54 protein-coding genes and 1 pseudogene (1 of these 55 only partly in view) are annotated in these 55,530 nt (G+C 63.2%); 23 read left to right on the forward strand and 32 right to left on the reverse strand.

Annotation, left to right across the window (positions count from 1 at the left end; genetic code table 11):
• Nucleotides 1–734: 734 nt before the first annotated feature.
• The 6 genes and pseudogenes from NKI39_RS21745 to NKI39_RS21770 all read right to left on the reverse strand — a co-directional run bounded on the left by NKI39_RS21745 (nt 735) and on the right by NKI39_RS21770 (nt 6,559).
• Nucleotides 735–1,241, reverse strand: a complete 507-nt coding sequence (locus tag NKI39_RS21745; protein WP_352474855.1) for an L-2-amino-thiazoline-4-carboxylic acid hydrolase — start codon at nt 1,239–1,241, stop codon at nt 735–737.
• Nucleotides 1,238–2,027, reverse strand: a pseudogene (locus tag NKI39_RS21750) (ATP-binding cassette domain-containing protein). Before NKI39_RS21750 ends, NKI39_RS21745 begins: the two are co-directional and overlap by 4 nt.
• A complete protein-coding gene (locus NKI39_RS21755; protein WP_352834276.1) occupies nt 2,024–2,851 on the reverse strand; it encodes an ABC transporter ATP-binding protein in 828 nt (275 codons plus the stop codon). Before NKI39_RS21755 ends, NKI39_RS21750 begins: the two are co-directional and overlap by 4 nt.
• Nucleotides 2,848–3,678 (reverse strand): ABC transporter permease, encoded by an 831-nt coding sequence (locus tag NKI39_RS21760; RefSeq protein WP_352448411.1) that lies wholly within the window; start codon nt 3,676–3,678, stop codon nt 2,848–2,850. Before NKI39_RS21760 ends, NKI39_RS21755 begins: the two co-directional genes overlap by 4 nt.
• On the reverse strand, nt 3,675–4,661 hold the full coding sequence (locus NKI39_RS21765) for an ABC transporter permease (protein WP_352834279.1): 987 nt from the start codon (nt 4,659–4,661) through the stop codon (nt 3,675–3,677). The genes NKI39_RS21760 and NKI39_RS21765 overlap by 4 nt, the downstream gene beginning before the upstream one ends.
• 287 nt (nt 4,662–4,948) lie before the next feature.
• Nucleotides 4,949–6,559 (reverse strand): ABC transporter substrate-binding protein, encoded by a 1,611-nt coding sequence (locus NKI39_RS21770; protein ID WP_352834282.1) that lies wholly within the window; start codon nt 6,557–6,559, stop codon nt 4,949–4,951.
• Between the two features lie 366 nt (nt 6,560–6,925).
• Between NKI39_RS21770 and NKI39_RS21775 the strand changes: the two genes are divergently transcribed.
• Nucleotides 6,926–8,131, forward strand: a complete 1,206-nt coding sequence (locus NKI39_RS21775) for a M24 family metallopeptidase (protein WP_352834285.1) — start codon at nt 6,926–6,928, stop codon at nt 8,129–8,131.
• A 62-nt stretch (nt 8,132–8,193) separates the two neighbouring features.
• On the forward strand, nt 8,194–8,832 hold the full coding sequence (locus NKI39_RS21780) for a DUF4304 domain-containing protein (protein WP_352834288.1): 639 nt from the start codon (nt 8,194–8,196) through the stop codon (nt 8,830–8,832).
• A gap of 30 nt (nt 8,833–8,862) precedes the next feature.
• Here the strand turns inward: NKI39_RS21780 and NKI39_RS21785 are convergent, their stop codons facing one another.
• From NKI39_RS21785 to NKI39_RS21795, 3 genes are read right to left on the reverse strand one after another with little or no spacing between them, the layout of a single operon-like run.
• The gene (locus NKI39_RS21785) at nt 8,863–9,291 is read right to left on the reverse strand and encodes a cupin domain-containing protein (protein WP_352834291.1); all 429 of its coding nucleotides are present in this window, start codon (nt 9,289–9,291) and stop codon (nt 8,863–8,865) included.
• Between the two features lie 26 nt (nt 9,292–9,317).
• On the reverse strand, nt 9,318–10,157 hold the full coding sequence (locus NKI39_RS21790) for a phosphoenolpyruvate hydrolase family protein (protein WP_352474864.1): 840 nt from the start codon (nt 10,155–10,157) through the stop codon (nt 9,318–9,320).
• 11 nt (nt 10,158–10,168) lie between these two features.
• Nucleotides 10,169–11,365 carry a Tm-1-like ATP-binding domain-containing protein gene (locus NKI39_RS21795; protein WP_352539466.1) on the reverse strand — a complete coding sequence of 399 codons (1,197 nt, stop codon included), beginning with the start codon at nt 11,363–11,365 and terminating at the stop codon, nt 10,169–10,171.
• Between the two features lie 109 nt (nt 11,366–11,474).
• On the opposite strand from NKI39_RS21795, the gene NKI39_RS21800 reads away from it, so the two are divergent.
• The 8 genes from NKI39_RS21800 to NKI39_RS21835 all read left to right on the forward strand — a co-directional run bounded on the left by NKI39_RS21800 (nt 11,475) and on the right by NKI39_RS21835 (nt 18,734).
• On the forward strand, nt 11,475–12,170 hold the full coding sequence (locus tag NKI39_RS21800; protein WP_502895683.1) for a TetR/AcrR family transcriptional regulator: 696 nt from the start codon (nt 11,475–11,477) through the stop codon (nt 12,168–12,170).
• A gap of 357 nt (nt 12,171–12,527) precedes the next feature.
• Nucleotides 12,528–13,844 (forward strand): ABC transporter substrate-binding protein, encoded by a 1,317-nt coding sequence (locus tag NKI39_RS21805; protein ID WP_352448404.1) that lies wholly within the window; start codon nt 12,528–12,530, stop codon nt 13,842–13,844.
• Nucleotides 13,845–13,918: 74 nt separating this feature from the next.
• Complete coding sequence (locus tag NKI39_RS21810; protein WP_254816733.1) at nt 13,919–14,824, forward strand: carbohydrate ABC transporter permease; 906 nt, start codon at nt 13,919–13,921, stop codon at nt 14,822–14,824.
• Nucleotide 14,825: 1 nt separating this feature from the next.
• The gene (locus NKI39_RS21815) at nt 14,826–15,785 is read left to right on the forward strand and encodes a carbohydrate ABC transporter permease (RefSeq protein WP_292661213.1); all 960 of its coding nucleotides are present in this window, start codon (nt 14,826–14,828) and stop codon (nt 15,783–15,785) included.
• Complete coding sequence (locus tag NKI39_RS21820; protein WP_352474866.1) at nt 15,782–16,003, forward strand: hypothetical protein; 222 nt, start codon at nt 15,782–15,784, stop codon at nt 16,001–16,003. Before NKI39_RS21815 ends, NKI39_RS21820 begins: the two co-directional genes overlap by 4 nt.
• A complete protein-coding gene (locus tag NKI39_RS21825) occupies nt 16,000–17,103 on the forward strand; it encodes an ABC transporter ATP-binding protein (protein WP_352474867.1) in 1,104 nt (367 codons plus the stop codon). Before NKI39_RS21820 ends, NKI39_RS21825 begins: the two co-directional genes overlap by 4 nt.
• Complete coding sequence (locus NKI39_RS21830; protein WP_352834296.1) at nt 17,103–18,206, forward strand: ABC transporter ATP-binding protein; 1,104 nt, start codon at nt 17,103–17,105, stop codon at nt 18,204–18,206. The genes NKI39_RS21825 and NKI39_RS21830 overlap by 1 nt, the downstream gene beginning before the upstream one ends.
• 246 nt (nt 18,207–18,452) lie before the next feature.
• Complete coding sequence (locus tag NKI39_RS21835; RefSeq protein ID WP_352834299.1) at nt 18,453–18,734, forward strand: hypothetical protein; 282 nt, start codon at nt 18,453–18,455, stop codon at nt 18,732–18,734.
• Nucleotides 18,735–18,746: 12 nt separating this feature from the next.
• Here NKI39_RS21835 and NKI39_RS21840 read toward each other — a convergent pair whose 3' ends face one another.
• On the reverse strand, nt 18,747–19,727 hold the full coding sequence (locus NKI39_RS21840) for an AraC family transcriptional regulator (protein WP_352474069.1): 981 nt from the start codon (nt 19,725–19,727) through the stop codon (nt 18,747–18,749).
• A gap of 91 nt (nt 19,728–19,818) precedes the next feature.
• Between NKI39_RS21840 and NKI39_RS21845 the strand changes: the two genes are divergently transcribed.
• Nucleotides 19,819–21,042 (forward strand): MFS transporter, encoded by a 1,224-nt coding sequence (locus NKI39_RS21845; RefSeq protein ID WP_352448398.1) that lies wholly within the window; start codon nt 19,819–19,821, stop codon nt 21,040–21,042.
• On the opposite strand, the gene NKI39_RS21850 is transcribed toward NKI39_RS21845, so the two are convergent.
• A complete protein-coding gene (locus NKI39_RS21850; RefSeq protein WP_352834302.1) occupies nt 21,039–21,386 on the reverse strand; it encodes a GFA family protein in 348 nt (115 codons plus the stop codon). The genes NKI39_RS21845 and NKI39_RS21850 overlap by 4 nt on opposite strands.
• A 120-nt stretch (nt 21,387–21,506) precedes the next feature.
• Here NKI39_RS21850 and NKI39_RS21855 point away from each other — a divergent pair, with 120 nt between their 5' ends.
• A complete protein-coding gene (locus NKI39_RS21855) occupies nt 21,507–22,802 on the forward strand; it encodes an amidase (protein WP_352474071.1) in 1,296 nt (431 codons plus the stop codon).
• A gap of 14 nt (nt 22,803–22,816) precedes the next feature.
• On the opposite strand, the gene NKI39_RS21860 is transcribed toward NKI39_RS21855, so the two are convergent.
• From NKI39_RS21860 to NKI39_RS21880, 5 genes are read right to left on the reverse strand one after another with little or no spacing between them, the layout of a single operon-like run.
• Nucleotides 22,817–23,200: a hypothetical protein gene (locus NKI39_RS21860; RefSeq protein WP_352474072.1), complete on the reverse strand. Its 384-nt coding sequence runs from the start codon at nt 23,198–23,200 to the stop codon at nt 22,817–22,819.
• Nucleotides 23,201–23,242: 42 nt separating this feature from the next.
• Nucleotides 23,243–24,223, reverse strand: coding sequence for a hydroxyacid dehydrogenase (locus NKI39_RS21865; protein ID WP_352474074.1), 981 nt, complete (start codon nt 24,221–24,223; stop codon nt 23,243–23,245).
• A gap of 1 nt (nt 24,224) precedes the next feature.
• Nucleotides 24,225–24,941 carry a FadR/GntR family transcriptional regulator gene (locus NKI39_RS21870; protein ID WP_292661187.1) on the reverse strand — a complete coding sequence of 239 codons (717 nt, stop codon included), beginning with the start codon at nt 24,939–24,941 and terminating at the stop codon, nt 24,225–24,227.
• Between the two features lies 1 nt (nt 24,942).
• Entirely contained in the window at nt 24,943–26,112 is a 1,170-nt protein-coding gene (locus tag NKI39_RS21875; RefSeq protein WP_352474076.1) for a mandelate racemase/muconate lactonizing enzyme family protein, read from the reverse strand.
• A 55-nt stretch (nt 26,113–26,167) separates the two neighbouring features.
• Entirely contained in the window at nt 26,168–27,055 is an 888-nt protein-coding gene (locus tag NKI39_RS21880; RefSeq protein WP_352448392.1) for a sugar phosphate isomerase/epimerase family protein, read from the reverse strand.
• Between the two features lie 392 nt (nt 27,056–27,447).
• Here NKI39_RS21880 and NKI39_RS21885 point away from each other — a divergent pair, with 392 nt between their 5' ends.
• The 3 genes from NKI39_RS21885 (at nt 27,448) to NKI39_RS21895 (ending at nt 30,925) form a co-directional block, all read left to right on the forward strand.
• Complete coding sequence (locus NKI39_RS21885) at nt 27,448–28,503, forward strand: sugar phosphate isomerase/epimerase family protein (RefSeq protein ID WP_352823336.1); 1,056 nt, start codon at nt 27,448–27,450, stop codon at nt 28,501–28,503.
• 155 nt (nt 28,504–28,658) lie between these two features.
• Nucleotides 28,659–29,846, forward strand: a complete 1,188-nt coding sequence (locus NKI39_RS21890; RefSeq protein WP_352814567.1) for a Gfo/Idh/MocA family protein — start codon at nt 28,659–28,661, stop codon at nt 29,844–29,846.
• A gap of 227 nt (nt 29,847–30,073) precedes the next feature.
• Entirely contained in the window at nt 30,074–30,925 is an 852-nt protein-coding gene (locus NKI39_RS21895; protein WP_352823333.1) for a sugar phosphate isomerase/epimerase family protein, read from the forward strand.
• A 24-nt stretch (nt 30,926–30,949) separates the two neighbouring features.
• Here NKI39_RS21895 and phnE (NKI39_RS21900) read toward each other — a convergent pair whose 3' ends face one another.
• The 11 genes from phnE (NKI39_RS21900) to phnG form a co-directional block, all read right to left on the reverse strand.
• Nucleotides 30,950–32,317, reverse strand: coding sequence for a phosphonate ABC transporter, permease protein PhnE (gene phnE / locus NKI39_RS21900; protein WP_352613131.1), 1,368 nt, complete (start codon nt 32,315–32,317; stop codon nt 30,950–30,952).
• 67 nt (nt 32,318–32,384) lie between these two features.
• A complete protein-coding gene (gene phnE / locus NKI39_RS21905) occupies nt 32,385–33,341 on the reverse strand; it encodes a phosphonate ABC transporter, permease protein PhnE (RefSeq protein WP_023675195.1) in 957 nt (318 codons plus the stop codon).
• A gap of 66 nt (nt 33,342–33,407) precedes the next feature.
• Entirely contained in the window at nt 33,408–34,316 is a 909-nt protein-coding gene (gene phnD / locus NKI39_RS21910; RefSeq protein ID WP_352834308.1) for a phosphonate ABC transporter substrate-binding protein, read from the reverse strand.
• A 90-nt stretch (nt 34,317–34,406) separates the two neighbouring features.
• Nucleotides 34,407–35,255: a phosphonate ABC transporter ATP-binding protein gene (gene phnC, locus NKI39_RS21915; protein WP_352613127.1), complete on the reverse strand. Its 849-nt coding sequence runs from the start codon at nt 35,253–35,255 to the stop codon at nt 34,407–34,409.
• A gap of 235 nt (nt 35,256–35,490) precedes the next feature.
• Nucleotides 35,491–36,108, reverse strand: a complete 618-nt coding sequence (locus NKI39_RS21920; RefSeq protein ID WP_352823326.1) for a DapH/DapD/GlmU-related protein — start codon at nt 36,106–36,108, stop codon at nt 35,491–35,493.
• Nucleotides 36,105–36,812: a phosphonate C-P lyase system protein PhnL gene (gene phnL, locus NKI39_RS21925; RefSeq protein ID WP_352539450.1), complete on the reverse strand. Its 708-nt coding sequence runs from the start codon at nt 36,810–36,812 to the stop codon at nt 36,105–36,107. The genes NKI39_RS21920 and phnL overlap by 4 nt, the downstream gene beginning before the upstream one ends.
• A gap of 211 nt (nt 36,813–37,023) precedes the next feature.
• Nucleotides 37,024–37,800, reverse strand: coding sequence for a phosphonate C-P lyase system protein PhnK (phnK, locus tag NKI39_RS21930; RefSeq protein ID WP_352818408.1), 777 nt, complete (start codon nt 37,798–37,800; stop codon nt 37,024–37,026).
• Complete coding sequence (locus NKI39_RS21935) at nt 37,797–38,708, reverse strand: alpha-D-ribose 1-methylphosphonate 5-phosphate C-P-lyase PhnJ (protein ID WP_352834312.1); 912 nt, start codon at nt 38,706–38,708, stop codon at nt 37,797–37,799. The genes phnK and NKI39_RS21935 overlap by 4 nt, the downstream gene beginning before the upstream one ends.
• The gene (locus NKI39_RS21940) at nt 38,705–39,817 is read right to left on the reverse strand and encodes a carbon-phosphorus lyase complex subunit (RefSeq protein ID WP_352818401.1); all 1,113 of its coding nucleotides are present in this window, start codon (nt 39,815–39,817) and stop codon (nt 38,705–38,707) included. The genes NKI39_RS21935 and NKI39_RS21940 overlap by 4 nt, the downstream gene beginning before the upstream one ends.
• 1 nt (nt 39,818) lies before the next feature.
• Nucleotides 39,819–40,430 (reverse strand): phosphonate C-P lyase system protein PhnH, encoded by a 612-nt coding sequence (gene phnH / locus NKI39_RS21945; RefSeq protein ID WP_352502612.1) that lies wholly within the window; start codon nt 40,428–40,430, stop codon nt 39,819–39,821.
• On the reverse strand, nt 40,430–40,891 hold the full coding sequence (phnG, locus tag NKI39_RS21950) for a phosphonate C-P lyase system protein PhnG (RefSeq protein ID WP_352539446.1): 462 nt from the start codon (nt 40,889–40,891) through the stop codon (nt 40,430–40,432). The genes phnH and phnG overlap by 1 nt, the downstream gene beginning before the upstream one ends.
• A gap of 134 nt (nt 40,892–41,025) precedes the next feature.
• Here phnG and phnF point away from each other — a divergent pair, with 134 nt between their 5' ends.
• Nucleotides 41,026–41,769, forward strand: coding sequence for a phosphonate metabolism transcriptional regulator PhnF (gene phnF / locus NKI39_RS21955; protein ID WP_352834316.1), 744 nt, complete (start codon nt 41,026–41,028; stop codon nt 41,767–41,769).
• A gap of 18 nt (nt 41,770–41,787) precedes the next feature.
• On the opposite strand, the gene NKI39_RS21960 is transcribed toward phnF, so the two are convergent.
• The 5 genes from NKI39_RS21960 to NKI39_RS21980 form a co-directional block, all read right to left on the reverse strand.
• A complete protein-coding gene (locus NKI39_RS21960; protein WP_352834317.1) occupies nt 41,788–42,804 on the reverse strand; it encodes a zinc-binding alcohol dehydrogenase family protein in 1,017 nt (338 codons plus the stop codon).
• A 70-nt stretch (nt 42,805–42,874) separates the two neighbouring features.
• Nucleotides 42,875–43,840, reverse strand: a complete 966-nt coding sequence (locus tag NKI39_RS21965; protein ID WP_352448376.1) for an ABC transporter permease — start codon at nt 43,838–43,840, stop codon at nt 42,875–42,877.
• Entirely contained in the window at nt 43,837–45,390 is a 1,554-nt protein-coding gene (locus tag NKI39_RS21970; protein ID WP_352834319.1) for a sugar ABC transporter ATP-binding protein, read from the reverse strand. The genes NKI39_RS21965 and NKI39_RS21970 overlap by 4 nt, the downstream gene beginning before the upstream one ends.
• 104 nt (nt 45,391–45,494) lie before the next feature.
• Complete coding sequence (locus NKI39_RS21975) at nt 45,495–46,490, reverse strand: ABC transporter substrate-binding protein (protein WP_352491760.1); 996 nt, start codon at nt 46,488–46,490, stop codon at nt 45,495–45,497.
• 331 nt (nt 46,491–46,821) lie between these two features.
• Nucleotides 46,822–48,327 carry a UxaA family hydrolase gene (locus NKI39_RS21980; RefSeq protein ID WP_352743024.1) on the reverse strand — a complete coding sequence of 502 codons (1,506 nt, stop codon included), beginning with the start codon at nt 48,325–48,327 and terminating at the stop codon, nt 46,822–46,824.
• Nucleotides 48,328–48,583: 256 nt separating this feature from the next.
• Between NKI39_RS21980 and NKI39_RS21985 the strand changes: the two genes are divergently transcribed.
• From NKI39_RS21985 to NKI39_RS22015, 7 genes are all read left to right on the forward strand, one after another.
• Complete coding sequence (locus NKI39_RS21985; RefSeq protein ID WP_352448373.1) at nt 48,584–49,486, forward strand: GntR family transcriptional regulator; 903 nt, start codon at nt 48,584–48,586, stop codon at nt 49,484–49,486.
• A 119-nt stretch (nt 49,487–49,605) separates the two neighbouring features.
• Nucleotides 49,606–49,962, forward strand: a complete 357-nt coding sequence (locus tag NKI39_RS21990) for a DUF2946 family protein (protein ID WP_352766986.1) — start codon at nt 49,606–49,608, stop codon at nt 49,960–49,962.
• A gap of 101 nt (nt 49,963–50,063) precedes the next feature.
• Nucleotides 50,064–50,600 carry a copper chaperone PCu(A)C gene (locus tag NKI39_RS21995; RefSeq protein WP_352834322.1) on the forward strand — a complete coding sequence of 179 codons (537 nt, stop codon included), beginning with the start codon at nt 50,064–50,066 and terminating at the stop codon, nt 50,598–50,600.
• 25 nt (nt 50,601–50,625) lie between these two features.
• Nucleotides 50,626–51,144 (forward strand): YcnI family copper-binding membrane protein, encoded by a 519-nt coding sequence (locus NKI39_RS22000; protein ID WP_352834325.1) that lies wholly within the window; start codon nt 50,626–50,628, stop codon nt 51,142–51,144.
• A 56-nt stretch (nt 51,145–51,200) separates the two neighbouring features.
• Complete coding sequence (locus tag NKI39_RS22005; protein ID WP_352834328.1) at nt 51,201–52,829, forward strand: copper resistance CopC/CopD family protein; 1,629 nt, start codon at nt 51,201–51,203, stop codon at nt 52,827–52,829.
• 293 nt (nt 52,830–53,122) lie between these two features.
• Nucleotides 53,123–54,547 carry an NADP-dependent phosphogluconate dehydrogenase gene (gnd, locus tag NKI39_RS22010; RefSeq protein WP_352834331.1) on the forward strand — a complete coding sequence of 475 codons (1,425 nt, stop codon included), beginning with the start codon at nt 53,123–53,125 and terminating at the stop codon, nt 54,545–54,547.
• A 171-nt stretch (nt 54,548–54,718) separates the two neighbouring features.
• Nucleotides 54,719–55,530, forward strand: the 5' portion of a protein-coding gene (locus tag NKI39_RS22015; RefSeq protein ID WP_352834333.1) for a Wadjet anti-phage system protein JetA family protein. The gene runs 748 nt beyond the window's last position; the window shows 812 of its 1,560 coding nt (coding positions 1–812); it begins with the start codon at nt 54,719–54,721; the stop codon falls past the right edge of the window.

Here is a 55,530-nt window from a genome sequence, read left to right on the forward strand (position 1 = left end):
AAAGAAAGCTTGACCCCAGCACTCCGGTGCTCAGGTTCTCCTGGCTGCCGGATGCGCACGTCTGCGGTCTTCACCGGATGCGTACACTTTAGCATTCCGCGGCCAATTTTTCGCGTATGTGCTCCGATCCACCTCTCATACGTCGGGCGAATGGCCGATCGGGATTTACGACGCGCCAAAAGGGCGCGCTGCCGTCTTGACTGATATGCACCAGGTGCCGCCGCACAGTCACTGGGCAGCAGGCGTCTGCTCCGTATTTTGCCGCGAGCTTACGTCGTAACTCTGCAAGGTCCGAAAAGTGGCCAGGTCCTGCAGCCCGGAGTTCGTCAGCGACCATTTTCTCGGTTGGGATCAGCATGCTCTGCGTAAGCGTCTTGCCTTTGCGTCGCGTTTTGACCACCGGCAATTCGCTCATAGTTCACCTCCAGGAACTCCCCTACAGAAGACGAACAAGGATGCCGCAATCCGACAGAATCTCGGATTGATTTGATTGCCGTGGCTCGAGGCCACAACCATGAACCCACAAAGACGTCTCCGGCCGGACACTTAGCAACCCGGACACTTAGCAACGAAGCCGACACAGCGGGACACCGAGGCAGATACTGTCCGCACGAATTCCTTGCAATGCACACGTCAAAATCCCCGCTTGCCTTATGGCGCCGGGGTGTTTGGCTCCGTGCTGCCCAACGGAACGGAACTCTACTTCTTCGCCCGACATGGCTCGAGCTGCAGCTCTAACCGGCATCGCGGTTGGTCAAGGCGATGTGGCAGCAGCCGGAACCGTGGCCCGCCGTCCAGGTGACGTTGTCGAAGCGCACTCCGGTGGCCTCGAACAGGCCGCGATCGAAGGCGCCGGCGATGCGGCAGAGCGTGGCGAGCTTCTCGTCATCGATGCCGGCTTCGACCCAGGCGTCCTTCAGCGGGCAGCGCCTGACCCTGAAGGCGATGCGGTCCGGGCCGCGTTCGACATCGGTCGGATACATGCGGCCGCCATCCGGGCTGACGGCCAGGAACGCCTCGCCGATCGCCGGTGCGTCGTTGGGGCCGAAATCGGCGAAGGCCGCCGCCGCAACCTCCCTGCCTCGCCGTTCGATGGTGCGGATCATGATCGCCTCAGCCTTTTCCGCGCCAACTTCCGCGGTCAGCTCGTCGAGCAACAGACGATAGAGATCGGCACGGTTGCGGAAGGCGGAATCGAGTTCGCGCGACAGTTTTTCGGCTCGGGCTTCGGCGTCGGTCATGATGCGTCCTGTTCGATCCTTGACAGTCTTGGCGCTGCCGCCACCAGCGCCTTGCCGATCGCGGATTGCGGCGCGTCGATGACGCTGCGGGCATCGCCGCTCTCGGCAATTCGCCCGGCGTCCAGAATGGCCATGCGGTGGGCGATGGCACGGACGACGCCGAGATCGTGCGAAATGAACAGATAGGCGATGCGCTCCTCGCGTTGAAGATCGAGCAGCAGTTGCAGGATCTGCGCGCGAACCGAAACGTCGAGCGCCGACACGGCCTCGTCGAGCACGATCAGCGACGGTTTCGTGGCAATGGCGCGGGCGATTGCAACGCGCTGGCGTTGGCCGCCGGAAATCTCGTGAATGGCGCGGCCGGCGAGACCGGGGCTGAGGCCGACGCGTTCCAGCAGAGCTGCAATTCGGCGCGGGCGCTCGGGGCCGGAGGCAATGTGATGGATGCGCAGAGGGTCGTCGAGCACACGCGCGACTGTGGCGCGTGGGTTCAAGGCGGCGAGCGGATCCTGAAACACCATCTGAAGACGGGCGCGCCGGCCGCGCAAGGCAGCGCCGTTCAGCGACAGGAAATCGCTGCCTTCAAATTCGATACTGCCGGTATCGAATTCGACGAGCCGGAGCACTAGACGAGCTTGTCGACTTGCCGCTGCCGGAAGGTCCGGCCAGCGCCAGCGTCTCGCCGGGGTCGATGTGGAAGGAAACGTCGTCGACCGCGGCGATGGTCTTGCCGCCGCGACTGTATCGTTTGGTCAGGCCGGAAACGGCGAGCAGCGGACTGGTCATGTTCGCCGCAACAGCGGCTCGGCGTCGAAGCCGAGATGAGCGTCAAGCAGCACACGAGTGTATGCGTGACGCGGCGCATTGACGATTTGGGCTGTCGAATCGAGCTCGAGCAGCTCGCCATGCCGGAACACCGCTATGCGCTCTGCAAGCTCAGCGGCCAGCGCAATGTCGTGGCTGATGAACAGCAGCGTCATACCGTCCTCGGCCACCAGTCGCCGGATCAGCCCGACAATCTCGGCCTGCACGATGGTGTCCAGCGCACTGGTCGCCTCGTCGGCGACCAGCAGTTTCGGCCCGGCCGCAATCGCTGCGGCGATCGCCACGCGCTGCTTCTGGCCGCCGGAGAGCTGATGTGGAAAGGCAAGCAAAGCGACATCGGGGTCGGGCAGACGGACCCGTTCGAGCAGGGTTTTTGCCTTGGCATAGGCGTCTCGCCAACTGAGGCCGAGATGGGTGTAGGCGACTTCCGCGATCTGCTTGCCTATTGGCATCACCGGATCGAGACTTGCGGATGGGTCCTGGAAAATAAAGCCGATGTCACGGCCACCGATTGGAGCATGGTCGCGAAGACCGGCAGGTGCCTTGGCACCAAACATTGGTGGCGGGCGCAAGAGCCAATCGATACGGCCTTCGATCCTGGCGCTGGCCGGCAGCAGCCCGGCAATGGCTAGCGCCAGCGTGCTCTTGCCGGAACCGCTCTCGCCGATGATGGCAAAGCGCTCGCCGGCGGGGATGTCGAGGCTGACATTCTTTAGCGCCGCCACCTCGGCGCCGTCGCGGCGATAGGTCACCGTCAGACTGCGAATCGAAGCAAGCGCCGTCACGACAGGCTCCTCCTCATCGCCGTGGTCTCGACGACGCCTTCGCCGGTGAGATAGACGCCGAGCACGGTCAGCACGAGCGCTACGCCCGGAATGATCGACAGGAAGGGCGCGGTGCGCAGCACGGCGCGGCCTTCGGCGATCATGCCGCCCCAGGTTACGCGGTTGGGGTCGCCAAGGCCGAGGAAGGACAATGCCGCTTCGGTGAGAATCGCCGCGGCGACGATCACCGACGACAAAGCCATTACCGGCGGCAGCGCATTGGGGAGCACCTCGCGAAAGGCGATCTCCAGCGGATGCATGCCGATGACGCGGGCGCCGGCAACAAAATCGCGCTCGCGGATCGACAGCACTTCGGCGCGCGCCACGCGTGCCGGTCCGGTCCAGGCGCCCAGCGCGATCGCAGCGACGATGACGCCGAGCGACGGCCCGACGATGCTGACGAAAGCCAAAGCCAGCAGAAAGGCTGGGACGGTCTGGAAAGCGTCGGTGATGCGCATCAGCATCTCGTCGACAAGACCGCCGGCAAAGCCGGCCAACGTGCCGATCACGGCACCGACGGCAAGGGCGGCGGCGGCTGCTGCCAGCCCGACCGCCAGCGAGGTGCGGGCGCCGTGGAAAAGCTCGGCAAGCACGTTGCGGCCGAGGCGGTCGGTGCCGAGTGGCAACGACCAGTCCTGGAACGGCGGCAGCAACGCCGGCCCGGCAATCGCCTGCGGATCGCCGGGAAAGAACAAAGGTGCGGCAAGCGCCACGGCAAACAGCGCCGCCAGGATGACCGCGCCGGCGATCGCTTCCGGGGTCCGGAGAAAGCGGCGAAGCGGGCTCACGCGCCGGCCTCACTGGCGCCGACGCGCGGATCGAGGAAGGCGTAGGCGATGTCGACGAGAAGGTTGATGATGACGACCAGGACAGCGCTGGTGAGAATAATGCCGAGCAGTAGTGGGGTATCCCGCGCGGCCACCGCTTCCTGCGCCAGCCGGCCGAGGCCGGGGACGGAAAAGACGCTCTCGATGACGACGCTGCCGCCCAGCATTTGCGCCGACTGCAGGCCGAACATGGTGACCAGCGGCAACAGCGCGTTACGGGCGACGTGAGCGAGCACGATGCGACGGCGGGAAAGTCCCCTGGCACGGGCGGCCAGCACAAAGTCCTGCCGCCACACCTCGGCCATGCCGGCGCGCATCATGCGCAGATAGAGCGCGAGATAAATGAAGCCGAGCGCCGAAACCGGCAGGACGAGATGGCGGGCGATGTCGGCGGCGCGATCGAGGCCGCTCTTGGCCGAGGCGATACTCTCGATGCCGCCGATCGGAAACCAGCGCAGGTCGACGGCGAAGACAATGATCAGCACAAGCCCGAGCCAGAAGCCCGGCACGGCATAGAGCGCCAGCGAACCGATGGACAGGAAGCGATCGCGGAAGCTGCCGGGTCTGGCGCCGGCATAGATGCCGAGAGCCGAGCCGAGGCCGAAGGAGAGCGCCGTGGCGCTCCCCATCAACAGCAGCGTGTTGGGCAGGCGCTCGAGGATGACATCGCGGATCGGCCGCGAAAAGCTGACCGATTGGCCGAGATCGAGATGCAGCAGCGCCCAAAGGTAATTGGCGAGCCGTGTCAGCTCCGACTGGTCGAGCCCCCAGCGGTGACGCAACAGCTCGATCATGCCGGCGTCGCCTCCGGTCGAGACGATGTAGGCATCGACCGCGTCGCCGGGAGCGGCTTCGAGCAACAGGAACGTGCCGATGACGACAATCAGCAGCACGAAGATGCTGCCGACGAGACGGCGGCGAAGGAGGATGACGGCGCGGGTCATGGCGCAACGCCGATAGGAGAGCCAAGTCTTCGGTGCCGCGCTTTACGGCGCCCCCCTCTGTCCTGCCGGACATCTCCCCCACAAGGAGGGAGATTGGCAGTTTCGGCGATGCCGGCCGTCTTGCAACGCTGGAGATTGGCGAAAGCGACAATGACAGCCGATCTCCCCGCTCGTGGGGGAGATGCCAAGTGGTGGCAAAGAGGGCAGGACAGAGGGGGGCGCGAAAAAGCTCTCATCGCTGAAGCTGAGCACCCACACAAGCGGCACGCAAGTCTGGAGAGACTTCCTTACCCCGCGAGCCAAGTGTCCGCCCAGTTCGATACTGCCCAGCGCGGGTTGTTAGCGATGTTGTTGACCGTATCGCGGGCGACGCTGATGAAACTCCATTCGGCGACGTTGATCAGCGGCAGGTCGGCGGCAACTTTTCTCTGGAACTCCTTGTAGAGTTCGGTGCGGGCGGCGGTGTCGAGCGTCTCCGATGCCTTGGCGATCAGGGCGTCGAGATCGGCATTCTTGTAGCCACCCTGGTTGGAGAAGGGCACGCCGTCGGGAATACCGCTCTGCACCAGGATGGTGGTCGAGATCGCCGGATCGCCGCGGAACACCGGCGGCCCGACCGCAAGGTCGAAGGCGTGGTCGGTGTAAACCGCCTTGATGTGCGCGGCAGAGTCGTTGTTGACCAGCTGGGCGTCGATGCCAATGACGGCGAGCGCCTGGCGCAGATAGTCGCCGAACTGCTTGGTTTCGTTGAAGTAAGGCGCCGGCAGCAATCTCAGTGAAAAGCGCTTGCCGTCATCGCCCCGGCTGTAGCCGGCCTCGTCAAGCAAGGCGTTGGCCTTGGCAACGTCGAAGGCGTAGGTCGGCACGTCGGCGGTGTAGAATTGCGGGTCGTTTTTCGGCACCGGGCCAGTGGCGGTGGCGGCATAGCCAAGGAATACCGTCTTGACGGCGAAATCCTTGTCGATGGCGTGAGCGATCGCCTGGCGTACTTTCAGGTCGGCCAGCTCCTTGCGGCGATGATTGATCTCGACGACGAGCTGGTAGGTCAGCCCTTCATAACCCTTGGTGATCACCTTGAGACCGGGCACTTTGGAGATGCGGTCGAGATCGGCCAGGGGCACGGCGGAGAAGGCGGCGAGCTGGATCTCTTCGGCTTCCAGGGCGCTGGCCGCCGACGTGCGGTCCGGCAGCACCTGATAGATGATCTCGTCGAGATAGGGCTCGTCCTTGCCCCAATAGTCGGTGTTCTTCTCCAGCCGGTAATATTCGCCGGGCTTGTGTTCGGCAAATTTGAACGGTCCGGTGCCGACCGGGGCGTTGTTGGCCGGGTTGTCCTCGATCTTTCCGGTCTCGTAGATGTGCTTGGGCACCACGCTGCTCAGCGCCGGCAAGGCGTTGCGGATCAGCTGGAACGGTGTCGGCTTGGCGAATTTGAACACGGCGGTGGTTTCGTCCGGCGTGTCGACGGCCTCCAGATCCTTGAACACGGTGCGGCCGAGATTCTGCAGCGGCTTCCAGACCTGCAGCGCCGAGAAGGCGACATCGGCTGAGGTGAATGGCTTCCCATCATGCCATTTGACGCCCTCGCGCAGTTTGAACGTCACCGCCATGCCGTCGGCGGCACCTTCCCAGCTGAGCGCCAGGCGCGGATCGAGCCCGTCCTTGCCGCCGAAGGAGGCCTCGGCCAAGGTTTCCACGATCTTGCTCGAGATGAAGAAGACGCCGTTCGAGGCGACAATCGCCGGATTGAGATTGCGCGGCTCGGAATCGGCGGCGACAACCAGTCGTCCACCCTTTCTCGGCGTCTGCGCCGAGCCGATCGTCGGCATGGCGGTGGAGGCCAACAGCAACGCCGAACCGGCCAGCATTGTACGTCTGGAAATGGTGAACTCTGGCATGATCGAACTCCGTCCTCTCCGCGGACCCAGCCGGGTCCGCCGTACCCCTCGGACGCTCGTAAGCATCCTGCAAAGCTGATTATGGGCCTTGTGCGGGGTTTCGCCAAAGACGGAATTGGCGCATCTCTACGTGGCTTTGAAATTTCCGTCCGCTGGACCAGTTGTACAGAAAACGGTTCGACGCGCGGTTCTAGCAGGACCAGACTGGAGTAAAGTGCAGCAGGTGGAGCAGCTTTTGGGGCTGGTTCGCCCGTTCTGGCTGGACCAGATCGGGCAAAATGATGCACATTTAAGCATAGCCGAGGTTCAGAGCCGGAAAAGCCGGTGCCGGCGAGCGGCCGGCTAAGGGATTTCAGGGAGAGAGACATGAACATTGCCCCAGGCAAGAATGCCGTCGGCAGCGTGCCGTTCGACCAGGCCAGGGTGGACGGGCTGATGGAGGAGGCCGGCATCGACGTGCTGCTCGCCACCTCCAAGCACAACACGCAATATCTGCTTGGCGGCTACAAGTTCATCTTCTTCGCCGCCATGGATGCAATCGGCCACAGCCGTTATCTGCCTGTCGTTGTCTATGAGAAAGGTGGGCCGGAGCATGCCGCCTATATCGGCAACCGCATGGAAGGCGGCGAGCACCAGAATCATCCGTTCTGGACGCCGACACTGCATGCCGCCTGCTGGGGTACGCTCGATGCCGCCAATCTGGCGGTCGAGCATTTGCGAAAGATCACCAAGGGCAATGCCCGCATCGGCATCGAGCCCGCCTTCCTGCCGTCCGACGCCTATATGCTGATCCGCAACGCGCTGCCGGATGCCAAGCTGATCGATGCGACTGATATGCTGGAGCGCATGCGGGCAATCAAAACCGAGGCGGAGCTGGAAAAGCTGCGCATCGCTTCGGAGCTGATCACCGATTCCATGCTGGCGACCATCGGCTGGGCACGCGAAGGCACGACAAAGAGCGAGATCATCGAACATCTCAGGCGCGAGGAAACCAATCGCGGCGCGCATTTCGAATATTGCCTGTTAACGCTAGGCTCCAGCCACAACCGCGCAGCCTCGCCGCAGGCGTGGAAACGGGGCGAAGTGATGTCGATCGATTCCGGCGGCAACTACCACGGCTATATCGGCGATCTTTGCCGCATGGGCGTGCTGGGCGACCCTGACGCCGAACTCGAGGATCTGCTGGCCGAGATCGAGACAGTGCAGCAGGCGGCCTTCTCCAAGGTCAAGGCGGGCACGCTGGGCGGTGACATGATTTCTCATGCCGAAGGCGTTCTGAAGAAATCCAAGGTTGCGGCCTATACTGATTTTTTCGCGCATGGCATGGGGCTGATCACGCATGAAGCGCCGTTCCTGATGACCAACCATCCGGTGACATATGAAGGCACCTATGCCGCAAAGCCGCTGGAGAAGAACATGGTGCTTTCGGTCGAGACGACCATGCTCCACCCGACGCGCGGCTTCATCAAGCTGGAGGACACGGTGGCGGTGACCGATGCCGGCTACGTCATGTTCGGCGATCGGGGCCGGGGCTGGAACAGGGGCGGGGGCGGCTTAGGCGCTGGTACCTAGCCCGTTCTTGAGATTACCTCGTTCGAGCAAACAATTGGTCACACCAGCGAGCATTTGCCGATATGGAACGCGAACTGCCCAAGCAGGTCTTTATCGACGGGTGCGAGCAGATCTCCATGGAGTTCGAACCGATTGGGTTCCGCTTTGCGAAAAGCGGTCCTCATGCGAGTCGTCGGGCCGGCGACTGGGCATTCAAAATCTCCTTTCAATCAAACTATCTGAACGTCGGCGGCGAGTACGTCGAACTCGTCGTGCATGCGTCGGTCTACAGCAAGGCAATAAAGGAGTGGGACGAGCGAAGCGCTTGGCCCGCCAGTGTCAGCGATTGGGTCGCCGGTGGACAGCTTGGCAATTTGCGAACCCCGCATCATTGGCGGACATGGAACATCGCAAACCCGCATACCCGCCAGGCTGAAATCGCGAACATCGTTGCCAACATCCAAACGACTGTCCTGCCGCTCTTCGAACGTTTCGACGTTCCGCGCAAACTAGCCGAACAGGTCGCATGTTCTGAAGTTCCGGGCTTCATGTTCCCTGAAATGCTGTTCGATTTGTACTCTGGCAGCTTGGTCCGGAGGCAGCGGAAAACTGTTTGTCCTATTGGGTGGCGCGCTTACCTTCGCCGGATGCTTTCCGATCAGAGCGCGATGTCCCCACTTTGCCGGATAGGCTCGCTCTGGGAAGCGATACTAACAACCTAGCAAGGGTCGCTCGTGCGATGAAGATTGGCCTCAGCCTGTGACATTATCTGCCCGGCGGATCAACCTGAAATCCGGCAACTCCCGCAATGCCAGTTCCGGCCCTGCCGGCGAATAGACGACGAAAAGCTGCATGGCCGCATCGCCGGTATTGAGCGTCGAGTGGAAGCGGCTTTCCGGCACATAGATGGTGCAGCCGGGGCCGACTTTCTCGACGACCGGGTTGCCTTTCTCGTCTTCGACCATCTGCTCGCCATTGCCTGAGATGACAAAGATGATCTCCTCCGCACCCGGATGGTTATGACGCGTATGGCCTTTGCCTGACGGTAGGTCGACGACACCACCGGAAAATCGCTTTGCGCCGTTCACTTCGGGAGCGACCGTCAGCGACAGCCTGCCCCAGTCGAAGCCGAAGGCGCTGACGTCTTTTGGATATACGAATACCTTGCTGTTCTCCGTCATCGTTCCACCCTTCTGTTTGCTGGTCTCTACGCAGCGCCGAACGTGACCGCCTTGAAATCCGCCGTCTGCCTGGCGATTGAGGCTTCCGCCGGCAGCCGCTCCATCGAACTGGCGCCATAGAACCCGTGCAGGCCCTTGCAGCGCTCGAGAACATATCTGGCGTCGTCCGGCATCGAGATCGGCCCGCCATGGCAAAGCAGGATCATATCCTCGCGCACTGAGCGTGCCGCTTTGGCGATGGCGTCGATCTCGCTCACACAGTCGTCCAGCGATTTAGCCGATGTCGCGCCAATCGAGCCGCCGGTGGTCACCCCCATATGGGCGACGACGATGTCGGCGCCAGCTGTTGTCATGGCGCGCGCCTCGTCTGCGTTGAAGACATAGGGCGTGGTCAACAGGTCGAGTTTGTGAGCCTCGGCGATCATGTCGACCTCGAGCCCGAAGCCCATGCCGGTTTCTTCAAAACTCTGCCGCATCTGGCCGTCGAACAGGCCGATAGTCGGAAAGTTCTGCACACCGGAAAAACCCATCGTCTTCAACTCGGCCAAAAGCAGCGGCATGATGACGAAGGGATCGGTGCCGTTGACGCCGGCCAGCACCGGCGTCTTCTTCACTACCGGCAGCACTTCGTAGGCCATTTCCTTGACGATCTCGTTGGCGTTGCCATAGGCGAGCAGGCCGGCGGCCGAGCCGCGCCCGGCCATGCGGTAGCGGCCCGAATTGTAGATGATGATCAGGTCGATGCCGCCGGCTTCCTCTGCCTTGGCCGACAGGCCGGTGCCGGCACCGCCGCCGACGATCGGCACGCCGTCCGCGATCATCTTGCGGAATTTCTCCAGGATTTTCTTGCGCGGTATGGCGGCCATGTCTTGGTGTCTCACTGTCTGGCGATGTCGAGGAAGGCCGTTGTGGCAGCCCAGGCGAATTCGGGGTCGTTGATATGAAGCGGCAAACGCAGCACGCGCCGCGTTTTGGCGGGTTTGATGGTACGCTCGATCGCCTCGAACAAAGCGGCATCGGCTTCAGGGTCGAAGAAGGCGCCGCCTTCAATGTCGAGCGCCGACACGCCTTTCTCCGGAATGAGGAAACGAACCGGACCCTGGCAGAGGCTCAGCCTTGTACCGATCCATTCGCCGATCGTTCTGCTTTCGTCGGCAGTGGTGCGCATCAGTGTGACGTTTGGATTGTGCTCATAGAACAGCCGGCCGCGATAGCGTTCCGGAATTGTCGGCGGCGCCCAGAAATTGACCATGTCGAGCGCGCCGACCGAGCCGACATAAGGCAGCCCGGTGCGGGCGATGGCGCCAAAGCGATCCTCGGTCGCCGGCAGCACGCCGCCAAACAGCAAGTCGCAGACTTCGGTCGTTGTGATGTCGATGACGCCGGACAACAGGCCGCTGTCGGCCAATTTTTCCATGGTGCGGCCGCCGGTGCCGGTGGCATGAAAGACCATGCAGTCATAAGTCGAACGAAGCTCATCGGCGATCGCGGTCACGCATGGCGTGGTGACGCCGAACATGGTGAGGCCGACGGACGGTTTGCCGTCGGGCGGCGGCGCCGGCTTTGTCGCCATGCCTGATATCGCCTGGGCGGCATTGTGCAGCACGACACGCGAAAGCCGGTTGAGGCCGGCCATGTCGGTCACCGACGGCATCATGACGATGTCAGAGACGTCGACATAAGGCGCGGTGTCACCCGAGGCCAACGTCGAAACCATGATCTTGGGCAGACCGAGCGGCAGCGTGCGCATGCCTGCGGTGATGATCGAGGTGCCGCCACCGCCGCCAATGCCGATAATCCCGGCAATATCGTTGCGCGACTGGACAAACCGGGCAAAGGCGGCAGCCATCGCCGCCACCGCGGTGCCGCGATCGTCGACGCCGAGCACGGCATTGCGACCCTCGGAATGGTGGCTGGCGACCTCGTCTGCCGAAACATCGACCGGCACGGTCGCGCCGCGTGTTCCGATGTCGACACGGGCAATCGAAGCGCCGGTAGCCGCGACCGCATCGGCCAGAAATGCGAGTTCCTCGCCCTTGGTGTCGGCGGTGCCCACCACATAGATGCGCTTCATCGCGTTTCCCCGGTCTTGGGCGTGCTCGGCGCTGCGGCCCCTTTTTGCCCGGCCGTTCGACGGCGCGAAGGGCCATTGCAATTTTTTGAGACACGCGTATCGTATTGACATGAATGTCTCACGTCAACAAGCGGCAATGGACAACGGTGCCAGCCAAGGGCCGAACCCCCAAGTAGAGCGCGGGGCCCGCGCGCGCACCAGGCGTCTCATGCTTGAGACGGCGACAAAGCTGATGCAGGCGGGCGCCACGCCCTCCGTCAGCGAGGTGGCGGAGGCAGCGGAGGTCTCGCGCGCCACCGCCTATCGGTATTTTCCGAGCCAAGCGGCGTTGGTGCAGGCGGTGGTCGATGAGGGGCTTGGGCCGATCCTTACGTGGAAATCGAGCTCTGCCGATCCCGAGCGCCGGGTCGCCGAGCTGTTCGAGACCGCCATGCCGCGCATCGAGGTCTTCGAAGCGACGTTCAAGGCGGCGCTGAAACTGTCGCTCGACCAGTGGGCGCAGCGACAGGCAGGCACGCTTGACGGCGAACCTGCCTTCACGCGCGGCCATCGCGTCGATCTTTTGAAAGATGCGATCGCGCCACTCAAAGGCCGGTTGCCGCCGCGCGAATTCAAGCGGCTCGCGCAGGCGCTGTCATTGATCTTCGGTGTTGAGGTGCTGATCGTTTTAAAGGATATATGGGGATTGGATAGCCGCAGTATGATGTCGGTTGCGCAATGGGCGGCCGGCGCTCTTGTGCGCGCGGCTATGACCGAATCGATGATTGAAGGAGATGGGATCGCGCCGACGACCGCCGTGAGATGACGCCAATCTGGTTCGACCAGATTTTCAAGCTGGCTATTCATGCTACTAGCGATGCAGCGGCCCAAGTAAGGCATTCATGTATCAAGGAGTAGGAAAATTCAGGGAAAACAGGCAGATATCGCAGAAGCCAACTTGTCTGCGTGTCCGCCACCGTCCAAGAAAGGGCTTGACGTTCCTCTTAAATTGGTAATACCAGATCAGGACAAATAAAGCGGATCAAAGGTGAAGGCTGAGATCCGTTTCCGTCGAGCGAGGAGGCTCACAGACCGAAACGGTGCCGTCACGGGAGGACTACCAGGGCCGGCCTCGATGCCGGTTCTCATGAACGGTAGAATGCGCACAAGGGAGGAAATCATTATGCGCAAGACAATGACCAGCTTGCTTGCTGGTATCGGCCTAGTGCTCGCCTGCGGAACGTCCGTCTACGCGCAGGAAAAGGAACTTACAATCTTCTGGGCGGAATGGGATCCGGCCAATTACCTGCAGGAACTCGGCAACGAGTACGAGAAGGAAACCGGCGTCAAGATCACGGTGGAAACCACACCGTGGCCCGACTTCCAGACCAAGGCCTTCACCGAGTTCAACGCCCATGGCGACGCCTACGATATGGTCGTCGGCGACTCGCAATGGCTTGGTGCTGGCTCGACCGGTGGCCACTATGTCGACCTGACCGACTTCTTCAACAAGCACAAGGTCGGTGAAGTGATGGCACCGGCCACGGTGAAATACTATGCCGAATATCCGGGCGGCAGCAGCAAGTACTGGGCCATTCCGCTCGAAGGCGACGCCGTCGGCTGGTCCTATCGCAAGGACTGGTTCGAAGACCCCAAGGAAAAGGAAGCCTTCAAGGCCAAGTATGGCTACGATCTCGACGTGCCGAAGGATTTCAAGGCGCTACGCGACATCGCCGAATTCTTCTACCGGCCGGACCAGAAAAAATACGGCATCGCCATCTACACCGACAATTCCTATGACGCGATGGCGATGGGCTTCGAAAACGCGCTGTTCTCCTTCGGCGGCGAGCTGGGTGACTATAAGACCTACAAGGTCGATGGCTTCATCAACTCCGACAAGGCGATCGCGGCGCTCGACGCCTACAAGGAACTCTACAAGTTCACGCCTCCGGGCTGGGCCAAGTCGTTCTTCGTCGAGGACAACCAGGCGATCACTGAAAACCTGGCCGCGATGAGCATGAACTACTTCGCGTTCTTCCCCTCGTTGATCAACGAGGCGTCGAATCCGAACGCCAAGAACACCGGCTTCTTCGCCAATCCAGCCGGACCTGGCGGCGACCAGTTCGCCGCACTCGGCGGTCAGGGCATCTCCATCGTTTCCTACTCGCAGAAGCAGGAAGAGGCGACGAAGTTCCTGGAATGGTTCATCAAGGACGAGACCCAGAAGAAATGGGCAGCGCTTGGCGGCTACACCTGCAGTGCCGCCGTGCTCAAGTCGCCCGAATTCCAGAACGCCACGCCCTACAACAAGGCGTTCTACGAGACCATGTTCAAGGTCAAGGACTTCTGGGCGGTTCCGGAATACGCGGAACTGCTGCAGCAGCTTAACCAGCGCATCTATCCTTACATGATCGGCGGCGAAGGCACCGCCAAGGAGACGCTGGACGCACTGGCAGCCGACTGGAACGCGACCTTCAAGAAATACGGCCGCGGCCAATAAGTATGAAGTTTCACGGAGGGGGCGTTCGTGCCTCCTCCGTTTCTTTTTCTGATTTTTGAACCGGGAGCAGAGTCTTGGCGACCACGATGATCACCACGCTGGACAGGTCCTCGCGGGCCGCCGCTCGCGGTCTAAGCGACATTTCGATCCGCAATCTCTTCATCATCCCGACGATCCTGTTTCTGATCGTCTTCAACATCTTCCCGCTGATCTATTCGCTGGGCTATTCGTTCACCGATTTCCGCGCCTCGACCAGCGCGGCGGCGAATTTCGTCGGGCTGCAAAACTATCGCGACCTGCTCAGCGATCCCTATGTCTGGTCCAACTTCGCCATCACCGCAAAATACGTCATCATCTCGGTCGCCGGCCAGCTGCTCGTCGGCTTCGGCGTGGCCATGCTGCTCAATCGCGACATTCCGCTCAAGGGCCTGCTGACGACGCTCCTGTTGTTGCCGATGATGCTGTCGATGGCCGTCGTCGGCCTGTTCTGGAAGCTGCTCTACGATCCGTCCTTCGGCATCATCAATTATGCGCTGGGCCTCGGCACCTTCGAATGGCTGTCGAATCCGAAAATGGCGCTCTATGCGGTCGCGCTGACCGACATCTGGATGTGGTCGCCCTTCGTCATGCTGTTGTCGCTGGCCGGCCTGTCGGCCGTGCCCAAGCATCTCTACGAGGCAGCCGCGATCGACAGGGCCGGGCCGTTCTACACCTTCTTCCGCATAACGCTGCCGCTGGTTGCGCCGATCCTGATGATCGCGGTCATCTTCCGCACCATGGAGGCGTTCAAGACCTTCGACCTCGCCTACATCCTGACCAGCCAGCCGACGGCCGAGCTGATCTCGATCCGGCTCTACAAGATGGCGTTCCAGGAATGGCAGACCGGGCGTTCCTGCGCGCTCGCCTACATCGTGCTGATCATGGTGCTGGCGATCACCAACATCTATGTCAAATACCTCAACAAGGTGAAGGAGCGCTGAGATGGCCGCAGTCCGCACTTCTTCCGAAATCACCTTCAACCGGGTCGCCATCGTCGCTGTCCTGCTGGTGACGATCATCTTCCTGGCGCCGATCTACTGGATCGCCTCGACGGCGTTCAAGCCGCGCAACCTCGCCACCACCATTCCGCCGACGGTGGTTTTCCAGCCGGAGATATCGCCCTTCGTCAAGTTGTTCACCAAGCGTTCGCAGTTGCGCAGCCCGCCGTCGCCGGAGGAGTACGCGGCTGCGCCGTGGTGGGAGCGAGTCGTCTTCAATGGGGGCGAAAAGATTGTGCGCGACGGCAAGGGCCAGGTGCAGTGGTCGGGCTATCCGAGCCGTTTCATGAATTCACTGATCGTTGCCATAACCTCGACCGTCCTGGCCGTCGGCATGGGCACCTTCACCGCCTATGGGTTCTCGCGCTTCAAGGTAAAAGGCGAGGCGGACCTACTGTTCTTCATCCTGTCGACACGCATGCTGCCGCCGGTGGTCGTCGCCATTCCGATGTTCCTGATGTACCGGGCGGTCGGCCTCAACGATTCCCATATCGGCTTGATCATCCTTTACACCGCCTTCAACCTGTCCTTCTCGGTGTGGCTGATGAAAGGCTTCATGGACGAGATCCCCAAGGAGTATGAGGAGGCGGCCCTCGTCGACGGCTATACGCGTATGGAGGCCTTCTTCAAGATCGTGCTGCCCGAGGCCGCCACCGGCATCGCCGCCACCGCCGTGTTCTGCTTTATCACGGCGTGGAACGAATATGCCTTCGCACTGATCATGACCAGCCGCCGTGCCCAGACAGCACCGCCCTTCATCCCCAGCCAGGTCGGTTCCGGCCTGCCGGACTGGACGGTGATTGCCGCCGGAACCTTCCTGTTCCTGCTGCCGGTCGCGATCTTCACCTTCCTGCTCCGTAATCACCTGTTGCGCGGCATGTCGTTTGGAGCGATCCGCAAATGAGCTTTCGCGAGATCAACCAGAAATATCTCGAACCGGGCAGCCAGGTGCTGATGGTGCTCGGTATCATCGCGCTCTGCCAGCCGTGGAACATGCTGCTGCACAGCTATGGCGTGACCATCATCCTGATCGGCCTGATCGGCTTCAACATCACCTCCAAGATCGCGCCGGAGGAGAAGGCCGGCACCGGGCAAGGGGCAAATCCGGGGGCACAGCATTGACCCAGATCGAGCTTCGAGGCGTCCAGAAATATTTCGGCGCCGTGCAGGTCATAAAGGACCTCAACCTGAAGATCGACGACAACGAGTTCATCGTGCTGCTCGGCCAGTCGGGCTGCGGGAAGACGACGACGCTCAGGGCGATTGCCGGGCTGGAGACGATCGACGGCGGCGACATCCTCATCGACGGCAAGCCGGTCCAGCACCTCAAGGCCGCCGATCGCGATATCGCCATGGTCTTCCAGTCGTTCTCGCTCTATCCGCATATGAGCGTCTATGAGAACATCGCCTTTCCGCTCAGGGCGACGCGCAAGAGCAAGGCCGAGATCGACAGCGAGGTGCGCTCGGTCGCCAAGACGCTGCAGATCAGCGATCTCCTCGCCAAGAAACCGTCGGCGCTGTCGGGCGGCGACATGCAGCGCGTGGCGATCGGCCGAGCCTTGGTGCGGCGGCCGAAGGCGATGCTGATGGACGAGCCGATCGGGGCGCTCGATGCCAAGCTGCGCGAGGAGATGCGGGCCGAGATCAAGCGGCTGCACATCAAGCAGGGCTCGACCAGCATCTACGTCACCCACGACCAGATCGAGGCGATGAGCCTCGCCGACCGCATCGTCATCATGCATGAAGGTGTGCTGCAGCAGGTTGGCTCGCCGGACGAGGTCTATTCGCATCCGGCGAACCTTTTCGTCGCGCAATTTGTAGGCAGCCCGGTGATGAACGTCGCCGACGCTTCGGTGACCGAGAAAGCCTCGTCGGCCTCGGTCACCGTCGGCGATGCGGCCGCCGGTTTCGAATTCCCGCGCGCCTTGCTGTCGAAGCTCAACGGCCATGCCGGCGGCCAACTCGCGCTCGGCATCCGGCCGGAAGGCGTCCTCGTCCGCCGCGAAGCAGCCGAAGGGTTCTTGCCGGTGGAGACGCAGATCGTCGAGCCGCTCGGCTCCTTCGACATCGTCGACCTCAAGGTCGGCTCCAAGATGCTGCGTGCGCGCACCAAGAGCGGCTTCATCGGCGGCCCCGGCGAAAGAGTCTTCGTCAGAATCGATCCCGGCCAGGCGCATTTCTTCGACACGGCGAGCGGCAAATCGCTGGGAGTGAGACTCTGATGGCCCACATCCAGCTCAAGAACATCTCGAAGAAATTCGGCAACCACACCGCCTTGACCGGGCTCGATCTCGACATCGCCGATGGCGAGTTCTTCGTCCTGCTCGGCGAGACCGGCGCCGGCAAGACGACGACGCTGCGCATGATTGCCGGCCTGGAAAAACCGAGCGAAGGTCAGGTCTTGATCGACGGCGTCGATGTCGCCGATTGGGGCGCGGCGGAGCGCGACGTGGCGCTGGTGCTGCAGCAATATTCACTCTACCCGCGCTATACCGTACGCCAAAACCTCGAATTTCCGCTGAAGCCGAAAATCCGCCGGCTGCCCGATGCCGAGATCAAGGATCGCGTCGACCGCGCCGCCAGGACGCTGCGGATCGAGCATCTACTCGACCGCAAGACCGACCGGCTTTCAGGCGGCGAGATGCAGCGCGTCTCGATCGGCCGCGCCATCGTGCGCAAGCCGAGGGTATTCCTGATGGATGAGCCGTTGTCGGCGCTCGACGCCAAATTGCGCGAAGCGCTGCGCATCGAATTGAAGAACCTGCAGATGCAGCTTGGCGCCACCTTCCTGTTCGTGACGCACGATCAGATCGAGGCGATGTCGATGGGTGACAAGGTCGGCGTGCTCAACCATGGCCGCATCGTCCAGACCGGCACGCCGTACGAGATCTACAACAATCCGCGCGACACCTACGTGGCAAGCTTCGTCGGCTCGCCGCCGATGAACCTCATCGACGGCAAGCTTGTCAACGGACGTGCGGTGATGGCACCGCTGAATTTCGAATTGCCGTTTTCGGGGGGTGCCAAGACTTCGGGGGGGCTAAAGACGGGCGCGGCGACCGACGGTCGCCCGCTCGTCTTCGGAATTCGCCCTGAAGACGTCTATCTCGAGACCGGCGCGCCGGTCGAGGCGCGGGTCCACGATGTCGAGAACCATGGCGTCGAAAAGATCCTGACGCTGCGGGTCGGCGACACCATGCTGCGCGCCACCGTGCCGGCCAGGACCGACGTGCAGATAGAGCAGCCGGTGCGCTTTGCCTGGAACCCGGACAAGGTGGTGCTGTTCGACAAGGGCAGCGGAATAAGCCTGCGTCACGCCGGCTAAGTACAAGCCTCTTTGCTGCAGCTAGAACGGATGCGTTCAAATCGAGCCGTGCATACCGCTCTAAACCATGTGTTTTAGCCGCATTTGTGCGACGTCGAGTGATTCCCTTGGCTGCTAAATGCTCGAGTCTTCCCGTCATCCCCCATACGGGGGATGCGGATGCTCCGATTTGTCGAATAGGCTGATCCTTTGGTCCCAAACGGGCTTTGCAAGCCCAATTTGGAGGCCCAAAACGGAGGGTTGGCTATGGGAACTCTATTTCGCGGTTTTGCGACGATCCTACTCGTCGCCGGTATGGGATTGTCGGCGGCGCATCTGGGCGAGGCGCAGGCAGCCAAGAAAGTTGTCGCCGGCGCGAAGGTCGACGCCAAGAGGATCAAGGATCTCAACGGCACGGTCAATCTGTCCACCAGCGACTGCAAGCTGTTGTTGAGCGGCACCGTCGTGGAAGTCTCGGATGGCAGGTGCGGGGCTTCCGGCAAATATTGCAAGAGCAGCGCCGGCTCGGCCTGCATCACCGAGCAATAACCCGGCCAACGTTTAGCCGGCCTGGCGGATATCAGCCTGTTCCTCGGCCCGGAAATGGCTAGGCGGCGATCCGATGACCCGTTTGAAGGCGCGGCTGAAGGAGGCGTCGGATTCGTAGCCGAGACGAGCCGCGACGACGGAAATCTTGAGCCGGTCGCGGACCAGCCATTGCCTCGCCTGGTGCATCCGCACCTGCGTGACGTACTTTGCCGGTGTTTCGCCGACAATGGTTGCGAAGCGCTCGGCGAAACCTGATCGCGAGGCACCCATCATCTTCGCCAGAGCTTCCACCGTCCAGTCGCGGTTCGGTTCCAGATGGATCGCGGCCAGCACCCGGCCGATCTCGCGGTCCCTGACCGCCGCAATCCAACCGGAAGAGTCGCCGCAGCCGCGCTCGACCCATGAGCGGATGACGGTCGCGGCGAGCACATCGGCCAGCCGCGCCAGGATGCCGCCGGAGCCGACGCGCTCCATCGTCACCTCGCGGGCCATCGCTTCCAGCAAATGCGGGATACCTGGCTCATAGGCCTCCAACTCATGTGCGCGCATCACGTCCGGCATCATGCCGAGCAAGGGGTGCAAGCCATCGAGATTGAAATACATGCTGCCGAAAAACAGCAAGGTCCCCGGACGGCAGCCGGGCATGCCGTCATTCGACATGCAATAGACACCCTTGCAGATTTCCTCGACCTCATAGCCGTGGATCGGCGCCGCCTCGGTACCCGGCTCGCTCGCCAGCGTGTGGGCTGAGCCGCGCGGCAACAATACCGCGTCGCCAGCCTTCAGTTCCACCCATTCGCCGGACGGCTGCAGCAACCAGCAGCCTTTGCGGCCGATGAAATGAAACCGTGCCGCCGCCTGAGCCGGAAAATGGATGCCCCAGGGTTCCTTCATCTCGCAACGGCCGTAATCGACGCCTTCGAGGCGCAATCCGCGCAATATGTCTGTCAGCGGATCACCGGTGACGGGGATTTTGGACGAACGGTCAAGCATAATGGTGTTTCTAGCATGGAAACTCCAGACAGTCACTCCCTATGTTGCACTGCAGCCAGATGCTGCGCTGCAACCAGATCGGAGATCCCTCATGACCGAACCCGCGACAGGCGTCATGGACGCCGTTCTCGACCCATCGGAAACCGGCGAACGATCCGAGCCCGCATGGGGGGCAGTGGTCTCCCTGGCGCTCGGAGTCTTCGGCCTGGTGACCGCGGAATTTCTGCCTGCCAGCCTGCTGACGCCGCTTGCGCAGGATCTCGGCATCACCGAAGGCGCCGCCGGGCAGGCGGTAACGGCAACCGCCGTCATCGGCGCGATTGCGGCGCCGACCATGGCCATTGTCACCAAGCGGCTGGACCGCAGGTTGGTCATGTGGGCGCTGACGGTGCTGCTTGTGCTGTCAAACCTGGTGGCCGCGTTTGCGTCCTCGCTTCCCGTTCTTCTGATTGCCCGCATCATGCTCGGGATCAGTCTTGGCGGCTTCTGGTCGATGTCGGCAGCCATGGCGATGCGGCTCGTTCCGATGCGGCTGATGCCGCGCGCCATGTCGATCATTCTCACCGGCGTTTCGGTGGCAACGGTCTGCGCGGCTCCGGTCGGCGCCTATGTCGGCGACATCTGGGGCTGGCGGACGGCGTTCATGATCGCCGCCGTGGTCGGAGCGCTGGCGCTGCTGGTGCAGGTGGCTACCATTCCGAAGCTGCCGCCTGCAGGTACGGCAGGTTTTCGCACGCTGCTGGAGGTGATGAAGCGGCCGATGATCAGGGTGGCACTGCTGGTGGTACTACTGGTCGCCTCGGGACATTTTGCCGGCTTCACCTATGTCCGCCCGTTTCTCGAGAAGGTGCCCGCGCTGGACATCGAGACGATCTCGCTTGTGCTGCTCGCCTACGGCATTGGTGGCTTCTTCGGCAATTTTGCCGGCGGCTTCATTGCCGAACGCAGCCTCAAGGCAGCCGTCAGCCTGGCGCCCCTGCTGATCGCGTTTTCGGCGCTCCTGCTGCTGGTGGTCGGAGGTTCACCCGTCGTGGCTGCAATAGCAGTGGCCAGCTGGGGCTTTGCCTTCGGCGCCGTCCCAGTCGGGCTGCAGACCTGGCTGGTGCGGGCCGCCCCCGATCAGGCGGAAAGCGCCGGTGGGCTCATGGTTATGACGTTCCAGGTCGCCATTGCGTTGGGCGCCGTCTTCGGCGGCCTGCTTGTCGACAATACCGGCGTTGCCACCGCCTTCGCCTATTGCGCGGCGGCGACGTTGCTTGCGGCACTGGCGGCGTTCTTCCTTGGCCCCAAGCCGATCGACGACCCCAAGGCCTAAACGGAACGGCCGTCGAAGTCGAAGACCGGCACGGCGGCGACGTCCAACGCCTCGATGCAATTAATATTGATATAGGCACTTCGCCCGCTCCCTTCGCCGACATCCTCGGCGAAGGGGTGAATGCCGCAGCTGCGGCAGAAGCGGTGGGCGATGACATGGTTGCCGAAGCTGTAGCGGCCGAGATCATCGCCCCAGGCAAGCACCCGCATGCTCTCATGCGGAACTGCCGATAGCAGTGCACCCTTGCGCGAGCAGATCGAGCAATTGCACCGAACGGCTCCGGTCAGCTCGCCTTCGACCTCGAACGCGACCTTGCCGCAGTGGCAGCTGCCTTGGTAGAGCATCGCGCCTTCCTCCTTCGGTTCGACAGGTGCAAATCCGACCGCGCCGGGCTATGTCTCCTGCGGCCAGTTTCTGGCTGCTACCTTAAGACGTTGCAAGCGCGCGGAGTCCGACACCGAAAAATGCAATCAGCCCGCGATCACCTCGAAGCAATTCTTTCGTCTCTTGCCGCTCGCGTCGACGATGAGAGGGTTTTCGTAAAGCTCTACCCGGAAGCCGCCCGGGCGGCGGCGGACGCCACCGATGCGCGGCGAAAAGCCGGCGTCACGCTCGGGCCGCTCGATGGGGCGATCGTCTCGATCAAGGATCTGTTCGATGTCGCCGGCGAGCCGACCACGGCGGGCTCTCTGCTGCTCGCCAACGCAGCGCCGGCGCTGCGGGATGCCATTGTCGTGCAAAAGTTGCGCCAGGCCGGTGCAATCATCCTCGGCAAGACCAACATGACCGAGTTCGCCTTTACTGCGATCGGCGTCAATCCACATTATGGCACGCCCGGCAATGCTAGCGATGCCAGCCGTATTCCGGGCGGCTCCTCCTCAGGCGCCGGCGTTTCGGTGGGCGAAGGCACCAGCGAAATCTCCATCGGTTCCGATACCGGTGGTTCGGTGCGCATTCCGGCATCGCTGAATGGCGTCGTCGGTTTCAAGCCGACTGCGCGGCGCGTGCCGCTTGCGGGTGCGTTTCCGCTGTCAGCCACGCTGGACTCGATCGGTCCGCTGGCCCGCACCGTCGCCGAATGTGCGGCGGCCGATGCAGTGATGTCGGGCGAAAACCTGGCGGCACTGTTGCCGCTGCCGCTGGACGGCCTGCGCATCGGTATTGCGCGCGGCGTGCTGTTCGATGATACGCACGAAGAGGTCGCGACGACGTTCGACCGGTGTCTGCGCAAGATGGAGCTTAGCGGCGCACGGCTTGTGGAGCTGTCGATCGACGACCTGCTTGCCGATCTGCGCGTGGCAACCCAACGCGCGTCTATCGCGGCGATGGAAGGGGCGGAGATCCATGCCGACTGGCTGGCGGCGGGAGCGACGAGGCCGGTCGATCCGCGGGTAAGCGGGCCATTGTCGCGCGCCGCCGCCATTCCGGCCACGGTCTATATCAGGGCAATGCGCCGCCGCACGGCGCTGGCCGCCGCGATGGATGACCGGCTGGCGTCGGTCGACGTGCTGGCCCTGCCGACCACACCGGTGACGGCGCCGACGATCGTGTCGATGACCAGCGACGAGGCGCTGTGCAACAGGATGGAAGGCCTTCTGCTGCGCAACACGCAGGTCGCCAACCAGTTCGATCTATCAGCCATCTCGCTGCCGATGCCGGGAATGACGCGTCCGGCCGGGCTGATGCTGGTGGCGCGCAATGGCCATGACCACCACCTGCTGCGCATCGCAGCCGGCGTGGAGGGGCTGCTTGCAAATTGATCGCACAGCGCGTGTCAGCGCGACGAGCAGTGGCCGCGTTCGCTGTCCTTGGCGGCGCGTTCGATGCTGGTGGCGACCAGCCAAGGCAGGGTGTACCGCTTGCCGTTGAAGGTCCGGGTACGGTTCTCGATCGAGCCGACAACAACGACCTTGCCGGCATAGAGCTTGTCTGAAAGATCGAGCGCCTTGTCTTGTTGCGGCAGGCGATCGATGTCGATTGAAACGCCTTTGATGAGCTTCCCAGCAGCAAGGTCGAGTGCGCTGTTCGATGGACAGGGCGCCGCCAGGCAGCGTATGCCGTTGTCGCAGAACACGTAGCTACCCTGTTCGTTGGCGAAGGCTTGCGCCGTCGCCACGCAGAAGCCGGCGGTCAGCAGGAATTTTGTGACGCTTGCCATGCCGGCACCATCGCCGGCGAATTCGGGAAAATTGGGGCGCTTTCAGAAATCGGCAGGGAACCGCCGCCGGTAGTGCTCGACCACTTCGGGGTTGCGCAGATTGACCGGCAATCTGTTGGCCAGCACCAGCAAGGCTTCGCCAGCCGCGCCGACGCCCATGCGCATCATCGACTGCTCGGTAATCCCAGCCATGTGCGGGGTGACGATGACGTTGTCGAAGCCAAAATAAGGATGGTTGGGCGGTAGCGGTTGTGTAGCAAAAACATCGAGCGCGGCGCCGCCGATGCGCCCCTTCTGCAAGGCCTCGATCAGCGCGTCGTCATCGATCACCGGCCCGCGCGAAACATTGATCAGCAGCGCATCCGGCTTCATCCGCTCAATGCGCTCGCGGCTGATCAGCCCCCGTGTTTCGGGCGTCAGCGGGCAGCACAGAACGATGATGTCGCTCTGCTCGATGAGTGCATCGATCGACAGGAAGCCGACCCTGTCCGGCGCCGGCCGCATGCTGCGCGTCGTCGCCACCACATTCAGATCGAACCCATGGGCGGCGATGTGGCCAACCGCCTGACCGATCGCGCCGAGGCCGACAATGCCGATCATCTTGCCCGCGAGCTCGCTGGCTACCACCGTGTGTTCGCGGCCCGCCAGCCAGCCCTTCGCACGCAAGTCGCGGTCCAACACACGGAAGCGCCTAAGCAGCGCCAGCGCCGCGAACATCACATATTCGGCGACAGATCGCGCGTTCACCCCCGGCACATTCGCCACCAGCACGCCGGCCGCATTGGCCGCTTCCATCGGTACCATGTCCAGCCCGGCGCCGTGGCGGATCGCGGCCCTGAGCTTCTTCGCGCCTTCGAAAAGCGCCGCAGGCAAGGGAGCGCGAACGATGATGACATCGGCGTTCCTTGCCTCGGCGGCCAGCGTGGCCGCATCGAGGGCGGAAGCAACGACGAGTTCGCCGGCCCCGGTCAGCATGGAAGCGGCACGAGGGTGCAGTCTGTGTGTTGACAGGATCTTGGGCATTTCAGGCCTTTTCGAGCGCAGGGCTTTCCGGTTCCGCCCCACGCCCCTCGATCAGCCCCTTCCAGTAGCTTTCCGCGCCTTGCAGGTGGGCGCTCATCAGCGCCTGGGCGAGATTGCCGTCGCGGCGCAGCAGCGCCTCGTAGATCTGGATATGCTCGGCATGGGAGCGCACGCTGCGTTCGGGATCGTTGAAATAGATCGGCAGGCGCAGTTCACCCATCATGTAGTAGACGCTGCAGATATTGTGGAAGACGCTGTTCTTGGTCGCCCGCACGATCTCGAGGTGGAACTCGCGGTCTTCCCGGGCAAGCCCTTCACCGGCGGCGATGCGATCCTCGGAGGCCTTCAGGATCTCGCGCAGCCGCTCGAAATTCTCCTCGGTGGCGCGTGAACAGGCAAGTTCGGCGGCCTTGATCTCGTGGATCTTGCGCAACTCGACCGTCTCGTAGATCTGGACGGGATCGAGCGGCAGGCCGGCGCGGGCGAACAGCGCCATCGCCTCGACGCTCGCCTGCTTCGTATCGATGTAGATGCCGGATTTCGCCCGTCGCTCGACGATGCGCATGGCCTCGAGAATGGCCAGCGCCTCGCGGATCTGGCCGCGGCTGACGCTGAAATGCTCTGCCAGTTCGCGCTCCGACGGCGTGCGGCCCGTCTCCTTGTCCGAATGGGAGAACAGATAGGCGGCGAGTTCCGCGAGAAGGTTCTTTTCTTTCATGTCAGCCGTGTTGCGCGTGCGCCTCCAGGAACCGCTCCGAAATGGTGAATCCCAGCCCGGGTCTATCAGGGATCGCTACCATACCGTCCTTTGCTTCGACAGTCTCTTCGATCAGATCGTGGATCATCGGGTTGGCGCCGAGCGAATATTCGACGGTGAAGCTCGCCGGCGAAGCGGCGCAGACATGCAGCCCGGCAAAGAAGCAGGGCGCGCCGGCCCAAAGATGCGGCGCAAAGCGCAGATTGAAGGCGCTGGCGATGGTGCCGATCTTCATCGCCTCGCTGATGCCACCGCAAAAGGCCGGATCCGGCTGGAAGATATCGGCGGATTTGAGCACGGCGAGGTCGCGGAAGGCATAGCGCGTCGCCTCGCTTTCGCCGGTGGCGATCGGGATCGAACCGCAGGCGCGCACCTCGGCCATGCCGGGCTTGTCGTCGGCGATCACCGGCTCCTCGAACCAGGCGAGATCGAGGTCGCCGGCGAGATGGATAAAGCGCTTGGCTTCGGCCACCGTGTAGGTGCCGTGCGCGTCGACCATCAGGTCGATATCGGGACCGAGCGCCCGTCTGGCGGCACGGACGCGAGCGGCCGAGATATGTGGGGCGCCGTCCATGGCGCCGACGCGCATCTTCAGCGCCTTGAAACCGCCCTTGGCGATGTAGGACTGCAGCTGGTCGCCGATGGCTTCCGCAGTGGCCCAGCCGCCGGAAGCATAGGCCGGCATGCGGTCCAGCTTGCGGCCGCCGAGCAGCCGCCAGACCGGAACGCCGAGCGATTTGCCAAGAATGTCCCACAATGCGATGTCGACGGCGCTGATAGCCGCGATGCTCATGCCGCGTCGCGCCAATTGCGGCATGGCGTGGCCGGCGCGAGCGGCGCTGTCGTGGCGCGTGCCATTATAGAGCATCTCCCAGATGACGCCGATGTCAGCCGGGTCGCGGCCGACCAGCTGCGGGCCGACCTCGTAGTTCAGCAAATGGACAAGGGCGCCGTAGCTGCCGGCGCTGCCGGCGGCATTCTTGCCCTCGCCCCAGCCGACCAGCCCGTCGTCGGTCTCGATGCGCAGGATGGCGGCGTCGAACGTCGCCACCTGACCGAAGTCGCTGCGGTGCTGCTTCGCGGCTTCGATCGGTATGCGGACCCACCAGGCTTGGACCGTCTTGATGCGCATGTTCATCCTCGGCCCGGCCGCGGTGAGGCGGAAGGGCTCTTTCCAAACGGCTCGGCTACTTGATCAGCGGCAGCAGCGTTTCCGCGTTGATGCGCATCTGGTCGGTGTAGAATTTCTCCGTGAGCACGCTGGAGCCGTGGTCCTGAATGAATTTCAGCTGCTCCGGCGAGATGTCGACGGGGTTGCGTTCGACCATGTCGGGATAGGGGGCAGCCGGCGTGCGGTCGACGGGGGCGACGAATTCATTGGTCAGCGCGCCGTCATAGCCGATCTCCTTCAGCGTGCCGACGATCTTCGGCCAGTCGATCTGCCCGAGGCCGGCGGCGAAGCGGTTGTTGTCGGCGACATGGAAGTCGTACAGGCGCTTGCCTACCTGCCGGATGGCGTCGTAGACGTTAAATTCTTCCATGTGGATGTGGTAGGCGTCGAGGCAGACGCCGCATTCGGGGCTGACCGCATCGGCCAGCGCCAGTGCCTGGGCGCCGCGGTTGAACAGATAGGTCTCGAAGCGGTTGAGTGGCTCGACCGCGATCTTGACGCCGACCTTCTTGGCGTGGGTGAAGCATTCCCGGGTGGCGTCGACCACCCATTTCCACTCCTCTTCCTCGGTGCCGTCCGGCACCACCTTGCCGACGGTGGCCGGAACCAGCGTGATGATCTCGCCATCAAGTTCGCTGACCATGGTCAGCACGTCCTTGACATACTGCACCGAGCGCTCGCGTTGGCCCTGGTCCTTGGCGGCGAGATTTCGCTCGCCCAGCATCAGCGTCACCGCTCCCCAGCAGCGAATGCCGTACTCGTTCAACAGTGCGCGCGTCTCCTTGGGCTTGTACTGATCGGGTTCGCCGGAGATCTCGATCGACTCGTAGCCGAATTTCTTGATGCGCTTGAGCGTCGTTTCCAGCGGCTCCGCCCGCATCCAATTGTGCGTCGAAAGATGCATGGTCTATCCTTCCCAGAATCGCCTGTACCAGTTCGCCTGCGGCGCACTCTGCCGAAGCGTGCCGCATGATTCTTCCCCAAGGCGTCCCAGCATTTTTTGCAAACTGGTTCGACCAATTGGGCCTGATGGGAGGTCTACAGTAATTTCATCTGGACGGCAAGAAGTGCTGCCATCAAGCGTTGGCTCCTGTCTATGCTATTGATTATACTTAAACATGTGGCCTAACTCGGCATGGTTGCAGGACCGCGGCAGCGCGTCAAATGGCTTGACCGGATTTCGGCATTTGGTAATACCAGAATAGCGGCGCTGAGCGCGCTGTGCAAAGAGACCAAAGACGCTGGCCCTGTTTTCAATCGGCGCTATGCTTGGTCGTGAAACATAGGGAGATGCCGATGCCGACGACGATGAAGGGGCCTGGTCTGTTCCTGGCGCAGTTTGCGGGCGACGCCGCGCCGTTCAATTCGCTGGCCTCGATCACCAAATGGGCGGCTGGTCTGGGCTACAAGGGCGTGCAGATCCCGACATGGGACGCCCGATTGTTCGATCTCGAGAAGGCAGCCTCCTCCAAGGCCTATTGCGACGAGGTGAAGGGCATCTGCGCCGATGCCGGCGTCGAGATCACCGAACTGTCGACGCATCTGCAGGGGCAACTGGTGGCGGTGCATCCCGCCTATGACGCGCAGTTCGACGGCTTCGCGCCGGCTGCGGTGCACAACAATCCAAAAGCAAGGCAGCAATGGGCGGTCGAACAGATGAAGTTCGCCGCCAAGGCGTCGAAGAATCTCGGGCTCAAGGCGTCGGTGTCGTTTTGCGGCGCGTTGGCCTTCCCATACCTCTACCCCTGGCCGCAGCGGCCGGCGGGATTGATCGAGGAAGCGTTTGCCGAACTCGGCAAGCGCTGGAAGCCGATTCTCGACGTTTATGACGAGAACGGCGTCGATGTCGGCTACGAAATTCATCCGGGCGAGGACGTGTTCGACGGCGCGACATTCGAGATGTTCCTCGATGCGGTCGGCGGCCATAAGCGCTGCAACATCAACTACGACCCGTCGCACTTCCTGCTGCAGCAGCTCGATTATCTCGAATTCATCGACATCTACCACGAGCGGATCAAGGCGTTCCACGTCAAGGATGCCGAGTTCAATCCGACCGGGCGGCAAGGTGTCTATTCCGGTTACCAGAGCTGGACCAACCGTGCCGGGCGTTTCCGCTCGCTCGGCGACGGGCAGGTGGATTTCGGCGGCATCTTCTCCAAGCTCACTCAATACAATTACGATTCATGGGCGGTGCTGGAATGGGAATGCTGCCTCAAGCACCCGGAGGATGGTGCGGCCGAAGGCGCTCCCTTCATCCAGCACCACATCATCAGGGTGACGGAAAAAGCATTCGACGACTTCGCCGGCGGCACGACCGATAAAAAGATGCTGCGCGGCATGATGGGGATCTAGCACAGATATCCCTCCCCCTCGAAGGGAGGGTCGATCCACGCAGCGGATCGGGGTGGGGTCGCCGGGCGTAGAGCTCGGCATGAACCAACCCCACCCGGCCGTGCGGGCCACCTTCCCCTCAGCGGAGGGGTATTTCAGTGACGAGGGAGAAAATCATGGTTGGCGCATCGAAGACGGAAACGGGAGGCGGTCCGATCCGCTACGGCATGGTTGGCGGCGGACAAGGCGCCTTTATCGGCGCGGTGCACCGCATCGCGGCGCGCATTGATAACGAGTTCGTGCTGGTTGCCGGGGCCCTCTCGTCGAATCCGGAGCGCGCCAAGGCCTCGGCGGCCGAGCTTGGGCTCGATCCGGCACGCAGCTACGGCTCCTATGCCGAGATGGCCAAGGCGGAGGCCAAGCGGCCGGATGGCATCGAGGCGGTGGCCATCGTCACGCCGAACAATGTGCACGTGCCGGCAGCCAAGGCTTTTCTCGAGGCCGGCATCCATGTCATCTGCGACAAGCCGCTGGCGACGTCGCTGGCCGAGGCGAAGAGGTTGGCCGCGCTGGTCGAGAAGACCGGCAAGGTGTTCGTGCTGACGCATAACTACACCGCCTATCCGATGGTGCGGCAGGCACGCGAGATGGTGGCCAAGGGACAGCTCGGCGATATCCGTATCGTGCAGTCGGAATATCCGCAGGACTGGCTGACCGAAGACCTGGCCGCCACCGGCCAGAAGCAGGCTGCGTGGCGCTCTGACCCGAAGCAGGCGGGTGCCGGCGGTGCGCTGGGCGATATCGGCACGCATGCCTACAACCTTGCCCGTTTCGTCTCCGGGCTGGAGCTCGATTCGTTGTCGGCCGATCTCGATGCCTTCGTGCCGGGGAGGCTGCTCGACGACAACATCAATGTGCTGCTGCGCTTCAAGCCGGTCGGCGGGTCGCACCCGGCGAAGGGAATGATCTGGGCAAGCCAGGTGGCGCCCGGCCACGAGAACGGGTTGAAATTGCGCATCTACGGCTCGAAGGGCGGCCTCGAATGGGTGCAGGCCGACCCGAACTATCTCTGGTACACGCCGTTCGGCCAGCCGAAGCAGTTGATTACCCGTAATGGCGCCGGCGCGCTCCCCGTCGCCGGGCGCGTCAGCCGCGTTCCGCCAGGGCATCCGGAAGGCTATCTCGAAGGTTTCGCCAACATCTATCAGGAAGCCGCGCGGGCTATTCGTGCAGCGCGCCGGAAGGGCGGGAAGCCGGCCAAGGATGTCGTCTTCCCGACCGTGCAGGACGGCGTCGAGGGCATGGCCTTCATCGAGGCCTGCGTGAAGTCGTCGAAGAAGAACGGAGCGTGGACGAAGCTTTAATCGCTGCGCCCGGTTAATGGGAAGTCCCCGTCACCCGGATTGCCAGCCGAATTGCAAGGCAATTCGGGGCAATCCGACCTTTCCTCGTGGGGAGAGGAGATCGTTGGCGCTGGCGTTCACCTCTTTTCCCCGGCGGGGAGAAGGTGGCCACGAAGCGGCCGGATGAGGGGGCTTGTGGCGAAGTCGCCGGAGGAGCAAGCCCGGCCGTAAAAAGGGGAGGGGCGTCGATGAAAATCGGCATGTGCATGTTGTTGTGGACGACCAGTGTCTCAAAAAAACACGAGCCGTTGTTGAGGGACATCAAGGCGACCGGCTTCGACGGCGTCGAGATACCGGTCTTCTCCGGCACGCCGGACAACTACAGGAAACTCGGCGAGCTGCTCGACCGTATCGGGCTGCAACGCACCGCCGTCTCGGCGATGGGCGATCCGGCGATGAATTTGATCTCGCCGGATGCCTCGACGCGCAAGGCCGGTATCGACTACATGAAATCGACGATCGACTGCGCTCAGGCGCTTGGCGCGAACACGTTGAGCGGCCCGCTCCATTCGACACTCGGGGTCTTCTCCGGCAGCGGGCCGACGGCGGCCGAGAAAAAACGTTCGGTCGCTTCGCAGCGCGTCATCGGTGACCATGCCGGCAACAAGGGTGTCACCATCGGGCTGGAGGCGCTCAACCGCTTCGAATGCTATCTGCTCAACACGATGGACGATTTGTCGGCGCATATCGACGCGATCGACCGGCCGCACATCAAGGCGATGTACGACACGTTCCATGCCAACATCGAAGAGGCTGACCCGATCGGGGCCTATACGCGCAACCGCAAGAACATCGTCCATATCCACATTTCGGAGAACGATCGCGGCGTGCCGGGCCGCGGCCACGTCCCTTGGAAAGAGACGTTCTCTGCCATCCGCAAGAGCGGTTATGACGATTGGCTGACGATCGAGGCGTTCGGCCGCTCGCTGAAGGATCTGGCCGCGGCCACCAAGGTGTGGCGCGACTTTTCCGAAGGCCCGGAAGCCGTCTACCGCGACGGCTACAGGCATATCAGGAATGGATGGAGGAAGGCGCCCTAACCGCACGCCTGCGCAACGCCTCTGTCAGCCCTGGCCGGCCTGGATCCGGTTGTAGTCGTGGATCGTCCTGCTCAAGCGGCGGCGCAGGAAATTGGAAATGTTGTCGAAGATGAAAACGACGAGCAGGACCAAGAGCACCATGTAGAAGACATTGGCCCAGTTGGAATTGGTGCGCATCGCCTCCCAGAGCTTCAGGCCGATGCCACCGGCACCGACGGCGCCGATGATCGTCGCGCCCCTGGTGTTGGATTCCCACTGATAGAGTGTCTGGCTGATGAAGACCGGGATCACTTCCGGCAGCACGCCATAGCGCTGCACCAGCAAGCCGTTGGCGCCGGTCGACTGGATGCCCTCGCGTGGCTTGTCGTCGATGTTCTCGAGGCCCTCCGAATAGACTTTGCCGAGCGTGCCGATCTCGGTGAAGAAAATCGCGGCGCTGCCGGCAAGCGGGCCCGGGCCGAAGGCGCGGGTGAAGAACAGCGCCCAGATCAGCATGTCGACCGAACGCATGAAATCGAAGAACCGCTTTAGCACCTGGCTAAGCAGGCCGCTCGGGGTGATGTTGCGGGCGGCGAAGAAGGCGAGCGGGAAGGCAACGATGCCGCCGAGCAAGGTGCCGAGAAACGCCATGACGATGGTCTGGAACAGCTTCGTCCAGACGTCGCCATGCTGCCATTGGGCGTTGTTCCAGATATTGTCGGCGGCCAGCGCAATGTTTGATGTGCCCGGCTTGAGCTGGGGTCCGGACATCAGCAACGAGACCACCTCGCCGGGCGACTTGCCGAAGAAGGGCGAGCGTGTGTCGAAGACGAAATTCGCCCAGCCGAGGAAGCGTTTGCGGACCTTGACGCGATCGACGGTTATGCGGACCTCGCCGGCAAAGCCCATCCTGGCGACGATCTCATCGTCATGCGCGGTGATCCACTCCGGCACCGGGCCGGATATTACCGGTTTGCCGCTGGTCAACGACATCGGCACCGCCTGGCCATTGGCGACAAGCGTCGCTTCGGCCTTGTCGAAGGTGACCGATTTGGCCCGGCCGTCGATCAGGACGGTGTAGGAGCCGTTGGCGTTGGTGATGACCCAATCGGGATGCGGGTCTTCGCCGAGCGCCGAAAAACGCGGATATCTGGGTGTGATCTGAGGCTGGTCGAGACGGAATTCCGGCTGCAGATCGTAGCTGATCCATTGCGTCAGGAAGAGCGGCAGGCGCTCCCAGTGCGATTCCCTCAGCACTTGCGGCAGGCTGAAGAACCACAAGGCGTAGAGGAGATAGAGCAGGATGCCGGTGAACAGGACCAGCGGGCCGAAGCGTTTGTACAAGGGCCGCCGGAACACTTGGGGGAAGCGCTCCTCGATCGACCGCATCTCATCGGCGGTCATTGCGGCCATGGGCAGTCTTCTTGTTGATTTGCCATGATCTTTTCCAAAAACGGGAATCCACTTTTTGGGATCATGGTCAGGCACCCATCATGAATGCCTGCTCGCCGACGAGCTTGCGGCGTAGCCAGGCGGAAAACTGGTCGACGAGGAAGATCGTCGTGAACAGCAGCAGCACCAATGCCAGCGTCTTGGCGCCGAAGCCGCGCGAGATGGAGAGCTTCAGTTCCTCGCCGATGCCGCCACCGCCGACCGCGCCGATAATGGTCGAGATACGCACATTGATCTCGATCCTGAGCAGCGTGTAGGACATGAAATTGGGCAGCACTTGCGGCAGGCCGGCAAAGCGCACGCGCTCGAACCAGTTGGCGCCGACCGCGCGCAGGCCTTCTTCGGCGCGCATGTCGATGTTTTCGTTGATCTCGTAGAAGAGCTTGCCGAGAGCGCCGATGGAATGCAGGCCGATGGCGATGATGGCTGCGACCGGGCCGGTCGAGAGGATGGCTGCGAACAGGCCGGCAATGACGATCTCGGGGAAGGCGCGAAGCAGTTCCATGAAGCGCTTGACGACGAGCCTGAGCACCGGACTGGGCGTCAAGTTGCGCGCGGCGATGAAGGAAAAGGGCACCGCAAAGACAAAGCCGATGAAAGTGGAAACCAGCGCCACGTTAAGCGTGGTGAGCATCAGCTCGAAATATTCGGGTAGATAAAAACCGCCCCAGAGATAGACGCGGCCAAGCGGGAAGTTGAACTCTTGGCTGCCCTTGTCGTGCGGCGATGCGATGTCGAACAGCGCCCGCCAGACGTCGTTCCAGTCCTTGGGAACAAGCCAACTAAGGAAATCCAGTATGTGCGGCAGCCGATCGAAGAAATGTCCGGCATTGGCCTCGTCGGCGAACCACATGGCTGTGCACATGGCGACAAGCAGTGAGCCGATGCCGAGCGCCGTGTAGAACCGGCGCAAGGACGTCTGGCGTCGCCAGGCGTCTGCTGCCTGCCGGACCGCGTCTGAACGAATTGTAGCGGCGAAGGTCATACGGGGTCACGAGCGGACACGCAAAAAGGGCGGCGCTGAAGGACGCCGCCCTTTCCGCAATTGTCGTCAGCCGCCGATCGCGGCTTTGCGGGCTTCGACGATGACGCTGTAGAAGTCCGGCTTCACCGGAACGTAGCCGGTGAAATCGCCGCCTTCGATGGCCTCGAAGCAAGGCTTGTCCTTGGCCGGCAGGCTGGTGAAGAAGTTGGCGAGCTTGGCGCTCATGTCGCCGCCGAGTGCGGTGCGCACGACCAGCGGGCCGTTCGGGATCAAGCCGGAGCGCCAGACTTCAACGAAATCGTTGGGGTCCACGGCGCCCTTGGCGACTTCCTTGTGGAAGGTGCCGGAGGTGTAGCCGTTCTTGAAGTCGCCGATGCCCGAGGAGTCGTCAACCGCAACATCGACCTTGCCGTCGCGAACCGCGAGAAGGTTGTTCTCGTGGCCGCCATTGAACTGGGTCGAGGCGAAGAAGGTTTCGTTCGAAGCGCCGGTGTCCTTCGGGATCTGGGTCAGCGGGATCAGGTAGCCGGAGGTCGAATCCGGGTCGGCATAGCCGAGCTTCTTGCCCTTGGCCGACTTGATGTCGGTGATGCCGGACGACTTCAGCGCAAGGCCGATCGAATAATAGCCGGTCGCGCTGTCGGTCTGCTGGGTGGTGAGGATCGGGGTCACGGCGTTCGGATCCTTGAGGTAGACGCTGGCATAGCCCGACGCGCCAAGCTCTGCGAAATCGAGCGTGCCGCCGAGCAGGCCCTGGATAACGCCGTCATAGTCGGCGGCCGGGAACAGCGAGACCTTCTCGAAGCCGAATTCGGACTTCAGGTGATCGGCGAGGCACTGAAAGTTGCGCAGCCGGTCCGCTTCGTTTTCACCGCCAAGGATGCCGATGCGGAATTCCTTGATATCCTGGGCGTGAGCGGCGCTTGCCGCGATGGCGAGCAATGAAACGGCGCCAAAAACCATCTTCCTGAACATTATCTCTCTCCTGTTGGTCCCGGCCTCGCGCCGGTAGCGTTAGAATTTTTTGACAGGTGCCTTTGACGCGGGCGGGCGATCAGGCCGTTCTCAATATCCCGGGAATGCGGGCTCGAGCGGTCCGGCGGATGCAGCGATTTTCTGTTTGATGGCGACACTGGTGGAGGTGATGGCCTCGGAGATTTCGCCGCCATTGCTGTCGGTGCCGTAGACCATGCGCACGGCCTCGCGGTTGAGGGCTTCGGGCGAGCCGTCGAAGACGACCTTGCCGGCGGCCATGCCGATGATGCGGTTGCAGTAGGTGCGGGCCGTATCCAGCGTATGCAGATTTGTGATGACGGTGATGCCCTCGCGCAAATTGATGTCCTGCAGCGAATCCATCACCACCTTGGCGTTGAGCGGATCGAGCGAGGCAATCGGCTCATCCGCCAGCAACACCTTCGGCTGCTGCATCATGGCGCGCGCAATCGCAACGCGCTGCTGCTGGCCGCCGGAAAGCGTGCCGGCCGGCTGCAGGGCGGTGCGGGCGATGTCGAGGCGCTCGAGGGCTGCAACCGCCTCGGCGCATTCACCGCGGGAGAACATGCCAAATAGGTTGGACAGCGTCGAGCGGTGGTTGAGCCGGCCGAGCAGCACATTGGTCAGCACATCGAGGCGCGGCACGAGATTGAACTGCTGGAAGATCATGGCGCAGTCGCGCTGCCATCGCCGGAGCGGCGAGCCGCGCAACCCGGAGACCTCGACGCCGTTGAACAGGATGGATCCCTGGCTGGGATCGATGAGGCGGTTGATCATGCGCAGAAGCGTTGATTTGCCGGCGCCTGAACGGCCGATGATGCCGACCATCTGGCCCTGCGGAATCGCGATGTGAACATTGCTGACGGCGGTGTTCTTGCCGAACCGGCGGGTGACGCCGCGGATTTCGAGCGTAGCTGACATGGTGCAGGCTCCAGTCCAATCGCAATTGAAGGTCTGTTAACCCTGGCTAGCGCAGCCGCATGAACCTGCGGTGTCGGGACGATGTCAGTTTTGTTACTGCCCACAGCCTGGAGCGGGGCGGGATCAACTCGGCGCGAGAAGCTCGAATGGTGAATGGTGATAAGAACGGCTTCCCTGAGTCTCGAAACCTGTCCGCTGCCCCCATTCACATTCACCGTTCACCATTCACGATCCCTTAGCCGCCATATTTCTCCAGAAACGCCTCCGCCGACAGCTCCCGAAAATCGTCGAGCGCGGCGCGCAGCCTTGCATGATCCCAGTCCCACCAGGCGAGCGCCTGGTAGCGTTCCGCGGTGCGGCGGTCGAAGCGTTCGCGGATCGGCTTGGCCGGTACGCCGGCGACGATGGTGTAGGGCGCGACGTCCTTCGACACCACCGCACCGGCACCGACCGCCGCGCCATCGCCGACGATGACGCCGGGCAGGATGGTCGAGCCGTGGCCGAGCCAGGTGTCGTGGCCGATGGTGACGCGTTTGGCGCGGCGCTTGGCGAAGAATTCGCTCTCGTGCTCGGCGTCGTCCCAATAATCCGAGGCGCGATAGGTGAAATGGTGCAGCGTCGGCCGCCAGGTCGGATGGTTGGTAGCGTTGATGCGCACGCTTGCGGCGATGTTGGCGAATTTGCCGATCGTTGCGCACCAGACGCCGCAGTCCTGCATCATGTAGGAATAGTCGCCGAGCGTGCTTTCGGAAACCCGGCAGCGCTCGGTGATCTCGGTCCAGCGGCCAAGCGTCGAGTTCTCGACTTGCGCCGTCTCGTGGATCACCGGCGCCTCCGACAGTTTCCTTGTCATGCGGCAATTTTTCCGGCGGCGAAGGCGGTCACGTCGATGATACGGTCGGCCACCGCCTCACGCACGTCGTGGTCGTGGAAGATGCCGAGCAAAGCGACGCCCGCCGCCTTCTTGGCGGCGATCAGGGAAATCACCACGTCGCGGTTCCTGGCGTCGAGCGAAGCGGTCGGCTCGTCGAGCAGCAGGATCGGGTGCTCGGTGATGAAGCCGCGCGCGATGTTGACGCGCTGCTGTTCACCGCCGGAGAACGTCGCCGGCGGCAGCGCCCAGAGCTTTTCCGGCAGGTTGAGCTGCGCCAGCAAGGCACGTGCCTTGCCGTGCGCGACCTCGCGCTCCTCGCCGCGCTCGACCAGCGGTTCGGCCACGACATCGAGCGCAGAGACACGCGGCACGGTGCGCAGGAACTGGCTGACATAGCCGATGGTAAGCCGGCGCACGGCAAGCACGGTGCGCGGGCTGGCCGAGGCGAGATCGATGAGCCCGCCCTCGTGCTGGACGATGATCTGGCCTTCATCGGCGGCATAATTTCCGTAGAGCATTTTCAGGATCGAGCTCTTGCCGGCGCCGGACGGGCCGCCGAGCACGGCGCATTCGCCGGCCCTGATCGCGAACGAGACACCGGCGACCACCGGCAGTTTGATGCCGTCGCGCAGATGCATGGTGAAGCTCTTCGCGACATCGGAGACAACGAGCGGGGTTGCCATCAGAGCGTTCTCCAATCGTCATTCGTCTGCGGGCCAACACCCCCCTCTGGCCTGCCGGCCATCTCCCCCTCAGGGGGGGAGATTGGCTGTCGCATTCGGTTTCGCCATTCTCCTGTGTCGCAGAACGGGCGGGACATAAAAGCTGCTGATCTCCCCCCTTGAGGGGGAGATGGCCGGCAGGCCAGAGGGGGGTACGCCGGAGCAATCATCGTCACACCTGCAGAATCGAGGAGACAAGCAACTGGGTATAAGGCGCGCGCGGATCGTCGAGGACGCGGTCGGTGAGGCCGCTTTCGACGACGCGGCCGTCCTTCATCACCATCATGCGCTGCGACAGCAGACGTGCCACTGCAAGGTCGTGGGTGACGACGATGGCCGCCAGGCCGAGATCGGTGACCAGGCCGCGCAACAGATCGAGCAGGCGCGCCTGCACCGAGACGTCGAGGCCGCCGGTTGGCTCGTCCATGAACACCAGCCGCGGCCCGGTGACGAGGTTGCGGGCGATCTGCAGGCGCTGGCGCATGCCTCCGGAAAAGGCGCGCGGCTCGTCGTCGATGCGGTCTTCGTCGATCTCGACACGCGACAACCAGTCGACCGCGGTGGCGCGGATTTTTCCATAGTGGCGGTCGCCGACCGCCATCAGCCGCTCGCCGACATTGGCGCCGGCCGACACCGTCATGCGCAGCCCGTCGGCCGGGTTCTGATGGACAAAACCCCAATCGGTGCGCATCAGGAAGCGGCGCTCGGCCTCGCTCATGCGGTAAAGTTCGCGAAACTGGCCGCCGCGCATCCGGTAGCTGGCGGTGCCGGAGCTGGGCAGCAGTCGAGTTGACAGGCAGTTGAGCAAAGTCGTCTTGCCGGAACCGGATTCGCCGACCACCGCCAGCACTTCGCCCGACCAGAGGTCGAATGTGACGTTCTCGCAGCCGACGCGCGAGCCGTAGAATTTGGACAGCGCCGAAACGCGCAGCAGCGGTTCGTCTGTCATTGCGCCGGCTCCGTTTTTCCTGGGGCAAGATGGGTCTCGGGCGCGAGATGGCCGCAGTGGCCTTCCGCGCGCCGCCTCTCGCAATGATCGGTATCGGAGCAGACGAACATGTGGCCGCCATGGTCGTCGAGGATGACCTCGTCGAGATAGACGTTCTCGGCCGCGCACAGCGCGCAGGGCTGGTCGAAGGTCTGCACCTCGAACGGATGGTCCTCGAAATCGAGGCTGACCACATCGGTGAAGGGCGGCAGCGCGTAGATGCGCTTTTCGCGGCCGGCGCCGAACAATTGCAAAGCCGGCGAACGGTGCATCTTCGGATTGTCGAATTTCGGCGTCGGCGAGGGATCCATCACATAGCGGCCCTCAACCTTGACCGGGTAGGCGTAGGTGGTGGCGATGCGGCCATGCCTGGCGATGTCTTCGTAGAGTTTTACATGCATCAGACCGTATTCCTCCAGCGCATGCATCTTGCGCGTCTCCGTCTCGCGTGGTTCGAGGAAGCGCAGCGGTTCGGGGATGGGCACCTGATAGACCAGCACCTGGCCGGCACTCAGCGGATATTCGGGAATGCGGTGGCGCGTCTGGATGATGGTCGCCTTGGCCGTCTCGGTGGTGACGGCGACATTGGCGACCTTCTTGAAGAAGGCGCGGATCGAAACCGCATTGGTGGTGTCGTCGGCGCCCTGGTCGATGACCTTGAGCACATCGTCCGGGCCAATGATCGAAGCGGTGACCTGCACGCCGCCGGTGCCCCAGCCATAGGGCATCGGCATTTCGCGCGAGGCAAACGGCACCTGGTAGCCGGGGATGGCAATGCCCTTGAGGATGGCGCGGCGGATCATCCGCTTGGTCTGCTCGTCAAGATAGGCGAAGTTGTAGGTGGCGATGTCCGCTGGTTGTGCACTCATTCCGCTGCCTCCCTCTTTTCTTCGGCCTTGCCGGCATTTTCGCGGGCATCATGCTCGGCGCGCATGCGGCGCACGAGGTCGAGCTCGGCCTGGAAGTCGACATAATGCGGCAGCTTCAGATGCTCGACGAAGCCGGTCGCCTGGACATTGTCGGAATGCGAGATGACGAACTCCTCGTCCTGCGCTGCGGCGATGACATCCTCACCCAACTCCGAGGCGCGCAGCGCGCGGTCGCATAGCGCCATGGCCATGGCCTTGCGCTCGCTCTGGCCGAAGACGAGGCCATAGCCGCGGGTGAATTGCGGCGGCGCCTTGGCCGAGCCCTTGAACTGGTTGACCATCTGGCATTCGGTGACGCGGATGCTGCCGAGCGGCACGGCAAAGGGCAGTTCCGGCACGTCCAGTTCCAGTTCGACCTCGCCGATGCGAACCTCGCCGACGAAGGGATGGTTGCGCGCGTAGCCGCGCTGGGTGGAATAGCCGAGCGCCAGCAGAAACCCCTCGTCGCCGCGCGACAGCGCCTGCAGGCGGATGTCGCGCGCCATCGGGAATTCGAGCGGCTCGCGGGTGATGTCGCCGAGGGTATGATCCCCAGGCATGTCGCCGTCGGGCTCGATCAGGCCTTCGCGGGCGAGGATGGCCGAGACGCGCGGCATGGCTTCCGCCTCGCCTGCGCGCTGCTCCGGTTCGGCGACATCGCCGCCGGCGGCGAGCTCGGGATCGAGCAGGCGGTGGGTGTAGTCGAAAGTCGGGCCGAGCAGCTGGCCGCCGGGCAGGTCCTTGTAGGTCGCCGACACCCGTCGCTCGACCAGCATCGTGCCGGTGTCGATCGCCCTTGTGTAGCCGAAACGCGGCAGCGTCGTGCGATAGGCGCGAACCAGGAAGATCGCCTCGATCATGTCGCCGCGCGCCTGGACGATGGCGAGTGCCGCCAATTCCCGGTCGTAGAGCGAACCTTCGCTCATCACCCGGTCGACGCCGAGCGCCAGCTGCTCGACGATCTGGTCGAGGCGAAGTGCGGGCACCGAGCGGTCGCCGCGCCGGCGGTCGGCGAGCAGTTTGTGGGCGTTGCGAATGGCCGCTTCGCCACCCTTTACCGCGACATACATCCTATGCCTCCATCGTCTTGATGCGCGTCGTGCGCGGCAGGCAGGCAATTGCTTCGGACGTGGCGAGGATGATGTCGACGCCACGCGGAAAACGCTGGTTGTTCTGCTTCCATTGCTCGACGAAATGGCGCGGCATTTGCGCCGGCGCGATCGTCGCCGTCTTCTCGATGCCCGGGCCTTCGAGCAGCAGCGGAGCGCCGGAGACAAGATCGCTGACCTCGAGGATCAGCGTCGTGGAGCGATCGGGATAATCCTGGGTGCCTTGCGAAAACCCGTCGAGCGCCATCATCTCGGCCGGCGTGGCGATCAGCGCGAAATGCGCGTCGGCCGGGGTGTTGGCCAGCGGCGCGCCGGTATGAAAGCCAAGCCAGGATTTCACCGTCGCTGAAGCCTGCAAGGCGTGGTCGAGCCAGAGCGGCGTGTCGTTATCGCACAGCGCCAGCGCAACGGCCCCGGCGGTGGCCGACAGCGGCACCGGGGGGTGGGCGAGGGCCGGCAGCGGCTGCACACTGCCTGGCCGCGCCATCGCGTCCATCACGGCACGGAATACGGTCTGGGCATTGAATACCGGATCGGCGAAGCCGCCTTCAATGGATTGAGTGGCGATATCCATCAGTCTTCTCCGCGCACCATGGTGAAGAAATCGACCTTGGTCGCCGCCGTCTCGGCGCGGCGCTGTTCACGCGCCTTGGCCAGTGCCGCCTGCAATGGCGCAACGATCCTGATCTCGACCTCATTGCGGTGGGCCGGGTCCTGCCACAGCGCATCGGCGATCGCCGCCAGCCTTGCCTTCTGCTTGTCGCGACCAAGTGCGTAGCAGTGGCCGACATGGCCGGACGCAAGCCGCACCGTGGCACGGGTGACCGTCGCCTCGCCGACATTGAAAGGGGCACCACCGCCGCCGATGCGGCCGCGTACCGTAACCAGGCCGGTTTCGGGGCCACGCAGAAGTTCCGCTTCGCAAGGCAGGCCGGTTTCGTCCCACAGGCGGACGATGTCTTCGCCGGCCGATTGCGCCAGCGTCGCCATCACGGCCTTGCGCTCGGCCTGCTCTCGCGCTTCCCGTCCTCGCATGGCCGTACTCCTCGTTTGCGTGAATTTGTCTATTGATATAGACAACTATACAAATTATACTCGTTATCTAGCGCGTGTCCATGACGGGCACGTGACACCGGCCAAAAGATCGGCGCAAAGAATTGGGGCGGGAGATGATCGGACAAGCCAACCGCATCGAGCGGCGCAGCGGTGTCGCGCTGTGGCGGCAGATCGCCGACCAGATACTGCATTCGATCGCCGTCGGCGATTTTCCCGAGAATGCCGCGCTGCCGCCGGAGATCGCGTTGGCCGGACGCTATGGCGTCAACCGCCATACGGTGCGTAGCGCTATCGCAGCGCTGGTGCAGGAGGGCGTGCTCAGGGCGGAGCAGGGGCGCGGCACCTTCGTGCTGTCGCGCAAGCGGCTGTCTTATCCGATCGGCGCTCGCACCCGCTTTTCCGAGGGATTGCAAGGACAGGCGTCCGAGCGGCATATCACCTTACTCGCGTCATCGGTCGAGCCGGCCAACCGTCGTGTCGCAGAGGGCTTAGGCCTTGCGACGGGCGCCGATGTGATACGCCTGGAAACGCGCGGCGAAGCCGATGGAATGCCGGTGTCCCGCGCTGCCGGCTGGTTCGATGCCAAGCGCTTTGCCGGCATCGATGCCGCCATGGCGGAAACCGGTTCGATCACCGCATCGCTGGCACGTTTCGGCATCGACGACTATCTCAGGCAATCGACCGTGCTGTCGGCGCGCCATGCCGATGCCGCCGACCTTGCTGACCTCGAGCTGCAGCCCGGCGCCATCGTGCTAGTGACGGTCGCCGTCAACGTCACGCCCGACGGTCAGCCGATACAGTTTTCGGAGTCGCGCTTCCCGGCCGAGCGGATCGAGCTCAAATTGTCGGCGCTCTGAGATGCGGCAGCCCTGGCATCATCCGACTTGAATGACGGCCTTGATCAGGCCGGACTTCTCATGCGCCCAGCGGGCGAGGTCGTGCGGCGTCTCGCCAAGCGTGGTGCGGTGGGTGACCAGCTTTGCCAGCGGCAGCGCGCCGTTGCGGATCGAGGCGGCGACATGGTCGAAATCGGCACGCAGGGCGTTGCGGCTGCCGATCAGCATCATCTCGCGCTTGTGGAATTCGGGATCGGAAAAGGCGATGTCGTCCTTGACGACGCTGACCAGGACCAGCGCCCCGCCGTGCGCGACATGGGCGAAGGCCGACTGCACCGACCGGGTGTTGCCGGTGGCATCGAAAACCACGTCGAAGCCGTCGCCGCCGGTTGCTTCCCGCACCAGGTCGGCAGCAGCGCCCCGCGAGCCGTCGAGGGTCGCGAAGCCGAGTTCGCTTTCGGCGAAACCCAGCCTCTCCGCACTCATGTCGAGCAGCATCACGTCTAGCCCGGCGATGCGGGCGAACAGCGCCGTGCCGAGCCCGATCGGGCCTGCACCGATGACCAGTGTGCGCGCACCTGGATCAGCGAGCGAGCGCCGCACGGCATGGGCGCCGATCGCCAGGAATTCGACGGCGGCAGCATCGGCCAGCGACAGGCCGTGTGCCGGATAAAGATTTTGCGCCGGCACCAGGATCTGCTCGCACATGGCGCCGTCGCGGTGGACGCCGAGCACCTCGATCATGACACAGCAATTCGGCTTGCCTTGCCGGCAGGCGATGCATTTGCCGCAGGCGAGATAGGGATTGACGTTCACCGCTTCGCCGACGGCGAGATCGACGTCCTCGCCAACCTCGATCACGGTGCCAGAAACCTCGTGGCCCATGATGCGGGGATAGGCGAGGAACGGGTGCTTGCCTTCGAAGATGTGATAGTCGGTGCCGCAGATGCCGACATGGCTGACGGCGACCAGCGCCCAGCCGGCGGGGGGCGCGCCAGGCGCCGGACGATCTTCGAGGACAAGTTCGCCGGGCGAGCGGCAGACGACGGCTTTCATGCTTCAATCCAGTCGGTTCATGGCACCGCCGGCCCTGCTGTCGCGAGGCCGGCGGTTGTTGGGAGGCAGTCTATTTGCCGCGGCGGCGCAGCCCGTCGAAATAGACGATGACGATGATCAGCACGCCGGTGATGATGCGCTGCCAGAAGGCGTTGACGTTGAGCAGATTGGCGCCGTTGTTGATGGTGGCAAGGATGAAGGCGCCGAGCAGCGGTCCGTGCACGGAGCCGACAGCGCCGAACAGCGAGGTGCCGCCGATCACCGAGGAGGCGATCGCCTGCAATTCCCAGCCCTCGGCCTGCGTCGGATTGCCGATGCCGATGCGCGAGGCAAGCAGCACGCCGACGAAGGCCGCACACAGCCCCGACAGCGTGTAGGCCATGTAGATGGTGCGCTGGACGTTGACGCCTGACAGGCGCGACGCCTCGGCGTTGGAGCCGACCGAGAACAGATAGCGGCCCCAGCGGCTGTGGTGCAGGAAGATGTAGGCTGGGATGCCGACCAGGATCACCATCCAGAACAGATTGGGGACGCCGGCGAAGGAACTGCGCGAGAACGTCTGGAAGGCGTCGTTGTTGATCGAGATCGAGTTGCCATTGGTCATCAACAGACCGATGCCGCGCAGCGAGGTCAGCGTTGCCAGGGTGATGATGAAGGGCGGCAGGCCCATCTTGACGATGCCGAACCCATGGAACATGCCGATGGCGACGCCGACCAGTAAGGTGATCAGGATGGCGAGGAAAACCGGTGTGCCGGCGTTGATCAGCATCGCGACGATGACGGTGGCGAAGCCGACCACGGCGCCGACGGAAAGGTCGATGCCGCCGGTGATGATGACGAAGGTCTGGCCGACCGCCAGGATGGCGATCATCGACCCTTGCCGCAACAGGTTGGAGATGTTGTTGGCGGAGGCGAAGCTCGGCGTCGCCACCGACAGGATGATCCATAAAAGAACCAGCAGCGCCAGCAGTGTCAGCCCGAACAGGGCGTTGTAGTTGCGTTTCGGCCTTTCGGCAGCGATCGCCTCGGTGCTCATATCTTCCCTCCCGGTCTTTCTTGTTTCTCGGCCAGCGCCTGGGTGAGGATCTCCTCGTGATCAGCGGTACGAAAGCCGTGCGTGGCCACCAGCTTGCCGCGCCGGAACACGTGCAGCGTGTCCGCGAGTTCATAGACCTCGGGCAGGTAGGACGAGATCAGGATGATGCCGGCTCCCTTGGACAACAGCGCGCCGAACAGGCGGTAGATCTCGGCCTTGGTGCTGACGTCGACGCCGACAGTCGGCTCGTCGAAGATGAATAGCTTGGCGCCATGGGCGAGCCATTTGCCGATGACGATCTTCTGCTGGTTACCGCCGGACAGGCTGGAGGCCAGCGCGCCGCGCGTCGGCGTCTTGATGCGCAGGTCGGCGATCTGGCGATCGGCTTGCGCCTTTTCCTGCGCGCGGGAGATCAGCAGATTGCTCGAGATGCGCTTGTAGATCGGCAGATTGAGGTTGAGTCCGACCGGCAGGTTGAGGCAGAGGCCCTGGTCGCGGCGGCTTTCCGGGGCCAGCGCCATGCCGAGCCTGATCGCGTCATGTTCGGAATTGACCTTGACCTCCTTGCCCTCCCAGAGGATCTGGCCGGCCGATTTGCGGTGCCGGCCATAGAGCGTGGTGACGAACTCGCTGCGCCCGGCGCCGATCAGGCCGTAGAGGCCGACGATCTCGCCGGCGCGGACGGACATCGAGACATTTTCGAAACCCTTGCCGGACAGGTTCCTGGTTTCGACGATGGTCGCGCCGGGGGTGAAATGCTCCTTGTGGTAGACCTGCTCGATCGAGCGGTTGATCATCATCTTGACCAACTCGGCGTCATTGGTCTCGGCAATGTCCCTGGTGCCGACCAGCGTGCCGTCGCGCAGCACCGAGACGCGGTCGGCGAGCTCGAACACTTCTTCCATGCGATGGCTGATGTAGATGATGGTGACGCCTTCGCCCTTCAGCCGGCGGATCAGCGTGAACAGCTGGTCGGCCTCCTTGCGGGTAAGATAGGCGGTCGGCTCGTCGAAGATCAGGAATGTGGTGCCGCGCACTGTGGCGCGGGCGGCGGCGATCAGCTGCTGCTGGCCGATGGTCAGGTCACCCAGCATGACATGGGCCGGCAGGTCGAAGCCGAGATCGTCGATGATCTTCTGCGCCTGCCTGACCATCGCCCGCTGCTGCAGGATGCCGAAGCGGGAATCCTCCTCGCCGAGGAACATGTTGGCGGCGACGGTGAGATGGCGGCACAGGACGACTTCCTGATGCACGGCATTGATGCCGAGCGCCATCGCCTCATGCGGCGTTGCCAATGCGGCAGGCTTGCCCTCCCAGATGACGTCGCCGGAGGTGCGCGGCATGACGCCGGTCAGAAGCTTGATCAGGGTGGATTTGCCGGCGCCGTTCTCGCCGACGATGGCGTGGATCTCGCCGGCCTTGAAGGCGAGATCGACCGGCTTCAGCGCATGGGTGCCGGGATAGCGCTTTTCCAGCCCGCGGAGTTCGAGGATGGTCCTGCCCGGTTCCAGCGTTGGGGCCGGATGGAGTTCCTGCGCCGTCGACATCATGACAATCCTCCCAGATTGGCCCCCAAAGATTGGCCTCGCGATTGGCACGAGTGGGATGTTTCCGGGGCGAAAAGGCCCCGGAAACAGTTCACTTGCGGCTATGCTCAGTCGAGCTTCGGGTTGAGCAGCGCGTCGATCTTCGGATCCTTCATGTTGGCCTTGGTGACCAAATTGGCGCCCGTGTCGACATTGGCCTCGACCTTCTCGCCCTTCGAGGCGGCAAGCGCCGTCTTGATGCCGTCATAGCCCATCCGGTACGGATCCTGGACGACGAGCGCCGAAATGACGCCGTCATTGAGGAACTTGATCAGCTTCTCGTCGCTGTCGAAGCCGACCAGCCCGACCTTGCCTGAGAGGCTGTTCTCGGCGATCGCCTGACCGACGCCCTGCGCCATGATCAGGTTGGAGGCGAAGATGCCCTTGAGATTGGGGTTGGCGGTGATCAGGTCGGTGGCAATGTTGAGGCCGGTGGTGGCCTGGCCGTCGGCGTATTTGTCGGCGACCAGCTTGAGGCCGGGATATTTGGCGGCGAGCTGTTCCTTGAAACCCTGGGCGCGCTGTTCGAGCGAGCCGGCGCCCGGAAGCGCGGTGATCAGGGCGACGTCGCCCTCGACCTTGCCGCCATTGGCTTCGCCGATGGCTGCGGCAAGGCCGTCAGCGGCAACGCGGCCGCCCTGGATGTTGTCGGTGGTCAGGAACGACGTGAAGGCCTTGGAGTCGGCACCGGAGTCGATACCGATGATCTTGACCTTGGTGGCGGCCTCGTCGATCGGCTTGCCGAGCGCCTTGGCTTCGGTCGGCGCGATGACGACGGCGGCCGGGTTGCCGGCGACGGCATTTTCGAGGATCGAGATCTGGCCGTTGACGTCGGTCTCTGCCTGGGCGCCGAGTTCCGGCACGTTGACGCCGAGGTCCTTGCCAGCCTTGCGGGCACCGGCCAGAACGATCTGCCAGTAGAAGGACGTGGTGTCCTTGACGATGATCGGAATGGTCACGTCGGCCGCGGATGCCGGGGCCGAATGCATCACGCCGGCAAGCATCGAGGCGGCTGCGAGTGCCACGAAGGCGCGGCGATTGAGAATGCTGGTCACGAATTTCATTAGGAGTCCTCCCTAAGTCGCCCGGTGAATGTTACGGAAGCTCCATTCGGATGGCGCGGCCCAAACGGAACTTTATCAATAAAAAACATTTACCGCATTTTGATAGTGTATCATCTCGGTCGGCGCAAGCGCTGTTTGATGGCCGCTTCGAATGGCTGGACGGAAGAGTTTTTTCTGTCGGAACTCCGCTGCCAATCTCCTCCAATATGCTGCATGGAATATTAATTCCATCATCCAGTCAATATGGAATGTTCATTCTTTTTCGGGAGCGTTGGAACTGTGACACCTGGCGATCACGTCAGGTGTTCGCGACTGTTGCGCATGGTCCGGCTTAGAGCGTCGCTCCGAGGTGCCACGGCACGAACTCGTTGTCGCCGTAGCCGAACTCTTCGCTCTTGGTCTTGCGGCCCGAAGCCGTCTCGACGATCAGTTCGAAGATCTCGCGGCCCATGCCGGCGATGGTCTTTTCGCCCGAGGCGATGACGCCGCAATTCACGTCCATGTCCTCTTCCATCGTGTGATACATGGTCGAGTTGCTGGCGACCTTGATCGACGGCGTCGGCCGGCAGCCGAAGCAGGAGCCGCGGCCTGTGGTGAAGACGATGACGTTGGCGCCGCCCGCCACCTGGCCGGTGGCCGAGACCGGGTCGTAGCCGGGCGTGTCCATGAACACCAGCCCGTGCCCGGTGACCTTTTCGGCATAGCCGAAGACGCCGTTGAGCGGCGTCTGGCCGCCCTTGGCGACCGCGCCGAGCGACTTTTCCAGGATGGTGGTCAGGCCGCCGCGCTTGTTACCCGGTGAGGGATTGTTGTCGATCGATGCGCCATGCTTGGCGACGTGGTCTTCCCACCATTTCACATAACCGTCGAGCTTGGCGGCGATCTCGGGGGTTGCGGCGCGATAGGCGAGCAGGTGCTCGGCGCCATAGATCTCCGTCGTCTCGGAAAGGATGCCGATGCCGCCGACGCCGGCCAGGATGTCGACCGCGGCACCCAGCGCCGGATTGGCGGTGATGCCGGACATGCCGTCGGAGCCGCCGCATTGCAGGCCGACGACGATCTCGCTGACCGGGATCGGCTCACGCTGAAGCTTGCCGACCTCCTCGGCGATCTCGGCCAGCACGATCAACGCCTTCTCGACCGATTTGCGCGAGCCGCCGGCTTCCTGGATGTTGAAATGACGTTTTCCCGCGGCAACGCCCTTCTGGCCGTAGAGGGTGAGCTGGTTGACCTCGCAGCCGAGCCCGACCATCAGCACGCCGCCGAAATTCGGGTGACGGGCGTAGCCGGCCAGCGTGCGGTGTAGCACCATCATGCCGTCGCCGGTGGCGCTCATGCCGCAGCCCTGGCCGTGGACGATCGGGACGAAGCCGTCGATGCCGGGATATTGCGGCAGAAGGGTGCGGTTCGCGGCGTCGGCGATGGCATGGCAGACGGTGGCCGAGCAATTGACGCTGGCGAGAATGCCGACGAAGTTGCGCGTGCCGGCGCGGCCGTCGGCGCGGCGGTAGCCCATGAAGGTGCGGGCGCGGTCGGCCTCGGTCGCATGCACTGCCTCGCTCGGCGGCACCACCGGCAAACGCCCGCTTTCGAAGACCAGATTGTGCGAATGGACATGCTCGCCGGGCGCGATGTTTTGCGTGGCGCGGCCGATCGCCTGGGCGTATTTGACCACGGCCTCGCCGGCCGCAATCGGCTTGATCGCCACTTTGTGGCCCGGCTCGATCACTGCGGCGGCGACGGCGCCGCCCGGCAGCACGGTGCCGATCTCGATGCGGCCATTGGCGACCGCGACATTGTCGGCGGGAGACAGAAGAATGCTGTTTGCGGCGTTCACGGGAGCTTCCTGGGTGTGTTCCTGGGTGCGCGAGCGGATTGACACGCGGCTCTTAACATATAATGTCTTTTATCGTGAAAAAACATTTTTGCGTCAATTGTTTTTTCGCCAGAGCGCGACGCGTCTTTTGGATGCGAGAAGTAGGCTCTACAACCAAAACTAGCGTTGCGCATGATGTTTTCCGAAAAGGTACCGGTTTCATGCGCGAGAAACGCTTCACACTGGCCGCAAACGCCGATGCGCCACGGGGCAGGGGATGTCGAAGAGCAACAACGTTTACAAGGACGCCTATAATCGCGGTCTGAGGCTGCTCGACGAAACCAGGAGCCTGCCTTCGGAGCCGGAGCTGGGTACGCTGCTCGGCGTCAGCCGCACGACGGTCCGCACTATCCTTGCGCGCATGGAAGAAACCGGGCTGATCGATTGGAACAAGCGCAGCAAGACGGTCCTGCGCGAACCGCGACCGGACGATTTCTTCCCCGAGGAAGAAACCGACACGCTGGCCGAGATCATCGAGCGCTCCTTCATGCGGCGGCTGCTTGCCAGCGGTGCCGAAGCCGGCATGCAGATCAACGAGCTCGAACTGGCGCGTGAGATCGGCGTCGGCACCACCAGCGTGCGCGAATTCCTGATCCGCTTCTCGCGCTTTGGGCTGATCGAGAAGCGCCGCAACAGTCACTGGGTGCTGAAAGGCTTTACCCGCGCCTTCGCGCTGGAGTTGACCGAAATCCGCGAGATGTTCGAACTGCGCTCGGCCGCAGCCTTTGCCGCTCTGCCCGAGGACAGCCCGGTGTGGGCCGACCTCGACCGCCTGGAAGACGAGCATCACCGGCTGGAGCGCGAGATCGCCGTGCGCTTCAACGAATTCTCCGAGCTTGACGAGCGCTTTCACCGGCTGATCCATCGGGCGTCGCACAACCGCTTCATCGTCGATTTCTACGACGTCATCGCCATGATCTTCCACTACCACTACCAGTGGAACAAGGCGCAGGAGCGCGAGCGCAACGAAGTCGCGGTCCAGGAGCATCTCGCCTATATCGCCGCGCTCAAATCGCGCGATCTCGCCAAGGTCGACGCCGCCTGCCGCAAGCACCTGAAATCGGCCCGCCACACGCTGCTGACGTCGATTCCCGAGGGCAGGCAGCCGCAACGCGCGTGATTGTGTTGCGTTGCCGCAGCAACGTTTTGGCGATTTTCCGGCCGCCGGCTCCGTGCTAGAGAGCTGACGTTGCTGCGTGAAGAGGCTGGTTCTTGACCATACGCCGGAGACGATGGAGCATGCCGGTCGCGTTCGCCGCGGCCTGGCTTTTCATGCTCCAGTCGATGTTCGGCGCGTTTGCGTCCGGCGTCGCGCCGAACGCCTCGCAATTCGATGCTTTCGGCAACACGATCTGCACCCATGACGGTGCGGCGCAACTCCCCGCCGGCGATCCGCATCAGCAGCACATGCCGGCTTGCTGCATGCTTGGCTGCAACCTCGTTTCGGCGGTCTACGCGCCACCCGATGCCGCCGGGAGCCTGGCTCGCAGCCTTTCCGTCGAAACCATCGCCTTTATCCTGCCGGCCTTCCGGCATCGCGATTTCGCCCGCGCCCGCACTCCATCCAATCCGCGTGCACCACCGGCGACGGCCTGATCCGTTCTGGTTCGCGCCGCGCAACGCTTTGCCGGCGCGTTTATTGACATCGTTCGCGACCGGCCATCGGCGCGATCCTCCTTAAAGTCCACGGAGCAATCATGTCTCACTCTTTTCGCGCTGCCGCATCCAGCCGCAGGCGCTTCGCACTGGGTCGTTTCGAGCAGCGTCTCGGCATCGCCCTTTGCGTTCTTGCCGTCCTGTTCGCCAGCGCCCAGACGGTGTTGGCACACGAGTTCAAGCTTGGCGATCTCGAGATCGGGCACCCCTGGTCGCGCGCCACGCCAGCCGGCGCCAAGGTGGCCGGCGGCTACTTCACCATCACCAACACCGGCAGTGCGGCGGATCGCCTGCTGTCGATCACCTCCGACATTTCGGCCAAGGCCGAACTGCACGAGATGGGCGTCAGCAATGGCGTCATGACCATGCGGCCGGTCACCGGCGGCCTCGAAATCCCGGCTGGCGGCAAGGTCGCGCTGGCGCCTAACGGCTATCATTTGATGTTCATGGATTTGAAGCGGCAGCCCAAGGAGGGCGAAACGTTCTCCGCCACGCTGACCTTCGAAAAAGCCGGGCCCCTGCAGATTGAATTCGCCGTGCAAGGCATCGGCAGCGCGGCGCCCCAGGACGACGACTGACTTGGCCGCTTCGAGAGGTAGCATCATGAAGAAATCTCTTTTGCCCGGCTGCGTGCTTCTTGTCCTCGGGACCAGCGCGGCCTTTGCCCACATCACGCTCGAAACGCCGGAGGCGGCGGTGGGCTCGACCTACAAGGCGGTTCTTCGGGTGCCGCATGGTTGCGAGGGCAAGGCGACGACCGCCGTGCGCGTGCAGATCCCGGAAGGGGTGCTTTCGGTCAAACCGATGCCGAAGCCGGGTTGGACACTGCAGGTCAAGAACGGCAAATACGAAAAGTCCTACCAGCTCTACGGCCAGGCAGTGACCAGCGGCGTCAAGGAGGTCGACTGGAGCGCCGGCAGCCTGCCGGACGAATTCTACGACGAATTCGTCTTTCGCGCGACACTGGCGTCCGACCTGCCGGCAGGCCAGATGCTGCATTTCCCGGTGGTGCAGGAATGTGACGGCATTGCAGATCGCTGGATCGAGGTTCCGGCGGCCGGGCAGGCTGAGGACGCGCTGGAATTTCCGGCGCCCGGCCTCAAGCTGCTGCCGAAGAAGTGATCCTTACGCGGCGCGCTCTATCCGAAAGAGCGCGCCGCTGTCTTTGTGGCGGTGACATGAGCGCGGCATCCATCGTGCGAACGGCCTGCACAACCGGCCGGCTTGCCATCGGCCTGCTGGCCGCGATTGTGCTGCTTGCCACCATTGCCGCGCCAAACGCAGCCTTCGCCCATGCGGCGCTGATCAAGGCCGAGCCGGCTGACGGTGCGGTGCTGGCGCAGAGCCCGTCGCAAATGTCGCTGACCTTCAGCGAGCCGGTTTCGCCGCTGGTGCTGACGCTGGTGCGGCCCGACGGCACGGCGGTCCCGCTGAGCTCTTTCCGGCTCAGCGGCCAGACCGTCGAGATCGACAATCCGCAGGCGCTGAAATCCGGCTCGCATGTGCTGAGCTGGCGGGTAATCTCCGCCGACGGGCATCCGGTCGGCGGCTCGGTGCTGTTCTCGGTCGGTGCACCGAGTGCTGCGCCGGCCGCCTCCGAAGCTGTCGACCGGGCGCTTCGAACGGCGATCTGGATCGGCAAGGTTTTTCTATACATCGGCCTGTTTTTCGGTGTCGGCGGTGCCTTTGCGCTAGGCTGGCTGGCGCAAGGCGGTCGATCCGGCCGGAACATGATCGTCGCTGCGATCCTGTGCGGGTTGGCGGCGGCACCGCTGTCGCTCGGTTTCCAGGGGCTGGATGCGCTCGGTGCGCCGCTTGCCCGGCTGGCGCAGCCGGTCATCTGGCAGACCGGGCTTGGCACCAGCTTCGGCTGGACGGTGCTGATCGCGCTGATGGCGCTCGGCCTGAGCCTATTATCGCTGGTCGTGCCGCCCGCCGACGCAAAGCCGCTGGCCTTGGCCGGACTGGTTGGCGTTGGCGCAGCACTTGCCGCCAGCGGGCATGCCAGTGCCGCCGAGCCGCAATGGCTGACCCGGCCGATGGTGTTTCTGCACGCCACTGGTATCGCGATTTGGTCCGGGGCGCTGGCGCCGCTCGGTCTTGCCTTGAAACGGCAGCCGGACAAAGCCGGGCCGTTGCTGCGCCGGTTTTCACGAGCGATCCTGTTCGTCGTGGCGGTGCTTGCGGCAGCCGGCATCGTGCTCGCCGTCATCCAGGTGCAAACGCCGTCGGCGCTGGTCCATACCGCTTACGGCAGGCTGCTGCTGCTCAAGCTGGTGCTGCTCGTCTTTCTGTTCACGCTCGCCGCCGTCAATCGCTTCAAGCTTACGGCCCCGGCTGAGGCGGGCGAAACGGAAGTCCAGCGGCGGCTGGCCCGCTCGATCGCCATCGAGGTGCTGGTTGTGCTGGCGATCTTCGGCGTTGCCGCCGGCTGGCGCTTCACGCCGCCGCCGCGGGCGCTGGCGATCGCCGCGGCACAGCCGGCATCGGTGCATATCCACACGCTGCAAGCGATGGCCGACCTCAGCATTGCGCCCGGGCACACCGGACCTGTTGCCGCTTCGATCTTCATCATGACCGGCGATTTCGGCCCGCTCGCCGCCAAGCAGGTAACGCTGGTGCTGTCAAAGCCCGATTCCGGCATCGAACCCGTCAAGCGCCCGGCGACGAATCCCGGCGACGGCACCTGGCGCGTTGACGATCTCGACATTCCGGTCGCCGGCCGGTGGACGGCGCGGCTCGATATCCTGGTCTCGGATTTCGAGATGGTGAAGATAGAGGCGCCGATCGACATCAGGCCGGAGTGACGTGCTGATATTCAGGTGGTGCCGGCCTGCAAATGGCGGTATCCTGCGCTTCCGGTGATCACGTACTTAAGTACGCTCCGCTCCGGTTCTCGGAAACCACCTGTTTGGTCGCTTACGCGCCCGTCTTCGACCCCGGCTCGGCCTGACCTGCATCTCAACACGCCCCGGCTGCAAGACAATTCGGCGAGGCGGTTGACGCGGCCGCGAACCCCCGTCAATCATCGCCATCAAGAATGGGCGTCCAACCCAATCGCGGGCTCAAACCAACAAGATCCGAAAGCAGGGAAGAAACGATGGAAAAAGCCGAAATAGGCCTGATCGGCCTTGGCACGATGGGCTCCAATCTGGCGCTCAACATCGCCGAGAAGGGGCACCGCATCGCCGTCTTCAATCGCACCGCGGCGCGCACCGATGCCTTTGTCGAAAATGCCGGCGCGCTTCGGGATAGGGTGGTGCCCTGCTACAGCCTCGAAGAACTGGCCGCCGCGATCCGGCCGCCGCGGCCGATCATCATCATGGTGCTGGCCGGCAAGCCGGTCGACGAGCAGATCGCGGCATTGCGCGGCGTGCTGTCGGCCAACGACATCGTCATCGACGCCGGCAATGCCAATTTCCGCGATACGATGCGGCGCTTCTCCGAGCTTACCGATTCGGGCCTGACCTTCATCGGCATGGGCGTGTCCGGCGGCGAGGAGGGCGCACGCCACGGTCCCTCGATCATGGTCGGCGGCACCGAAGAGTCCTGGAAGCGCGTCGAAAAGGTGCTGACCGCGATCTCGGCCAAGTTCAAGGGCGAGCCTTGCGCGGCGTGGCTTGGCACCGACGGCGCCGGCCATTTCGTCAAGACCATCCACAACGGCATCGAATATGCCGACATGCAGATGATCGCCGAGATCTACGGCATCTTGCGCGACGGGCTCGGCATGGGGCCGAAAGAGATCGCTGAGGTGTTTTCCCAGTGGAACACGGGCAGGCTCAATTCGTACCTGATCGAGATCACCGCCAAGGTGCTGGCCGCCGACGATCCCAAGACCGGCAAACCGGTGGTCGACATCATCCTCGACCGCGCCGGCCAGAAAGGCACCGGCAAATGGTCGGTGATCGAGGCGCAGCAGCTCGGCATCCCGGCCACCGCGATCGAGGCGGCTGTGGCGGCACGCGTACTGTCGTCGATCAAGGACGAGCGGCTTGCCGCCGAAAAGGTCTATGGCGGCGGTGTTAGCAAGATTTCCCGAGACAGGGACGCCGTGCTCGCCGATCTCGAGCTGGCTCTGTTTGCCGGCAAGATCGCCGCCTACGCGCAAGGCTTCGCGGTGATGAGCGGCGCGTCGAAGGAATTCAACTGGAACCTGCCGATGCCGGTCATCGCCAAGATCTGGCGGGCCGGCTGCATCATCCGCTCGCAATTGCTGGATACGATGGCGGAGGCCTTCGGCGGCGGCGGCGCAGCCACCAACCTGTTGATGGCGCCGGCTTTCGTCTCATTGATGCAGGAGGCGCATCCGTCGCTTCGCCGTGTCGTCGCAAGGGCGGCCGAAGCCGGCTCGCCGGTGCCGGCCCTGTCATCTGCACTTGCCTATTTCGACAGTTACCGGCAGGGCCGCGGCACTTCGAACCTGATCCAGGCGCAGCGCGATTTCTTCGGCGCGCACGGCTTCGAGCGCATCGATGGGCAGGGTGCTTTCCATGGCCCGTGGGGGAGCGGAGCGGCGGGTTAGCGCCCTCATTCTGGACGCCAACGCTGATGTCCAATATCACAAAACAGCCGTTTGTTCATCATTGCCCGAAGCCTGTTTGAACCATTTTTTGTGTCTTACCGGCAGGCATCATCCTTAAGCACTTGACCTTCAGACGGGCTCCCGTCAACTTCGTCTTTAGGGGTGGGAGTCTTGGCAAAGTCCGCAGTATCTTCAGTATCGGATGCATCGCGTCCGCAACTCTTCGGCCAACTCGGCCCGGACGTCTTTACGGTGTTCTCTGGCGGGAACCGGCTGCTCTATGAGCGGGCAATCCTTGCCGTCTACGACGGCCTCTACCGGTCGGACCTGCTGTTCCCGACCGAGGCGGAGGTGGTCGGCGTGATCTACGACTGTGTCTCGCGGGAGCCCGGCCTTTGGGCTGAGGACGAAGCTGCCGTCGACCTAGACCGTCTCATCACGCGAACCGGCCGACGGGTTAGACGTCGCCGCGTCGCAGGCGTTGATGATGAGGCCACCGGGAGCGCGATTAGCCGCTCTCGCCATATCTATAACCGGATGTTGCAGACGGGCTGGCTGGACGAGGCGAGCTATGGGCTTAAGACGACCGTAGAGATGCCGTCCGGCGCGATGCGTCTCGCCGAATTCCTGTGCTCCCTGAAGGAGGGCGGCGCCGAGCAACTCGGCGGCCTAGTGGTGGAGGTGAGGAACGCGATCCGCGCGGTACGCGAGAAGCCAGCCGAGAACGCTCTGGGCCTCAACAAGGCCGCCCAAGACTCGGCACGTTTCGGACGGTACCTAAGAAGCGTGCTCGCGGCCCTGCGGGAAGTTGACCGGCAGGTGCTCTCCTCGGACACGCTTGCCGAGCGGCTGCGGCACTACTTCGAGGACTTGGTCGAGCGGGTGCTACTGCGCGACTACACGTCCATCTCGACCACGGCGCATCCCTATCGGCATCGGCGGACCATTATCGCCTCCCTCGATGAGTTGGAGGATTCCGAGAT

The organism is Mesorhizobium sp. M0664, from assembly GCF_040320565.1.
Classification (GTDB): Bacteria; Pseudomonadota; Alphaproteobacteria; order Rhizobiales; family Rhizobiaceae; genus Mesorhizobium.

What these genes read in the sequence shown, in the direction of transcription:
- phnD (WP_352834308.1), bottom strand. Translation starts at nt 34,316, where the DNA reads ATGTTCAGGAAGATGGTTTTTGGCGCCGTTTCATTGCTCGCCATCGCG.
- NKI39_RS21845 (WP_352448398.1), top strand. Translation starts at nt 19,819, where the DNA reads ATGACCGAACCCGCGACAGGCGTCATGGACGCCGTTCTCGACCCATCG.
- NKI39_RS21795 (WP_352539466.1), bottom strand. Translation starts at nt 11,365, where the DNA reads ATGAAGCGCATCTATGTGGTGGGCACCGCCGACACCAAGGGCGAGGAA.
- NKI39_RS21940 (WP_352818401.1), bottom strand. Translation starts at nt 39,817, where the DNA reads ATGTATGTCGCGGTAAAGGGTGGCGAAGCGGCCATTCGCAACGCCCAC.
- NKI39_RS21935 (WP_352834312.1), bottom strand. Translation starts at nt 38,708, where the DNA reads ATGAGTGCACAACCAGCGGACATCGCCACCTACAACTTCGCCTATCTT.
- NKI39_RS21985 (WP_352448373.1), top strand. Translation starts at nt 48,584, where the DNA reads ATGTCGAAGAGCAACAACGTTTACAAGGACGCCTATAATCGCGGTCTG.
- NKI39_RS21780 (WP_352834288.1), top strand. Translation starts at nt 8,194, where the DNA reads ATGGAACGCGAACTGCCCAAGCAGGTCTTTATCGACGGGTGCGAGCAG.
- NKI39_RS21970 (WP_352834319.1), bottom strand. Translation starts at nt 45,390, where the DNA reads ATGATGTCGACGGCGCAGGAACTCCATCCGGCCCCAACGCTGGAACCG.
- NKI39_RS21855 (WP_352474071.1), top strand. Translation starts at nt 21,507, where the DNA reads ATGCAATCAGCCCGCGATCACCTCGAAGCAATTCTTTCGTCTCTTGCC.
- gnd (WP_352834331.1), top strand. Translation starts at nt 53,123, where the DNA reads ATGGAAAAAGCCGAAATAGGCCTGATCGGCCTTGGCACGATGGGCTCC.
- NKI39_RS21995 (WP_352834322.1), top strand. Translation starts at nt 50,064, where the DNA reads ATGTCTCACTCTTTTCGCGCTGCCGCATCCAGCCGCAGGCGCTTCGCA.
- NKI39_RS21850 (WP_352834302.1), bottom strand. Translation starts at nt 21,386, where the DNA reads ATGCTCTACCAAGGCAGCTGCCACTGCGGCAAGGTCGCGTTCGAGGTC.
- phnE (WP_023675195.1), bottom strand. Translation starts at nt 33,341, where the DNA reads ATGACCTTCGCCGCTACAATTCGTTCAGACGCGGTCCGGCAGGCAGCA.
- NKI39_RS21895 (WP_352823333.1), top strand. Translation starts at nt 30,074, where the DNA reads ATGAAAATCGGCATGTGCATGTTGTTGTGGACGACCAGTGTCTCAAAA.
- NKI39_RS21975 (WP_352491760.1), bottom strand. Translation starts at nt 46,490, where the DNA reads ATGAAATTCGTGACCAGCATTCTCAATCGCCGCGCCTTCGTGGCACTC.
- NKI39_RS21775 (WP_352834285.1), top strand. Translation starts at nt 6,926, where the DNA reads ATGAACATTGCCCCAGGCAAGAATGCCGTCGGCAGCGTGCCGTTCGAC.
- NKI39_RS22005 (WP_352834328.1), top strand. Translation starts at nt 51,201, where the DNA reads ATGAGCGCGGCATCCATCGTGCGAACGGCCTGCACAACCGGCCGGCTT.
- NKI39_RS21765 (WP_352834279.1), bottom strand. Translation starts at nt 4,661, where the DNA reads ATGACCCGCGCCGTCATCCTCCTTCGCCGCCGTCTCGTCGGCAGCATC.
- NKI39_RS22000 (WP_352834325.1), top strand. Translation starts at nt 50,626, where the DNA reads ATGAAGAAATCTCTTTTGCCCGGCTGCGTGCTTCTTGTCCTCGGGACC.
- NKI39_RS21770 (WP_352834282.1), bottom strand. Translation starts at nt 6,559, where the DNA reads ATGCCAGAGTTCACCATTTCCAGACGTACAATGCTGGCCGGTTCGGCG.
- NKI39_RS21875 (WP_352474076.1), bottom strand. Translation starts at nt 26,112, where the DNA reads ATGCGCATCAAGACGGTCCAAGCCTGGTGGGTCCGCATACCGATCGAA.
- NKI39_RS21820 (WP_352474866.1), top strand. Translation starts at nt 15,782, where the DNA reads ATGAGCTTTCGCGAGATCAACCAGAAATATCTCGAACCGGGCAGCCAG.
- NKI39_RS21870 (WP_292661187.1), bottom strand. Translation starts at nt 24,941, where the DNA reads ATGAAAGAAAAGAACCTTCTCGCGGAACTCGCCGCCTATCTGTTCTCC.
- NKI39_RS21880 (WP_352448392.1), bottom strand. Translation starts at nt 27,055, where the DNA reads ATGCATCTTTCGACGCACAATTGGATGCGGGCGGAGCCGCTGGAAACG.
- NKI39_RS21990 (WP_352766986.1), top strand. Translation starts at nt 49,606, where the DNA reads ATGCCGGTCGCGTTCGCCGCGGCCTGGCTTTTCATGCTCCAGTCGATG.
- phnG (WP_352539446.1), bottom strand. Translation starts at nt 40,891, where the DNA reads ATGCGAGGACGGGAAGCGCGAGAGCAGGCCGAGCGCAAGGCCGTGATG.
- NKI39_RS21960 (WP_352834317.1), bottom strand. Translation starts at nt 42,804, where the DNA reads ATGAAAGCCGTCGTCTGCCGCTCGCCCGGCGAACTTGTCCTCGAAGAT.
- phnC (WP_352613127.1), bottom strand. Translation starts at nt 35,255, where the DNA reads ATGTCAGCTACGCTCGAAATCCGCGGCGTCACCCGCCGGTTCGGCAAG.
- NKI39_RS21790 (WP_352474864.1), bottom strand. Translation starts at nt 10,157, where the DNA reads ATGGCCGCCATACCGCGCAAGAAAATCCTGGAGAAATTCCGCAAGATG.
- phnF (WP_352834316.1), top strand. Translation starts at nt 41,026, where the DNA reads ATGATCGGACAAGCCAACCGCATCGAGCGGCGCAGCGGTGTCGCGCTG.
- NKI39_RS21745 (WP_352474855.1), bottom strand. Translation starts at nt 1,241, where the DNA reads ATGACCGACGCCGAAGCCCGAGCCGAAAAACTGTCGCGCGAACTCGAT.
- NKI39_RS21815 (WP_292661213.1), top strand. Translation starts at nt 14,826, where the DNA reads ATGGCCGCAGTCCGCACTTCTTCCGAAATCACCTTCAACCGGGTCGCC.
- phnE (WP_352613131.1), bottom strand. Translation starts at nt 32,317, where the DNA reads ATGGCCGCAATGACCGCCGATGAGATGCGGTCGATCGAGGAGCGCTTC.
- phnK (WP_352818408.1), bottom strand. Translation starts at nt 37,800, where the DNA reads ATGACAGACGAACCGCTGCTGCGCGTTTCGGCGCTGTCCAAATTCTAC.
- NKI39_RS21785 (WP_352834291.1), bottom strand. Translation starts at nt 9,291, where the DNA reads ATGACGGAGAACAGCAAGGTATTCGTATATCCAAAAGACGTCAGCGCC.
- NKI39_RS21830 (WP_352834296.1), top strand. Translation starts at nt 17,103, where the DNA reads ATGGCCCACATCCAGCTCAAGAACATCTCGAAGAAATTCGGCAACCAC.
- NKI39_RS21835 (WP_352834299.1), top strand. Translation starts at nt 18,453, where the DNA reads ATGGGAACTCTATTTCGCGGTTTTGCGACGATCCTACTCGTCGCCGGT.
- NKI39_RS21965 (WP_352448376.1), bottom strand. Translation starts at nt 43,840, where the DNA reads ATGAGCACCGAGGCGATCGCTGCCGAAAGGCCGAAACGCAACTACAAC.
- phnH (WP_352502612.1), bottom strand. Translation starts at nt 40,430, where the DNA reads ATGGATATCGCCACTCAATCCATTGAAGGCGGCTTCGCCGATCCGGTA.
- NKI39_RS21890 (WP_352814567.1), top strand. Translation starts at nt 28,659, where the DNA reads ATGGTTGGCGCATCGAAGACGGAAACGGGAGGCGGTCCGATCCGCTAC.
- NKI39_RS21860 (WP_352474072.1), bottom strand. Translation starts at nt 23,200, where the DNA reads ATGGCAAGCGTCACAAAATTCCTGCTGACCGCCGGCTTCTGCGTGGCG.
- NKI39_RS21840 (WP_352474069.1), bottom strand. Translation starts at nt 19,727, where the DNA reads ATGCTTGACCGTTCGTCCAAAATCCCCGTCACCGGTGATCCGCTGACA.
- NKI39_RS21885 (WP_352823336.1), top strand. Translation starts at nt 27,448, where the DNA reads ATGCCGACGACGATGAAGGGGCCTGGTCTGTTCCTGGCGCAGTTTGCG.
- phnL (WP_352539450.1), bottom strand. Translation starts at nt 36,812, where the DNA reads ATGGCAACCCCGCTCGTTGTCTCCGATGTCGCGAAGAGCTTCACCATG.
- NKI39_RS21800 (WP_502895683.1), top strand. Translation starts at nt 11,475, where the DNA reads ATGAATGTCTCACGTCAACAAGCGGCAATGGACAACGGTGCCAGCCAA.
- NKI39_RS21805 (WP_352448404.1), top strand. Translation starts at nt 12,528, where the DNA reads ATGCGCAAGACAATGACCAGCTTGCTTGCTGGTATCGGCCTAGTGCTC.
- NKI39_RS21920 (WP_352823326.1), bottom strand. Translation starts at nt 36,108, where the DNA reads ATGACAAGGAAACTGTCGGAGGCGCCGGTGATCCACGAGACGGCGCAA.
- NKI39_RS21865 (WP_352474074.1), bottom strand. Translation starts at nt 24,223, where the DNA reads ATGCCCAAGATCCTGTCAACACACAGACTGCACCCTCGTGCCGCTTCC.